The sequence below is a fragment of the Bacillus sp. FSL W8-0848 genome, from assembly GCF_038007805.1.
Classification (GTDB): domain Bacteria; phylum Bacillota; class Bacilli; order Bacillales; family Bacillaceae; genus Bacillus; species Bacillus glycinifermentans.
The window spans coordinates 2987844-3044509 of sequence record NZ_JBBOYB010000001.1 but is presented as its reverse complement, the minus strand read 5'-3'; the positions used below and the strand labels follow the sequence as shown (position 1 = coordinate 3044509).

The 56666-nt window shown below is 48.3% G+C and carries 61 protein-coding genes and 3 pseudogenes (2 of these 64 cut by a window edge); 46 read left to right on the top strand and 18 right to left on the bottom strand.

The genetic code is table 11. The features are described from left to right. The 8 genes and pseudogenes from NSQ39_RS16090 to NSQ39_RS16055 form a co-directional block, all read left to right on the top strand. Positions 1–787: the final stretch of a xanthine dehydrogenase family protein molybdopterin-binding subunit gene (locus NSQ39_RS16090; protein ID WP_175075398.1), read on the top strand. The gene continues 1541 nt to the left of window position 1, outside the view; only the last 787 of its 2328 coding nucleotides appear in the window; its start codon lies beyond the left edge, outside the window; it ends in the stop codon at positions 785–787. Further along, positions 774–1631: an FAD binding domain-containing protein gene (locus NSQ39_RS16085; RefSeq protein ID WP_175075397.1), complete on the top strand. Its 858-nt coding sequence runs from the start codon at positions 774–776 to the stop codon at positions 1629–1631. Before NSQ39_RS16090 ends, NSQ39_RS16085 begins: the two co-directional genes overlap by 14 nt. Next, positions 1609–2082, top strand: a complete 474-nt coding sequence (locus NSQ39_RS16080; RefSeq protein ID WP_175075396.1) for a (2Fe-2S)-binding protein — start codon at positions 1609–1611, stop codon at positions 2080–2082. The genes NSQ39_RS16085 and NSQ39_RS16080 overlap by 23 nt, the downstream gene beginning before the upstream one ends. Positions 2083–2203: 121 nt before the next feature. Next, positions 2204–3214: an SIS domain-containing protein gene (locus NSQ39_RS16075; RefSeq protein WP_216898681.1), complete on the top strand. Its 1011-nt coding sequence runs from the start codon at positions 2204–2206 to the stop codon at positions 3212–3214. A gap of 94 nt (positions 3215–3308) precedes the next feature. Further along, positions 3309–4570 (top strand): annotated as a pseudogene (locus NSQ39_RS16070) (ABC transporter substrate-binding protein). Positions 4571–4584: 14 nt separating this feature from the next. After that, positions 4585–5463: a carbohydrate ABC transporter permease gene (locus NSQ39_RS16065; RefSeq protein WP_175075394.1), complete on the top strand. Its 879-nt coding sequence runs from the start codon at positions 4585–4587 to the stop codon at positions 5461–5463. Positions 5464–5469: 6 nt separating this feature from the next. After that, on the top strand, positions 5470–6366 hold the full coding sequence (locus tag NSQ39_RS16060) for a carbohydrate ABC transporter permease (protein WP_202049205.1): 897 nt from the start codon (positions 5470–5472) through the stop codon (positions 6364–6366). A gap of 13 nt (positions 6367–6379) precedes the next feature. Beyond that, the gene (locus NSQ39_RS16055; RefSeq protein ID WP_048353201.1) at positions 6380–7210 is read left to right on the top strand and encodes a PfkB family carbohydrate kinase; all 831 of its coding nucleotides are present in this window, start codon (positions 6380–6382) and stop codon (positions 7208–7210) included. Here the strand turns inward: NSQ39_RS16055 and NSQ39_RS16050 are convergent. Beyond that, entirely contained in the window at positions 7201–7929 is a 729-nt protein-coding gene (locus tag NSQ39_RS16050) for a GntR family transcriptional regulator (protein WP_175075393.1), read from the bottom strand. The genes NSQ39_RS16055 and NSQ39_RS16050 overlap by 10 nt on opposite strands. Positions 7930–8039: 110 nt before the next feature. Here NSQ39_RS16050 and NSQ39_RS16045 point away from each other — a divergent pair, with 110 nt between their 5' ends. After that, positions 8040–9131 carry an ABC transporter ATP-binding protein gene (locus tag NSQ39_RS16045; protein WP_175075392.1) on the top strand — a complete coding sequence of 364 codons (1092 nt, stop codon included), beginning with the start codon at positions 8040–8042 and terminating at the stop codon, positions 9129–9131. Positions 9132–9177: 46 nt separating this feature from the next. On the opposite strand, the gene NSQ39_RS16040 is transcribed toward NSQ39_RS16045, so the two are convergent. Both NSQ39_RS16040 and NSQ39_RS16035 read right to left on the bottom strand, forming a co-directional pair. Beyond that, entirely contained in the window at positions 9178–9993 is an 816-nt protein-coding gene (locus NSQ39_RS16040) for an endonuclease I family protein (RefSeq protein ID WP_175075391.1), read from the bottom strand. Between the two features lie 110 nt (positions 9994–10103). Continuing rightward, on the bottom strand, positions 10104–10226 hold the full coding sequence (locus tag NSQ39_RS16035) for a hypothetical protein (protein ID WP_272901824.1): 123 nt from the start codon (positions 10224–10226) through the stop codon (positions 10104–10106). Positions 10227–10475: 249 nt separating this feature from the next. Between NSQ39_RS16035 and NSQ39_RS16030 the strand changes: the two genes are divergently transcribed. Together NSQ39_RS16030 and NSQ39_RS16025 are read left to right on the top strand one after the other, a co-directional pair. After that, positions 10476–11876: a YfcC family protein gene (locus NSQ39_RS16030; protein ID WP_175075390.1), complete on the top strand. Its 1401-nt coding sequence runs from the start codon at positions 10476–10478 to the stop codon at positions 11874–11876. Positions 11877–12565: 689 nt separating this feature from the next. Beyond that, complete coding sequence (locus NSQ39_RS16025; protein ID WP_175075389.1) at positions 12566–13762, top strand: MFS transporter; 1197 nt, start codon at positions 12566–12568, stop codon at positions 13760–13762. Between the two features lie 98 nt (positions 13763–13860). Here the strand turns inward: NSQ39_RS16025 and NSQ39_RS16020 are convergent, their stop codons facing one another. Beyond that, on the bottom strand, positions 13861–15462 hold the full coding sequence (locus NSQ39_RS16020; protein ID WP_175075388.1) for a PucR family transcriptional regulator: 1602 nt from the start codon (positions 15460–15462) through the stop codon (positions 13861–13863). A gap of 178 nt (positions 15463–15640) precedes the next feature. Here NSQ39_RS16020 and allC point away from each other — a divergent pair, with 178 nt between their 5' ends. From allC to NSQ39_RS16005, 3 genes and pseudogenes are all read left to right on the top strand, one after another. Then, complete coding sequence (gene allC / locus NSQ39_RS16015) at positions 15641–16891, top strand: allantoate deiminase (protein ID WP_046131655.1); 1251 nt, start codon at positions 15641–15643, stop codon at positions 16889–16891. A 14-nt stretch (positions 16892–16905) separates the two neighbouring features. After that, positions 16906–18159, top strand: a complete 1254-nt coding sequence (locus tag NSQ39_RS16010; RefSeq protein WP_175075387.1) for a pyridoxal-phosphate-dependent aminotransferase family protein — start codon at positions 16906–16908, stop codon at positions 18157–18159. Next, positions 18156–19519: pseudogene (locus tag NSQ39_RS16005) on the top strand (allantoinase). Before NSQ39_RS16010 ends, NSQ39_RS16005 begins: the two are co-directional and overlap by 4 nt. 43 nt (positions 19520–19562) lie before the next feature. Here NSQ39_RS16005 and NSQ39_RS16000 read toward each other — a convergent pair. Continuing rightward, entirely contained in the window at positions 19563–20150 is a 588-nt protein-coding gene (locus tag NSQ39_RS16000; RefSeq protein ID WP_175075386.1) for a TetR/AcrR family transcriptional regulator, read from the bottom strand. 90 nt (positions 20151–20240) lie between these two features. On the opposite strand from NSQ39_RS16000, the gene NSQ39_RS15995 reads away from it, so the two are divergent. The 6 genes from NSQ39_RS15995 (at position 20241) to yunB (ending at position 25193) form a co-directional block, all read left to right on the top strand. After that, on the top strand, positions 20241–20774 hold the full coding sequence (locus NSQ39_RS15995; protein ID WP_046131652.1) for a hypothetical protein: 534 nt from the start codon (positions 20241–20243) through the stop codon (positions 20772–20774). Between the two features lie 123 nt (positions 20775–20897). After that, positions 20898–21749, top strand: a complete 852-nt coding sequence (locus NSQ39_RS15990; protein WP_046131651.1) for a DUF72 domain-containing protein — start codon at positions 20898–20900, stop codon at positions 21747–21749. 18 nt (positions 21750–21767) lie between these two features. Then, positions 21768–22586: a sulfite exporter TauE/SafE family protein gene (locus tag NSQ39_RS15985; RefSeq protein ID WP_046131650.1), complete on the top strand. Its 819-nt coding sequence runs from the start codon at positions 21768–21770 to the stop codon at positions 22584–22586. A gap of 24 nt (positions 22587–22610) precedes the next feature. Then, on the top strand, positions 22611–23981 hold the full coding sequence (locus NSQ39_RS15980) for a bifunctional metallophosphatase/5'-nucleotidase (protein WP_046131649.1): 1371 nt from the start codon (positions 22611–22613) through the stop codon (positions 23979–23981). 74 nt (positions 23982–24055) lie between these two features. Beyond that, the gene (locus tag NSQ39_RS15975; protein ID WP_046131663.1) at positions 24056–24361 is read left to right on the top strand and encodes a YunC family protein; all 306 of its coding nucleotides are present in this window, start codon (positions 24056–24058) and stop codon (positions 24359–24361) included. A gap of 70 nt (positions 24362–24431) precedes the next feature. After that, positions 24432–25193 (top strand): sporulation protein YunB, encoded by a 762-nt coding sequence (gene yunB / locus NSQ39_RS15970; RefSeq protein ID WP_046131648.1) that lies wholly within the window; start codon positions 24432–24434, stop codon positions 25191–25193. 27 nt (positions 25194–25220) lie between these two features. On the opposite strand, the gene NSQ39_RS15965 is transcribed toward yunB, so the two are convergent. After that, the gene (locus NSQ39_RS15965) at positions 25221–26204 is read right to left on the bottom strand and encodes a M23 family metallopeptidase (RefSeq protein WP_046131647.1); all 984 of its coding nucleotides are present in this window, start codon (positions 26202–26204) and stop codon (positions 25221–25223) included. 256 nt (positions 26205–26460) lie between these two features. On the opposite strand from NSQ39_RS15965, the gene lipA reads away from it, so the two are divergent. Further along, the gene (gene lipA / locus NSQ39_RS15960) at positions 26461–27357 is read left to right on the top strand and encodes a lipoyl synthase (protein ID WP_046131646.1); all 897 of its coding nucleotides are present in this window, start codon (positions 26461–26463) and stop codon (positions 27355–27357) included. A gap of 51 nt (positions 27358–27408) precedes the next feature. Here lipA and NSQ39_RS15955 read toward each other — a convergent pair whose 3' ends face one another. Beyond that, positions 27409–28008 carry a YhcN/YlaJ family sporulation lipoprotein gene (locus NSQ39_RS15955; RefSeq protein ID WP_046131645.1) on the bottom strand — a complete coding sequence of 200 codons (600 nt, stop codon included), beginning with the start codon at positions 28006–28008 and terminating at the stop codon, positions 27409–27411. Between the two features lie 103 nt (positions 28009–28111). On the opposite strand from NSQ39_RS15955, the gene NSQ39_RS15950 reads away from it, so the two are divergent. Genes NSQ39_RS15950 through NSQ39_RS15940 form a run of 3 tightly spaced genes read left to right on the top strand, consistent with a single transcriptional unit; the run spans position 28112 to position 29641 of the window. Continuing rightward, complete coding sequence (locus NSQ39_RS15950) at positions 28112–28387, top strand: YutD family protein (protein WP_003184977.1); 276 nt, start codon at positions 28112–28114, stop codon at positions 28385–28387. A 24-nt stretch (positions 28388–28411) separates the two neighbouring features. Beyond that, positions 28412–28852, top strand: a complete 441-nt coding sequence (locus NSQ39_RS15945; RefSeq protein ID WP_046131644.1) for a DUF86 domain-containing protein — start codon at positions 28412–28414, stop codon at positions 28850–28852. 18 nt (positions 28853–28870) lie between these two features. Then, a complete protein-coding gene (locus tag NSQ39_RS15940; protein ID WP_046131643.1) occupies positions 28871–29641 on the top strand; it encodes a TIGR01457 family HAD-type hydrolase in 771 nt (256 codons plus the stop codon). Between the two features lie 51 nt (positions 29642–29692). On the opposite strand, the gene NSQ39_RS15935 is transcribed toward NSQ39_RS15940, so the two are convergent. Further along, entirely contained in the window at positions 29693–30193 is a 501-nt protein-coding gene (locus tag NSQ39_RS15935; protein WP_046131642.1) for a phosphatidylglycerophosphatase A family protein, read from the bottom strand. A gap of 135 nt (positions 30194–30328) precedes the next feature. Here NSQ39_RS15935 and yutH point away from each other — a divergent pair, with 135 nt between their 5' ends. The 6 genes from yutH (at position 30329) to NSQ39_RS15905 (ending at position 37989) form a co-directional block, all read left to right on the top strand. Next, a complete protein-coding gene (gene yutH / locus NSQ39_RS15930) occupies positions 30329–31336 on the top strand; it encodes a spore coat putative kinase YutH (protein ID WP_046131641.1) in 1008 nt (335 codons plus the stop codon). 97 nt (positions 31337–31433) lie between these two features. Next, positions 31434–32396 carry a 2-hydroxyacid dehydrogenase gene (locus tag NSQ39_RS15925; RefSeq protein WP_046131640.1) on the top strand — a complete coding sequence of 321 codons (963 nt, stop codon included), beginning with the start codon at positions 31434–31436 and terminating at the stop codon, positions 32394–32396. A gap of 229 nt (positions 32397–32625) precedes the next feature. After that, positions 32626–33927, top strand: a complete 1302-nt coding sequence (locus tag NSQ39_RS15920) for a homoserine dehydrogenase (protein WP_175077582.1) — start codon at positions 32626–32628, stop codon at positions 33925–33927. Continuing rightward, positions 33927–34985, top strand: coding sequence for a threonine synthase (gene thrC, locus NSQ39_RS15915; RefSeq protein ID WP_175077587.1), 1059 nt, complete (start codon positions 33927–33929; stop codon positions 34983–34985). The genes NSQ39_RS15920 and thrC overlap by 1 nt, the downstream gene beginning before the upstream one ends. Next, positions 34982–35914: a homoserine kinase gene (gene thrB / locus NSQ39_RS15910; RefSeq protein ID WP_046131638.1), complete on the top strand. Its 933-nt coding sequence runs from the start codon at positions 34982–34984 to the stop codon at positions 35912–35914. Before thrC ends, thrB begins: the two co-directional genes overlap by 4 nt. A 104-nt stretch (positions 35915–36018) precedes the next feature. After that, positions 36019–37989: a S9 family peptidase gene (locus NSQ39_RS15905; protein WP_046131637.1), complete on the top strand. Its 1971-nt coding sequence runs from the start codon at positions 36019–36021 to the stop codon at positions 37987–37989. Positions 37990–38030: 41 nt separating this feature from the next. Here the strand turns inward: NSQ39_RS15905 and NSQ39_RS15900 are convergent. Further along, positions 38031–38293: pseudogene (locus tag NSQ39_RS15900) on the bottom strand (NifU family protein). 158 nt (positions 38294–38451) lie between these two features. Between NSQ39_RS15900 and NSQ39_RS15895 the strand changes: the two are divergent. Next, positions 38452–38781, top strand: coding sequence for a YuzD family protein (locus NSQ39_RS15895; protein ID WP_046131636.1), 330 nt, complete (start codon positions 38452–38454; stop codon positions 38779–38781). A 95-nt stretch (positions 38782–38876) separates the two neighbouring features. Then, a complete protein-coding gene (locus NSQ39_RS15890) occupies positions 38877–39149 on the top strand; it encodes a hypothetical protein (protein WP_046131661.1) in 273 nt (90 codons plus the stop codon). Between the two features lie 21 nt (positions 39150–39170). Here the strand turns inward: NSQ39_RS15890 and NSQ39_RS15885 are convergent, their stop codons facing one another. After that, positions 39171–39659, bottom strand: coding sequence for a phenolic acid decarboxylase (locus NSQ39_RS15885; protein ID WP_065894769.1), 489 nt, complete (start codon positions 39657–39659; stop codon positions 39171–39173). Between the two features lie 244 nt (positions 39660–39903). Here NSQ39_RS15885 and NSQ39_RS15880 point away from each other — a divergent pair, with 244 nt between their 5' ends. From NSQ39_RS15880 to NSQ39_RS15870, 3 genes are all read left to right on the top strand, one after another. After that, entirely contained in the window at positions 39904–41010 is a 1107-nt protein-coding gene (locus NSQ39_RS15880; protein ID WP_046131660.1) for a Rap family tetratricopeptide repeat protein, read from the top strand. Between the two features lie 5 nt (positions 41011–41015). Next, positions 41016–41234, top strand: a complete 219-nt coding sequence (locus NSQ39_RS15875) for a hypothetical protein (protein ID WP_202049493.1) — start codon at positions 41016–41018, stop codon at positions 41232–41234. Between the two features lie 63 nt (positions 41235–41297). Next, on the top strand, positions 41298–41891 hold the full coding sequence (locus NSQ39_RS15870) for a dienelactone hydrolase family protein (RefSeq protein ID WP_175077583.1): 594 nt from the start codon (positions 41298–41300) through the stop codon (positions 41889–41891). Positions 41892–42097: 206 nt separating this feature from the next. On the opposite strand, the gene NSQ39_RS15865 is transcribed toward NSQ39_RS15870, so the two are convergent. Continuing rightward, on the bottom strand, positions 42098–43165 hold the full coding sequence (locus tag NSQ39_RS15865) for an NAD(P)/FAD-dependent oxidoreductase (RefSeq protein ID WP_175077584.1): 1068 nt from the start codon (positions 43163–43165) through the stop codon (positions 42098–42100). A 272-nt stretch (positions 43166–43437) separates the two neighbouring features. On the opposite strand from NSQ39_RS15865, the gene NSQ39_RS15860 reads away from it, so the two are divergent. The 3 genes from NSQ39_RS15860 to NSQ39_RS15850 all read left to right on the top strand — a co-directional run bounded on the left by NSQ39_RS15860 (position 43438) and on the right by NSQ39_RS15850 (position 45135). Beyond that, positions 43438–43674 (top strand): YuzB family protein, encoded by a 237-nt coding sequence (locus NSQ39_RS15860; RefSeq protein WP_046131631.1) that lies wholly within the window; start codon positions 43438–43440, stop codon positions 43672–43674. A 164-nt stretch (positions 43675–43838) separates the two neighbouring features. Further along, the gene (dapF, locus tag NSQ39_RS15855; protein WP_175077585.1) at positions 43839–44693 is read left to right on the top strand and encodes a diaminopimelate epimerase; all 855 of its coding nucleotides are present in this window, start codon (positions 43839–43841) and stop codon (positions 44691–44693) included. A 76-nt stretch (positions 44694–44769) separates the two neighbouring features. Beyond that, positions 44770–45135, top strand: a complete 366-nt coding sequence (locus NSQ39_RS15850) for a HesB/IscA family protein (protein WP_175077586.1) — start codon at positions 44770–44772, stop codon at positions 45133–45135. 38 nt (positions 45136–45173) lie between these two features. On the opposite strand, the gene NSQ39_RS15845 is transcribed toward NSQ39_RS15850, so the two are convergent. Next, positions 45174–45485, bottom strand: coding sequence for a hypothetical protein (locus NSQ39_RS15845; RefSeq protein ID WP_175077677.1), 312 nt, complete (start codon positions 45483–45485; stop codon positions 45174–45176). Between the two features lie 11 nt (positions 45486–45496). Next, the gene (locus NSQ39_RS15840; RefSeq protein WP_254416465.1) at positions 45497–46927 is read right to left on the bottom strand and encodes a lipase; all 1431 of its coding nucleotides are present in this window, start codon (positions 46925–46927) and stop codon (positions 45497–45499) included. 50 nt (positions 46928–46977) lie between these two features. On the opposite strand from NSQ39_RS15840, the gene NSQ39_RS15835 reads away from it, so the two are divergent. Then, positions 46978–47322: a DUF1433 domain-containing protein gene (locus NSQ39_RS15835; RefSeq protein ID WP_175077622.1), complete on the top strand. Its 345-nt coding sequence runs from the start codon at positions 46978–46980 to the stop codon at positions 47320–47322. A 319-nt stretch (positions 47323–47641) separates the two neighbouring features. Here NSQ39_RS15835 and NSQ39_RS15830 read toward each other — a convergent pair whose 3' ends face one another. Both NSQ39_RS15830 and NSQ39_RS15825 read right to left on the bottom strand, forming a co-directional pair. Then, complete coding sequence (locus tag NSQ39_RS15830; protein ID WP_175077621.1) at positions 47642–47800, bottom strand: hypothetical protein; 159 nt, start codon at positions 47798–47800, stop codon at positions 47642–47644. Positions 47801–47890: 90 nt separating this feature from the next. Continuing rightward, positions 47891–48115, bottom strand: coding sequence for a cold-shock protein (locus NSQ39_RS15825; RefSeq protein WP_046131628.1), 225 nt, complete (start codon positions 48113–48115; stop codon positions 47891–47893). A 142-nt stretch (positions 48116–48257) separates the two neighbouring features. On the opposite strand from NSQ39_RS15825, the gene NSQ39_RS15820 reads away from it, so the two are divergent. After that, positions 48258–48464 (top strand): hypothetical protein, encoded by a 207-nt coding sequence (locus tag NSQ39_RS15820; RefSeq protein WP_175077620.1) that lies wholly within the window; start codon positions 48258–48260, stop codon positions 48462–48464. 29 nt (positions 48465–48493) lie between these two features. Here the strand turns inward: NSQ39_RS15820 and yumC are convergent, their stop codons facing one another. After that, positions 48494–49492, bottom strand: coding sequence for a ferredoxin--NADP reductase 2 (yumC, locus tag NSQ39_RS15815; RefSeq protein WP_046131626.1), 999 nt, complete (start codon positions 49490–49492; stop codon positions 48494–48496). A gap of 369 nt (positions 49493–49861) precedes the next feature. On the opposite strand from yumC, the gene NSQ39_RS15810 reads away from it, so the two are divergent. The 4 genes from NSQ39_RS15810 to NSQ39_RS15795 all read left to right on the top strand — a co-directional run bounded on the left by NSQ39_RS15810 (position 49862) and on the right by NSQ39_RS15795 (position 52584). Next, on the top strand, positions 49862–51079 hold the full coding sequence (locus NSQ39_RS15810) for an NAD(P)/FAD-dependent oxidoreductase (protein WP_175077624.1): 1218 nt from the start codon (positions 49862–49864) through the stop codon (positions 51077–51079). 179 nt (positions 51080–51258) lie between these two features. Beyond that, positions 51259–51387 carry a YuiA family protein gene (locus tag NSQ39_RS15805; RefSeq protein WP_161797075.1) on the top strand — a complete coding sequence of 43 codons (129 nt, stop codon included), beginning with the start codon at positions 51259–51261 and terminating at the stop codon, positions 51385–51387. Between the two features lie 73 nt (positions 51388–51460). Next, entirely contained in the window at positions 51461–51781 is a 321-nt protein-coding gene (locus tag NSQ39_RS15800) for a YuiB family protein (RefSeq protein ID WP_175077619.1), read from the top strand. Between the two features lie 140 nt (positions 51782–51921). Then, on the top strand, positions 51922–52584 hold the full coding sequence (locus NSQ39_RS15795; RefSeq protein WP_175077623.1) for a 3D domain-containing protein: 663 nt from the start codon (positions 51922–51924) through the stop codon (positions 52582–52584). Positions 52585–52623: 39 nt separating this feature from the next. Here the strand turns inward: NSQ39_RS15795 and NSQ39_RS15790 are convergent, their stop codons facing one another. Then, positions 52624–53100, bottom strand: a complete 477-nt coding sequence (locus NSQ39_RS15790) for a divergent PAP2 family protein (protein WP_046131624.1) — start codon at positions 53098–53100, stop codon at positions 52624–52626. Between the two features lie 155 nt (positions 53101–53255). Between NSQ39_RS15790 and NSQ39_RS15785 the strand changes: the two genes are divergently transcribed. Beyond that, complete coding sequence (locus NSQ39_RS15785; protein WP_046131623.1) at positions 53256–54746, top strand: leucyl aminopeptidase; 1491 nt, start codon at positions 53256–53258, stop codon at positions 54744–54746. 157 nt (positions 54747–54903) lie between these two features. Beyond that, positions 54904–56232: a Na+/H+ antiporter family protein gene (locus NSQ39_RS15780; protein ID WP_175077618.1), complete on the top strand. Its 1329-nt coding sequence runs from the start codon at positions 54904–54906 to the stop codon at positions 56230–56232. Between the two features lie 78 nt (positions 56233–56310). Here the strand turns inward: NSQ39_RS15780 and NSQ39_RS15775 are convergent, their stop codons facing one another. Continuing rightward, positions 56311–56666: the 3' portion of a biotin transporter BioY gene (locus NSQ39_RS15775; protein ID WP_046131714.1), read on the bottom strand. Its footprint extends 241 nt past the window's final position; the window shows 356 of its 597 coding nt (coding positions 242–597); its start codon lies beyond the right edge, outside the window; it ends in the stop codon at positions 56311–56313.

The following is a 56666-nucleotide window of genomic DNA, read 5'->3' as shown; positions in this document are numbered from 1 at the left end:
GACGACGCCCGAGCATTGGAAAACGGTCGCCAGCCGGGGAACGTTTATGGCGGGCAGGGCGCTCTTGGAAGCGGCAGATGACGTCATCCGCCAATTGAAAGAAAGAGCCGCATGCGCATTAAGAGCGCCGCAGTCGGATATCGAGGTTGCATACGGCCGGGTGTTTTTAAGGGATGATCCGAAAATAGGCCTGAATTTTAAAGATATTGTATACGGTTATCAATATCCGAACGGCAATTCTGTCGGCGGACAGATCATCGGGCGCGGCAATTACATGCTGAGGCATTTAACGCTTCTGGATCCTGAAACCGGGGCCGGGAAACCGGGGCCCGAATGGACGGTCACTGCCCACGGAGTGGAGGTTGAATTTGATAAAAGAACTTACAGGTACCGTATTTTAAAAGCGGTAACCGTAGTTGACATCGGTAGAGTCTTAAATGAAAAAATGGCGAGAGGCCAGGTTATGGGTGCGATGAGCATGGGGCTTTCGTTCGCCGGACGGGAAACGTTTTGGTTTGACGGGTTTGGAAGGGTGTTAAATCATCAGCTCAGAACATACAGGCCGATTCGCTATGGCGAGCATCCGGAATATGTCGTTGATTTTGTTGAGACGCCTCAGCTTGACGCACCGTATGGGGCGAGGGGAGTCGGAGAACACGGAATCCTCGGCATGCCGGCGGCTTTGGCGAATAGTTTGACGATAGCTGCGGGCGTTCCCTTAAATGAGCTGCCTCTCATTCCGGAGCTGATTTGGAAGATGAAGGAGGGCAAACATGATTCCGTTTGATTTTGAATATTACCGGCCTGAATCGGCAGAGGAAGCGGCCCGGCTGTTTCAAAGACTTGACAGGGAGGAGAAGCAGCCTTCCTATTTCTCGGGAGGCACAGAGCACATCACGCTCGGCCGTTTAGACTTGATGCATACGAAGGCGGTCATCGATATTAAAGAAATACCCGAATGCAGGGCCATGCAATATGAGCAGAACCACCTTGTGTTAGGCGCTGCCCTGACGTTGACGGAAGTTGCGGAAAGCGGCGTTTTTCCTTTGTTGGGCAAAGCCGCGAGGGAAGTCGCAGATCGCACCGCGCGCAACAAAATTACGCTGGGCGGCAACATTTGCGGGCAGATTTTTTACCGTGAAGCCGTTTTGCCGTTTTTGTTAACTGACAGCAAAATCATGACATTGGGCGGGGACGGGATGAACGTCTATCCGATTCATGAGGTGTTCAACAAAGAGCTGCAGCTGAAAAAAGGGGAATTGCTCGTTTTTCTCCTGACCGAAAAACGGTATATCAACCTGCCGTATGCCAGCATCAAAGTGCGTCAGCAATGGGAAACGGGCTATCCTTTAGTAACCGCTTCAGCCATTCGGGTGGATGACCGGGTCCGCGTCGCATTCAGCGGCGTTAGTCCGTTTCCTTTTCGGTCAAAGCAGGTTGAAGCGGCTTTAAATGATCCGAATATGCCGGTTGAAGACAGGGTTCAGCAGGCGATCCGCCATTTGCCCGAACCGGTTTTGGATGATACCGAAGGGTCTGCTGAGTATCGCAAATTCGTAATCAAACATACGCTGTTTGATATTTTCAGCATATTAAAAGGTGATGAATATGACAAATGGGAAAAGAACTGATATCACGCTTCACATAAACGGAGAGGAAAGAGAGGTCATGATCAGGCATGCCGACACCCTTTTATACGTTCTCAGAGAAAGGCTCGGATTAACCGGGGCAAAGCCAGGCTGCTTGAACGGAGACTGCGGAGCCTGCACGGTCTCACTCGACGGACGGCCGATGAAGTCGTGTCTCATGCTTGCGGCCGAATGCACCGGCAAAACGATCGTCACGGTCGAGGGCTTGGAGGGGGCGCCCATTCAGCAGGCGTTTGTACGTCATTTCGCTTTTCAATGCGGCTATTGCACACCGGGGTTTATCATGAATTGCCATTTGCTCGCGGAAACCCATCCTGATGCAGATGACGAAACGATCAGAGAGTGGCTCGATTCAAACATTTGCAGATGCACCGGATATAAGGAAATCGAACAAGCGGTAAAATCGGTTTTGGCGAAAAAATCGGAGATTTGAAGAAAAGGCACTACATACAGTGCTTTTTATTTATTTTTTAAAATTTCAGAAAACTATATTGACAGGCATATTTCTGTACCGATAATATAACAATATATAATGTTATATAACGTTATATAATATGAGAATAGGAGTGAAGGAATTGAGCAGTCAGGCAACAGCAAAAGTAAACCCGGAAGTTCAAGCTTTTTTGCACGATTTGAAAGGAAAAACGATCGATCACGTATTTTTTGTCGCATGCGGCGGTTCTTCCGCGATTATGTATCCGAGCAAATACGTGTTTGACAGAGAGTCAAAAGCGATCAGCTCCGACCTTTACAGCTCAAACGAATTTATTCAGCGCAATCCCGTCCAGCTCGGAGAAAAATCGCTCGTCATTTTGTGCTCTCACTCCGGAAACACGCCGGAAACCGTAAAAGCCGCAAGTTTTGCAAAAAGCAAAGGGGCGCTGACGATCGCCATGACGTTTAAGCCGGAATCTCCTTTGGCTGAGGCGGCAGAGTATGCCGTTCAATACGATTGGGGGGAAGAAGCCCTCGCGATCAATACGAATTACGGCGTCTTATACCAAATTGTTTTCGGGGTGCTGCAAGTATTGGAAAACCATCCGAAATTTGAACAGGCGATCGACGGGTTGGACAAGCTTCAGGCAGTCTATGAACAGGCTTTGGAAAAAGAAGACGGAAACGCGCGGCAGTTTGCCGAAGCCCATCAGAAGGAGCAGGTCATTTATACGATGGCAAGCGGTGCAAACTATGGCGTCGCTTATTCGTACAGCATCTGCATCCTCATGGAAATGCAATGGATTCATTCGCAGGCCATTCATGCAGGCGAATATTTTCACGGTCCGTTTGAAATCATCGACGAGTCGGTGCCGTTCATCATTCTGCTCGGTTTGGATGAAACGAGGCCGCTCGAAGAACGGGCGCTCGCTTTCTCAAAACGATACGGCAAAAAGCTGACGGTTCTCGATGCCAAAGCTTACGATTTTGACGGAATCAGCGATGACGTAAAAGGCTATCTCGCCCCGCTCGTGCTGAACCGCGTCTTGCGCCTGTATGCCGACGCTTTGGCTGAAGCGCGGAACCATCCGCTGACGACAAGACGGTATATGTGGAAAGTTGAGTATTGATATAACATTATATAACATCATGAATTTTCCTAAACGGCGTGGCGGCTCCGCGGGTGCCGTCCCGCCTTATCTGTACAAAAGGAGGGGTTTTCATTTGAAAAAGAGGTATGTATTTGTTATCGCCGCTGTCGCTGCCATGCTGCTTGCAAGCGGCTGCTCGGGTTTTCAAAGTTCGGGCTCCGGGTCGGGGAAGGTCACCTTAAAACTGTTTCACCGCTGGCCGAAAGAGCCGGAAAAAAGCTTCTTCGAAGAAGCCGTCAAAGAATATGAAGCCAGCCATCCCGATGTTTCGATCCAAACGGAAGCGGTGCTGAACGATTCTTACAAGGATAAGATCAAAGTCATGCTCGGGACAAGCCAGCCTCCGGATATTTATTTTGCCTGGAGCGATGAATTCGCCAGAAAAATCATCCAAGGGGACAGGGCGCTTGATCTCACCTCATATTATGAAGAGGATCAGAAGTGGTCCGGGCAGCTCCTGCAATCTCAGATCGAGCCGTTTTCCGCCGGGGGCAAGAGATACGGCGTCCCATGGCAGATGGCTTCCAAAGAATTTTTTTATAACAAAGACATTTTCAAAAAGCTGAACCTTTCTCCTCCAAAAACGTGGGACGAGCTCATTCGCGCATCAAAGGTGTTGAAAGAAAACGGCTATACACCGATCGCATTCGGCGCAAAAGCGACATGGGCGATATCCCACTATATCGGAACGCTGAACCAGAGGCTTGTCGATGCAAAAACGAGAGAGACAGACTATCATACGGAAAATGCGAGTTTCACAGATCAAGGATATGTCGATGCGCTGGCCAAATTGCAGGAGCTCCTGCCTTATTTTACGAAACATGTAAATTCCGTCGACCACGAATATGTGAGACAGCAGTTTAAGAGCGGGAAGGCGGGAATGATCTACGCGGAGACTTCGGAAATTCAGCTTGTCAATGGCAGCGTCAATCTCGGCTTGTTTTCATTTCCCGAAATTTCCGGGCAAAAAGGGAGCTCAGATCTGTTAACGGGAGCGCCGGAAGGCTTTATGACTCATCGAAAACAAAACATCCGAAAGAAGCGATGGCGTTTTTGAAGTTTTTGACGTCAAAAAAAATGGGGGAAAAACTGGTGAAAGACGTCGGAAAGTTCAGCCCTGTGAAAGGGACCGCCAATAATGACAACGCAGATGCGAACCAGCTCGAGGCCGTCGGCAGCCTCAATAAGGCAAAGGGGATGGTCGCATGGTTTGACATGGATGTTGACGCGGAAATCGCAGATGCTTATTTAATGAACGTTCAAAAGATGCTCGGGGGCGATATGACGCCCGGGGAAGTCATGAAAGAGGTGCAAAAAGCGGCAAAATCTAAATGAATGGAGTGAAATGCTTGGTTAATCGGAGTCGGTGGCTACCCTTTGTCTTTTTGTTTCCGGCTTTGCTATTTCTTTTGTTCGTCTATATTCCGATATTGCAAAACATTGTGTTGAGCTTTTTTCAATGGAGCACGTTTGAGCCGCAAAAGGCGTTCATCGGTTTCGGCAACTACATCCAGCTGCTTCAAGATCCGGTATTTTTTCAAGCGCTGAAAAACAATGCCCTGTATGCCGCCGTATCCATCGTATTTCAAGTAGGCGGCGGATTGATCACGGCCGCCATCCTTGAGGACCGGCTGCTGAGAAGGAGCTCTCCTTTTTTCAGAACGGTTTTTTTCCTTCCTGTCGTCATTTCCATGACGGTTATCGCTTTATTATTCGATTTCATCTATAATCCCGATACTGGTTTGCTGAATCAGTTCTTGCAGGCCGTCGGACTCGATCAGTGGACGAGAGCCTGGCTCGGTGACAGAGAAACCGCGATGCTCTCCGTCATTTTCGTTTCCCAATGGCAGTCTGTCGGCTATATCGCCATGCTTTATATTGTGGCCATTCAGAAAATCCCGTCCGAGCTTTACGAAGCGGCGCTTCTTGACGGTGCAGGGAAAGTCAGGACGTTTTTTGCGATCACCGTGCCGGGGACGAAAGAGATGTCATTTGTCGCCGTCGTGATGACGCTGACGGGTGCTTTTACCGTATTTAACGAGCCGTATATTTTGACGGGCGGGGGCCCTGGAAATGCCTCAGAGGTGCTAAGCACGTTTTTGTATAAAGCGGCATTTTCAAAAGACATGATGGGCTATGCCTCAGCGATTGCGACCGTGATTTTATTGATAACGCTCAGCCTTTCCATCATCCAGATGAGGCTGTTCAAAACGGGAAAGGGGGACTAAAAAATCATGCTGTCAGAAAAAACGGAGGCGTTTGTTCCTGAAGCTGCGCCGAACAGGGGCGTGAAGACCGGAAGCCGGAGGAAAAAGCGGCATGCCGGAGTGCCCGCCGTATACTTATATTTGCTGCTGTATACGGCAGCCGTCAGCTATCCGTTATTGTGGATGGTGATGAGCTCGCTGAAAAGCTCTGATGATATTTTTGAGCACAGCTGGTCCCTTCCGAAAGAATGGCATTTTGAAAATTATGCGGCCGCCTGGAATCAGGGGATATCGGCTTATTTTATGAACAGCGTCATCGTGACGTTTTTGACATGCGTGATCACCGTATTTGTCAGCGCATGGGCCGCCTACGGTCTCGCGAGGTTTGAATTTAAAGGAAAAACAGCGGTTTTTATTCTTTGTCTCGGCGGGCTGATGCTGACGCCCCAGATCAGCATCGTTCCCCTTTATTCGATCATTCAATCGCTCGGGCTCTACAATACGTATTGGGCGCTGATATTGCCGTATGCGGCGTACCGGATTCCGTTTACGGTCATTTTGATTCGTTCGTATTTTTTGTCGATCCCGAAAGAACTTGAAGAAGCGGCTTATATTGACGGCTGCACAAGCTTCGGCGTATTTTTTAAAATTTTCTTGCCGATGGGTCTGCCGATTATGCTGACATCGGGTATTTTGACGGCTTATCATACATGGAACGAATTTATGTTTGCGATTATTTTTATTGATGATGAGAACTTTAAGACGATCCCTGCCGGACTCATGCAATTCAGGGATGCTCTTTCGACGGATTGGGGCGTGCTGCTCGCCGGGCTGACGATTTCAGCTGCACCGATCGTCATTCTGTTTTTGTTCATGCAAAAGTATTTCGTCCGCGGCATTGCCGGCGGAAGCGTAAAAGGCTAAGGGAGGAATGGATGTGCAGTTGCTTGCGATTGGTGACAATGTCGTCGATTATTACGAAGATCAGGATATGTTCTATCCCGGAGGAAATGCGCTAAATGTCGCCGTCCTTTCAAAACGAGCGGGGGCCCGTGCTTCATATATCGGCATCCTTGGCAATGATGAAGCGGGAGATCATGTATTACAGGTTTTGAAGCAGGAGGGAATCAACATCAGCAGAATCCGGCGCGCACACGGACAAAACGGAATGGCCGTCGTCAAGCTGAACGAACACGGCGACAGGGTGTTCGTCCGTTCAAACAAAGGCGGCATCCAGTCTGAGCTCGGTCTGATATTGACCGCAGAAGACGCCGCTTTCATCGCGCGCCACGATGTCGTGCACACGAGCGTGTACAGCCGGATCGAGCACGCGCTTCCCGAACTTTACCGGCTTGCTGCCGTTTCATTCGATTTTTCGACAACGCATGACAGGGAGTACATGAAACGGGTTTGCCCTCATTTGACATATGCTTTCTTCTCGGGGAGCGGTTTGACAAAGGAGGAATGCCTTCTCCTGCTTGAAGACGCAAGCCGGTTTGGCGCTGAGACGGTATGCGTGACAAGGGGAGAAGAGGGCGCTGTTTTGCGTCGGGGAGGAGATATCGCCGAACAGCCTGTCGTTCCGGTGCAGGCGATTGACACGCTCGGGGCGGGGGATTCCTTTATCGCAGGTTTTTTGACGGCTTATATGAACGGGAGCAGCCTGGAAAAGGCTCTTGGCAGAGCAGCCGAAGCCGCGGCAGACACATGTCTGACATACGGGGCTTTCGGCTGCGGACGCCCTTTTTCATTGAAGGATCATGCCTGAGAGCTGTTGATCGTGAATGTGACGCGGTTCGTATGCATCAGAAACAACGAGCAATAAATGCGGTCGTCTTCTGCGCCGTAGGCGACTTTATCAATTTCAAACAGCGCATCCCCGATGTCGCATGCCAAATGCTTGCTGTCTTCCGCTTTGGCAAAGACGACGTTTAACAGCTTTGTATTGTAAGCAGGGCTTACTTGATATACGGTTTTTAAGATGTGGTGCATGGACACGGAGTCGCTGATGAAACGGTCGATATCGGGAAACCGGCTGAGCGGATAGTGCGTGATATCAAATGTGAACGGCATGTCATCGTTGAACAAAATCCGCTTCAGCTCGAGCACAGGACTTTCCGGCGGTAATTGAAGCCTTTTCGCAATGTGCCGGGGGGCTGCTTTTTTCTCAGCGGAAATGACTTTATGCCTCGGAGTTTTCCCGGTTGACATCATATATTCGGAATAGCCGTTTACGGCAACCAGCTCCCGTTTCATTTTCGGGCTTTTTACGAAAGTCCCTTTTCCTTGCTGCCGTGTTAGATAGCCTTCTTCGACAAGATCGGAAATCGCTTTTCTGACGGTAATGCGGCTGACATTATAGATTTCGCAAAGTTCATTTTCAGCGGGCAGCTTTTCCGACGGCGAATAGATGCCCCGCTTGATATCGTCTGATATGATTTGTTTGAGCTGAACATACAGAGGTTTGGAACTATCGTTATTTAACAAAATGAACGTCCTCCTTCACGTATTCACCAATATTATAATGTATTATTACGTTATAATACAATTCGCTGATGACAGAGACGTAAAAATTGCTGCAAAAGGAGAGGGTATACATGGCTTCACTAACGTTTCGCCACGTCCATAAGAAATACGGGCCAGAGCATTACGCTTTAAAAGATTTTCATTTAGAAGTAAAGGATAAAGAATTTCTCGTCATCGTCGGTCCCTCCGGATGCGGAAAATCGACGGCGCTCAGAATGACAGCCGGATTGGAAAAGCTGACAGAAGGAGAGCTTTACCTCGGGGATGAGCTGATGAATGACGTGCACCCGAAAGACCGCGATATTGCGATGGTCTTCCAAAATTATGCCCTGTATCCGCACATGACCGTGTTTGACAATATGGCGTTCGGCCTGAAGCTGAGGAAGTTTTCAAAAAAGCAAATCGAAAAGCGCGTTAATGAGGCTGCTGAGATCCTGGAGATCGGCCATTTGCTAAAAAGGAAGCCGAAAGCCTTGTCAGGCGGCCAGAGACAACGGGTTGCACTCGGCAGGTCGATCGTCCGCGAGCCCCAGGTATTTTTAATGGATGAGCCCCTGTCCAATTTGGATGCCAAACTGAGAACGGCAATGAGAACGGAAATCAGCAAGCTCCATCAGCGGCTTGAAACAACGGTCATCTATGTTACCCATGATCAGACAGAAGCGATGACGATGGGCGACCGGATTGTCGTGATGTACAACGGGGAAATCCAGCAGGTGGCAACTCCGCACGACATTTATCACCATCCGGCCAATCAGTTTGTCGCAGGCTTTATCGGCTCGCCCGGCATCAATTTTCTAAAGGGAGTCATCGAGGAGCAGAACGGTGAGTTGTTTTTCGCCAATTCGGAAATTCGTCTTCATATCCCGAAAGAAAAAAGCGGTCGGTTAAAAAGAAAAGGCTACATCCGGAAGGAAGCGGTTCTCGGTATCCGGCCTGAACATATAAAAGAAGGGCAACCGGACGGGACAGGCTTTCAAGCGAAGGTCGAGTTAAGCGAAAATATGGGGCCTGAACAATTTCTGCACGCCGCAATCGGAGAAGCGCAGTTTGTTGCAAGGCTTGACGGAGAAAGAAGCCTTGCCCCCGGAGAGGTGATCTGTCTGTCCGTCAGCATGGAGCATGCCGTCTTTTTTGATCCCGAAACAGAGGCGTCCATCTAAAAAAGGCGCCGGAAAAGCGCCTTCGTTTGTTCCAAAGCATGCTGCTTTACGCCCCTGGCCCCCAGATTGCTTCGGCCCACTCCGGGTGGTCAATGAACGGATTGCGGTTATGCTGGTAGCGCTCATAGATGATATCGTTTCTTCTCCTTTCCAGGTTATCAACAGGGTCTTCTTTATGCCATTTCAGCAGGACGGCCATTTTGCCGTGGTACGGATTAGAGCCGTTGTTCGTCCTGTCGTTCATTTCAAGGTTGGGATATCCGTCATCGCCTTCATAGCGGACGTCCATATAAAAAATCATTCTGGCGACATCGCCTTTCACGCGGCTGTTCGGTTCCCATGAATCCCCGTCATAATAATTTCCGGGGGCATCGCGATACTCCGCGCCGCCTTCGTCAAAGTCAAGGTTCCCCCGCGCTGAATTCACTTGTACGTCGCTCGGCCTGATATGGTGCAGGTCTGTTCCGGGACCTTTAGATGTTCCAAATTCGCCGTGCGATTTAGCCCAGACGTGCTCCCGGTTCCAATCCCCCGTACTTCCCCCGCTTTCGTTTTTGGAGCGGGAATCCCCGGAATACAATAAAAGAACGTTGTTTGGGGTGGCCGGATCTTCATCGGTCGTTTTCAGCGCGTCCCATACTTGGCTGTACGTAAGCTGTGTATGATCGTCGATTGCATCGTGAAGCGCCTGTTTCAACGCTTTCCCGGTTTTTCCTTCCGCATCCTCGTAATAATCTTGCGGAGCGGAGGAGCTGTAAGACAATGGTTTCAGCGGAAGCAGGGAAAAAGCCTTCGCCTGTCCGGCAGGCATGCAAAGGAATGACAGCATCAGCATAAACGGCAGCACAGACATTCTGATCATCGAGCGAAAACCTCCTTTTCGTTTCTTTTATTATCCAAACATATCATGAATAGGAAATGTCATTTTGTTTACGTTTTTCTTACTGTCTTGTAAATGACGCTCTTCAACTGTTAAGAACGTCCAAACACGCTTTCTCTTGAAGCTGCGCAGCGAAGCGCGTAATTCAAGATGACCTGCTTTCTTTCGCATTGTGCGTCTGCCGACTGCTTCGATTCCTCATAGGTAAAATCCACGGCGACCCTTTTTCCACTCGCCCACTTCTTTCATCCATTACCGCAATGTGTAGCCGCTCTTTTTTGTTTTTTCTTATGACTTTACACGAAAACAGAGGCTATGTTGAGAGAAAATCTTACGAGATGACTGGCCTTTTTAGATACGTTAACCGATAATCTGCGAAAATTCGGAGGATTTTTCAATGCTATTACAATTGGAAAACATTTAATATGTTAAAAAAGTTAACATGAAAGGGAGATGATCAAACCATGGGAGTGCCGGCTTATCAAACTAAGGAATTGAAAAAGAAGCGTAAAAAAGAATTTCCCCACATTTATGTCATCCTTGCCGCAATGATTATGCTCATGGCTCTTGCGACATACATCATACCGTCGGGTGAATACGAAAGGTTCAAAACCTCTGACGGCAGGGAAATGGTCGACCCGAATTCCTATCAGTGGATTGATCAGTCTCCGGTCGATTTGCTGACGCTTGTGTCTTCTGTGCCGAAAGGGATGACGGAGGCGGCTCCGATTATCTTTTTTACATTTACGGCGGGCGGGGTCTTTGCCGTTTTGCGGAAAGCGGCCGTCATTGAGCTCGGCGTCCGCCTGTTGGGAAATATGTTCAGGAGCAGGCCGGTTTTCATTATTCCGGCGTTAATGTTCGTTTTCTCCGGCATTGCCTGTTTCATCGGCACCCCTGAATTGTCGATCGTCTATGTTCCCGTCATCCTGCCGTTAATGCTGGCTTTCGGCTATGACCGGATGACGGCTGCCGCCATCGCGCTGTGCGGGACGATTGCCGGTTTTACGAGTGCATTGACCAATCCTTTCACAGTGGGCATCTCGCAAACGATCACAGGCGTTCCTCTGTATTCGGGAATGGGATATCGGACGGTCATTTTCTTTGTGATCACGGCGCTGGGCGTCATATATGTGCTCAAGTATGCGGAAGCCGTAAGAGCCGATCCGGAAAAAAGCTTGACGGAGAAAGAAGCGCCCGAACCGGCTCCCGCTTTTGAGGGAGGAACACGGATCAAATGTGCCGGGATTGCAGCTCTCGTGTTGTTTGCTGGATTGATCGGGTGTGTCATTGCCTTCAGGTGGGACATGACGGCGATGGCCGGCTATTTTCTCGCGCTCGGGATCGTCCCCGCAGTGATCGCCGGCTTGAATTCAAGGGAGATCGCCGAGTCTTTAAACGAAGGGTTTAAAGAAGTGATGGTCGGTGCGATGGTCTGCGGAATCGCAAGAGCTGTCGCTGTCGTGATGACGGAAGGACAGATCATGGATACGATTGTGTACGGCTTATCGCATGCCGTCTCACAATTCCCTTCATATTTGACGGTCACTGCGATGCTCTTTACACAGATGCTGTTTAACTTTTTTGTTCCGAGCGGAAGCGGCCAGGCATTGATCATGATGCCGATCATGGCTCCATTGGCTGACATCGTCGGGATTACGAGACAGACGGCGATCCTTGCCTTCCAATTCGGAGACGGTTTTTCAAACATCATATTTCCGACGTCAGGCTATTTTATGGCAACGCTTGCGATCAGCCGGATATCCTGGAACAAATGGCTGCGATTCGTCATGCCGCTCTTTTGCCTTTGGATGGCGGCCGCCGTCGTGTTCTTGCTGATCGCCCATGCCGCCCGCTGGTCGTAGTTTAAAAGACTGGCGTTAGGCGCCAGTCCTCCTCTAAAATCCATGATATTATGCAAAACGGCAAGCTCGCGTGATAAGCCGGCTGTTGGCTCTGATAAAGGTCTGCTTTCTTTAAGCAGGTGAAGCGGAATTGGACGTTTTGCACAGGAATTTGAAGTTCATTTTTTTACATATGCAGTTTTGCAAAGTGGAAGCGGCTGAAATCCGCGTTTCAATGCTCCGTGTCCTGAGGAAAGCTCCGCTAAAATCCGAATCGCGGAGGCAGCCGGCGGGGAACCGTTCCTCGAGACGGATTTTTCTACCCTCTTGATTGAAATGTCCCCGATGATTCCAGACATATCCCTGATCGGGTCAATTCGTTATCGGTAAGTTTCAGACTTGTGCATCCCCTCTTTATATAGTCTTCATAAGTTTCTTCCAGATCGTGCACCAGCTCCCTGACGCCTTTCAATGCTGATAAGAAGCAAGTCTCCCGATATAGCAGATCAGTCATTTCTTCCTGTTCTCAACACCTGCGCATTTTATTCCTAAATGACAAACCTATTGCGCTTTCGTAAAGAAAAAATATACAAAATAAATAAAATATGAAAAAACTAGACTTTAAATCCACCGCTGGATATACTGATTGAGTAGCAGTTCGACCTTGAAGAAAAAGTCCTGTTTTCGGACGAAAAGGAAGGGGTATGCGCATGAAAAATATGGCCAGATTATATATCCTTATGCTGAACGTATTTATCGTCATGCTCGGCATCGGGCTGATCATTCCGCTCATGCCTACATTTATAGAAAAATTCGGCGCCTCGGGAGGGACGCTAGGCCTGTTAATCGCGGCCTCCGGTATTACGCAACTGCTGTTTTCGCCTGTTGCAGGGGAAATGACGGATAAATACGGCAGGCGGAAAATGATCATACTCGGCATTGGAGCGTTTGCCGTTTCACAGCTCATTTTCGCCTGGGCCGGCCAGATGTGGCTCCTGTTTGTTTCGCGCCTTTTGGGCGGAGCGGGGGCGGCCTTTTTGGTTCCGGCGATGTTTGCCTATATCGCGGACATCACCTCGGAAAAGGACCGCAGCAAAGGGATGGGGCTGATCAGTGCGGCGATGTCACTCGGATTTGTCATCGGCCCCGGAGCAGGCGGCTATTTGGTGGCGTACGGGCTCGCTTTTCCGTTTTACGTGTCAGCCGGTTTAGCCTGCGTTGCAACAGTACTGTCGCTTTTCGTGCTTCCGGAAACGCTCAGCGAAGAAAAGATGCTTGAAAAGCGGCGGTCCGGCGAACGGCGCGAACCCCTGCTGAAGCAAATGACGCGGGCGCTGAAATCGCCGTATGCGTTTCTGCTCGTTTTGGTGTTCGTTTTGAACTTCGGCATCATGAATTTTGAAGCGGTCTTCAGTTTGTATGTCGATCACAAGCACGGGTTTACACCGGGAGACATCGCGTTTGTCATCACGGCGGCAAGCTTGATCGGCGTGTTTGTGCAAGCCGTTGCCCTTGGAATGCTCACGAACCGCTTCGGCGAAAAGCGTCTGATGAACATCACATTGATCGGCTCGGCTGCAGCGCTCGTCGTTTGCTCGCTGGCCGGATCGTATTGGCTTGTGTTCGGCGCGACGATCGTCTTCTTTATGCTGACATCCATCCTTCGCCCGGCGATCAATACCCTCATTTCGAAAATGGCCGGAGATGAGCAGGGCTTTGCGGCAGGAATGAACAATGCGTTCATGAGCCTTGCCAACATTGTCGGACCTGCGGTTGCGGGGCTGCTGTTCGACGTGAACATCGAAATTCCATACGTGTTTGGCGCGGCCGTCCTTGTCTTGAGTTTTTTGGCGGCGGTCGGCTGGGGACGGAAAAAGCAAACCAGAGCAATCCCGGAAAAAGTATAAAGCAGCCGGCAAATGCCGGCGTTTTTTTATGGCCGCATGTTGATTGAAATGATGTGCTGGCGTTTTCTCCATTTTTCCGAGCAAGCCGCAGCATTTTCTTACATGTTAAGCAGCATTTGAATTCTGAGAGCCAGCCGTAAGCGCAGCGTGGTGTCGGCATCCTTCAGGCTTTTTCCAAGGAGCTCCTCGCATTTTTCAAGCCTGTAAATGACCGTATTTCTGTGGACATACAGACGTTTTGCCGTCTCAGAAATTTGGCAGTGCGTTTCTAAATAGACGGATAATGTATGAATTAGCCCTTGATCATCGCGGGGGAGATGTGCCAAGTTTTGCAGCGTATATGTGCAAAACTTTTTTAAATCGTCGACCGGAATCATCCTCAGCAGCTCTGACACATCCTTCATATGGTATGTTTGAATGAATTCTGTGCCGCCGGAAAGGTGACCGGAGTGCAGGGCGTCGAGCGCTTCTTTGCAGATATCGGGGACAGCGGCAAGCTGATGGCAGAGATTGCTGATGCCAAAGGAAATCGTTCGCCGGAAGTGCTTTGCGGCATTTTGCTGAAACCGCCGTAAAAACGCGTAAACCGCCGCGTTCATTTCCGCCCAGCTGTCCGTTCCCTCGGCGAGGAGGAAGCACGTGTTTCCTTTGATAAACAGGTGCGGAGGAAACGGAAAACGACCGAGCTCTTCTTCCAAAAACTCGAACACGCCGTCAGATTCCAGCTGGTTCTCCGTGAAGCTGACCGCTTTTTCGTTGCGGTCCAATTTGCCGGCAATGCATAAATACTTTTGGTCCCACTTCAGCGCGAATTCTTTGGCGCGGTTTTTAATCTCGGCCGGCGAAGAAAAGGCTCCGTCCAAAAAATTGCTGAAAAACTCATTGCGCGCTCTTCTCGTATACTGCTTGAGCGCGTTTTCTTTCATCAGTTCAAAACCGATCACATTGGCTGCTTGTTCAATCGTTAACAGCAGGCCTTTGTCAGTGGCTGGAATCATCCCGCACACGACGAGAAAGCCGCATTTTTTTTCATGGGTATAGATCGGGAATACGGAATATGTTTTCTGTTTGGAAAGGGTTGAAAAGCACGTGAAAGCCGTTTTGCTGCCTCTGTGAAAAATGCCTTCATGAAGCGGCGGCCCTTCGGATCGATCCGCTCCTTGCGGGGATATCGGCTTGAGGTGCTGATTTAAAAGGAGAACGGGCATACCCAATATAAGTGACACATTTTTCACCAGCGACTGAATGCTTCTCCCGCTCATGATATGATCTGTGAATTGTTTTTGGGCATTTATCGCCTGTTCAAGCTCAAGAGTTCGCTTATCGAGAATATGGCTCAGCGTATGGTTGACAATGTCGCCGAGGCGGACGCTTTCGTTCAATTCGATTATCGGAAACGACTGCCGATCGGCAATGGCAATCACCTCTTCGGGAATTTCCCTCAAAAAGCGCTTCGTTTTAATGCCGAGTCCCGCGCAGCCTCGCTTGATCATCTTCTCGATCAATTCTTTTAATAAATGCGGACGGTCCTTTACATGATAAGCGGTCGTGACAAGCAGCTCGTCCGGATGAAGAAAATCAGCGATGTCCGGCGCATCCATCATATTGATGTGCTGAATGGTCCTGAAGCCTCCGGATTCCCCTGCGGCAAGCCTTGCACCTTTAAACACGGGGAGCTGCATGATGTCAAAAATGTTCATTTGATCTTTCAGCCTCCTTCGTAAAGAAACGTGACGACATTTTGGTTAAGATCAACAAAAAACGAATGAAATTGTGACAATTATGCCGATGTTTATTGTTTATATTATCAGTAAACTGGGATTTATATATAAAGTTGTAAAGAAATATAACAAGAAAATAGAAAGGAAGTTTCTTTACATGACTATGAATGCCCGTATAACCGGCAGCACAGCAAGCGAAATTGAAGAAATGATCACCTGGCTCGCTTCATTTGGCGACAGCGGGGAAGGGGGAGTGACAAGGCTTCTCTATACCAGGCCCTGGCTGGATGCCCAGCACGCTTTAAAAGAAAAGATGGAGGGCTGGGGAATGGATGCTTATTTTGACGACTCAGGGAATCTGTTTGGAAGAATAGAAGGAACAGAGACTCAACAAAAGGCGATATTGACCGGTTCGCATATCGATACGGTCACAAACGGCGGAAGGCTCGACGGGGCATATGGAATTCTGGCGGGCCTTCTTGCCGCAAAACGGCTCCGTGAAGCTTACGGAGCGCCGAAAAGGCCGATCGAAGTCGTTTCCCTGTGCGAAGAAGAAGGTAGCCGTTTTCCCCTTACATTTTGGGGGTCGGGAAATCTGACGGGCCTGTTCGACTGTACAAAGGCTCCCGCTGTCTGCGACCGCGACGGAATCTCGATCGAACAGGCGATGAAGCAGTGCGGCTTTGGGGAAGGGAGGTACAAGAAGCCGTTCAGAAATGATGCGGCATGCTTTATCGAGCTCCACATTGAACAAGGCGGCATCCTGGAGGCGAGCGGCCGGCAGATCGGAATCGTCACCGACATCGTCGGGCAGCGGCGCTATACCGTCACCGTCAAAGGCGAAAGCAACCATGCAGGGACGACGCCGATGAATACAAGGAAGGATGCGGTCGCGATATCGTCTCTTTGCATTTCATACTTGACGAAAAAAGCAAGAGCTGCCGATCCGCTTCTAACGGCCACGGTCGGACGGCTTGAAGCAAAGCCGAATGTCCCGAACGTCATTTCGGGTGAAGCCGTTTTTTCTCTTGATCTTCGGCATCACAGCGAAGCGGTGCTGGATCGATTCGGCGAAGATATTTTCAGATATTTCACAGAGCTCTCCGAAGTGTCGGGCGTTCAGATCAGCGCGGTGCAGACGACGGATGCAAAACCTGTGAAAATGGATCGGGAATTGACGCGCCTCTCCAAGCGGGCGGCTGAGAAAACAAACGTATCCTATCGGGAAATGGTCAGCGGAGCGGGGCACGACGCCCAAATCTTCGGGACGCATTGTCCGACGACGCTGCTGTTCGTTCCGAGCCGGAACGGGATCAGCCATTCGCCAGAGGAATGGACGAATCCGGATGACCTCAATTCGGGGATCAGGCTGCTCGCCAATCTGCTATATACTTTGGCTTATGAATGAGAGGAGAAAAGGTGATGACAATCGGAGAAATCAATATTCCCAAACGGACGATTATGACGCCGGGACCGGTCGAAGCCGACCCAAGAGTGCTGCGGGCCCTTTCAAACCCTGTGCTCGGCCAGTTTGACCCGGCATTCACGAATATGATGAACGAGGTCATGGAACTGCTGCGGCAGATTTTCCGGACGAAAAACAAGTGGGCGTTTCCGGTCGACGGGACGTCGAGAGCGGGGCTTGAAGCGGTCCTCATAAGCATCATCAGACCCGGCGATAAGGTGCTCGTTCCGATATTCGGAAGGTTCGGCCATCTGCTTGCCGAGATATGTGAACGCTGCCGCGCCGACGTACATACGATGGAATGCCCTTGGGGAGAGGTGTTTGATCCTGAGGACGTCATTCGGGAAATTAAACGCGTCAAGCCGGAAATCGTGGCAATCGTACACGGCGAGACATCGACGGGATGCATGCAGCCGCTTGGGAAAATCGGCAGGTTCTGCCGTGAGCTCGGCGTGCTGTGCGTGGTCGATGCGGTCGCAACGATCGGCGGGACGGACGTGAATACGGACGAGTGGTGTTTGGACGCCGTCATCGGCGGAACGCAAAAGTGTTTATCCGTTCCGTCCGGCATGGCGCCGATTACGTTTAACAGCCGGATCGAAGCACGGATCAACGAAAGGAAAAAAGTCGAACGCGGCATTGCTACAGAAGAAGACATGAAGCGGGAAAGGGACCATCTGCCGATATACAGCAACTATTTTGACATCAGCCAGCTGATGGATTACTGGAGTCCGCGGCGACTGAATCACCATACGGAAGCGACATCCATGCTGTACGGCTTGCGGGAAGGCGCGCGCGCCGTTCTCGAAGAAGGGCTGTCCGAGCGCTTTGAAAGGCACCGGCTTCACGAAGCGGCCTTAACAGAGGGAATCAGGGCGATGGGGCTCGAATTGTTTGCGGAAGGAGAGAAAAAGCTTCCTACGGTCACCTGTGTCAAGGTGCCTGAACGGGTCGATGCAGAAGAGGTGCGCAACATGATGCTTAAGGAATTCGGCGTTGAAATTGCAAGCTCATTCGGCCCCCTCTGCGGAAGAATCTGGAGAATCGGAACGATGGGCTACAGCTGCCGCAAAGAAAATATTCTATTTGCGTTAGCGGCGCTTGAAGCGGTCCTTATTCGTGTCGGAGCCCCTGTTCAGCCGGGCCGCGCTCTTCAGGCCGCGCTCTCCTTTTATCATGGAAAAACGGCTGTGAATCGAGGGGTTTCATGAACGTGTACGATCTCGTGTTGAAAGGCGCTTATGCCGTACTGCCGGAGGGAGCGGAAAAAGCCGATATCGGCGTAAAAGACGGGGTGATCACCGCGATCGGCGAACTGGACGAAAAAGCTGCCGGAACGGTATGGCGGGCTGACGGTCGGTACGTCTTTCCCGGAGCCGTCGATTGCCACGTCCATTTCAGCGAGCCGGGCCGTCCCGATTGGGAGGGAATTCATACGGATCACGGATGCTGGCTGCGGGAGGGTGCACGACCTATTTTGACATGCCTTTAAACGGCATCCCTTCAACCGTCACCGTTCAGGCGCTCGAGGAGAAAGCGGCGATCGCCGAAGAAAAATCGCTCGTCGACTTTGCCCTTTGGGGCGGACTCGTCCCCGGAAAAATCCATCACCTTAAAGGTATGGCTGATGCCGGGGTCATCGGTTTTAAGGCGTTTCTTTCCGAAGCGGGAAATGAAGAATTTCAAGCCGCAGACGATTTGACCCTTTTGGAGGGCATGAAGGAAATTGCCGCCTGCAACAAAATATTGGCGCTTCACGCCGAAAGCGATCCAATGATCAAATTTCTGCAGCAGGAAGCCGAACAATCGGGGAGGACGGATGCTGATGCGTATGCGGCATCGCGGCCGCCGGAGGCTGAAGCTGAAGCCGTTTTCCGTGCCCTCCGGTTTGCCGGTGTCACGGGCTGTTCTCTTCACTTTGTCCATATGACGACGAAAGAAGCACTCGATTTGATCTTTGAGGCGAAACGAGATGGAATCGACGTTTCCGCTGAAACCTGTCCACATTATCTTCTGTTTGACCATGGGGCGCTGCTGGAAAAGGGCGCGGAAGCGAAATGCGCTCCGCCGCTTCGGTCAAAAGCGGGAAAATCCGCGCTTATCGAGGCGCTCGTCGAAGGCAAAATCGACATAATATCATCAGACCATTCTCCATGTCCTCCCGAATTAAAAGGAGGCGGCAATCTGTTCCGCTCGTGGGGCGGAATCAGCGGCGGCCAGTTTACGCTTTTGGCGATGATCGAGATCGCTTTGACATACAAGCTTCCATTTGAGAAGGTGGCTGACTGGACGGCGCGGACGCCCGCACTCCGTTTCGGCCTGGGCGGGAAAAAAGGCGAGATCAAAATCGGCTGTGACGCCGATTTTGCCGTCATCGACCTGAATGATTCGTACACCGTAACAAAGGACAGCATGTTTATGAGGCATAAGCAAAGCCTTTACGAAGGACACGTTTTCCCCTGCCGCACAGCGGCGGCATTCAACAGAGGGCGGCTCGTTTATGACGGAAGCGGGCCGCTCCGTCACAACGGGGGGGAATGGCTGAAAACGGTACAATATTCCAATGTTTGAAACGAATGAAACCAGCCTGACTGCACCGTCAGGCTGGTTTTTGTCACATGGCCAAGGACTTTAAATGGCTTGTCAGCACGGAATCGATCACTTCTTGCGACACTTGTCCGGGCTCCAGGAGCGAGTGGAGCGCAAGTCCGTCGATAAGGGCGTACAGCCGCTCCGTTTCCATCGGCACATCAATATCCGGATTCCCGGCGGATTGCGTCAGCGCTTCAACAGCCTTTTGGCAGGCTGAATAAATTCCTGCGTTCATCTCCTTTCGTAACGGCTGGAGCTCCGGATTGCTGAGCGATTTCGCCGTAAATGACAGCCATGCCTCCATTTCCAGCTTTCTTTCTTCATCTACGGGCAAAAACTGAAGAAGAAGCTGTTTCACATCGTCGGCAGGCGTTCCCGTCCATGTCATCCGTTCGATGCGCGCCTTCACCCTGTTTGTGACCAGCTGCATAGAATAGATGAACAGCTGGGACTGATTCGGGAAGTAATGGCGCATCGCCCCTGCGGAAAGCCCCGCCTCCTCCGCGATTTTTCTGACGGTGCAATGGTCAAGTCCCTCTCTGTGGATCACCTTCCAGACGACCTCGGCAATTTTTTCTTTTTGTTTTTCGTGATCAACGATTTTTGGCATATATTCATTATAACACAGTTGTATTATTTCATACATTTGTGTTATTATTTTTTTAGCACAAATGTATGAAAAAAGGAGCGGGAAACATAGATGATTGGATTGCTGATTATTGCTTGTGAAATCGGATTTTGGGTGTTTATTCTGTTAGGTCTGTTTTTTCGATATATTGCCGGGATGAAAAAAATCGGCTTGTTGTTTCTAGCCGCAACGCCTGTACTAGATTTGCTGCTGCTTATAGCGACGGCCGTCGATTTGCACAATGGGGCAAAAGCGGATACTCTGCACGGGCTGGCCGCCGTCTACATCGGGGTCAGCGTCGCATTCGGCAGCCGGATGATCAAATGGGCGGATGTCCGGTTCGCCTATCGCTTTGCCGGAGGTCCGAAGCCTGACAAAGGGCCGCGGTACGGAAAGGAACACGCCAAAAAAGAGCGGGCAGGCTGGCTTCGCCATTTTGCCGCCTGGGCGATCGGAGCGGCGCTTTTGGCGGGATTGCACGTGTTCATCGGCGATTTTGACAGAACCGAAGCTTTAATGCGCACTGCTGCTTTATGGTCCGTCATTCTCGCCATCGATTTTCTCTATAGCTTCAGCTTTACCTTTTTTCCGAAGAAAACGCCTTAAGGAGCCGGGGTGCCGGCTTCTTTTTTATGATAAAGATTCGGGAGAAGGAAATGCTAACATGCAGGCCGAAATAAAGGATTCTCGAAAAAACCTGTGATAAACTAAAAAGAGAGGTGAACGAGATTGATTTATATCGGATTAACCGGATGGGGGGATCATGACAGCCTGTATCCGCCCAAGACAAACAGCCAAAAAAAGCTGCTGCACTATTCGTCCCATTTTCCGATCGTCGAGCTTGATGCAAGCTTTTACGCAATCCAGCCCGAAAAAAACAACGAAAAATGGGTAAAAGAAACGCCGGAGTCCTTTCAATTTGTCATAAAAGCCTATCAGGGAATGACCGGCCATCAGCGCGGCGACATTCCTTTTGATTCAAAGGATGAGATGTTTGACGCCTTTAAACTGTCGCTCGCCCCTTACATAAAAGCCGGGAAGCTGGCGATGGTTCTTTTCCAGTTTCCGCCCTGGTTTGACTGCAGAAAAGAAAACGTCAATTACTTAAGGTGGTGCAGGGAGAAAATGGGGGACGTGCCGTGTGCCCTTGAATTCAGGCACAGGTCATGGTTCATGCCCCAATTCCGCGATAAGACGCTTTCCTTTATGACAGAACAAGGCTGGATACACAGCATTTGCGATGAACCGCAGATCGGGGAAGGGAGCGTTCCGACCGTTCTTCATGCGACAGACAGCGAAAAGACGCTCGTCCGTTTTCACGGCCGCAATAAGGAGGGCTGGGCCCGGCCGTCTTCGGGGCAAAACTGGCGGGAAGTCAGATATTTGTATTTATATAATGAACAGGAATTGAAAGATTGGACGAAAAACCTGGAACTTTTAAAGCGGCAGTCGAAAGATCTTTACGTGCTGTTCAACAACAATTCAGGCGGCGATGCGGCCGCGAACGGAAAACAAATGATGGAGCTGCTCGGCCTTGAATATCAAGGGCTTACGCCAAGGCAGCTCGATTTATTCAGCTAAAGAAAGAAGGACTTATTCATGGAATATTTTATACTGATCATACTCGGTTTGATCGCGGGAACCATCGGCAGTCTCGTCGGCCTTGGAGGCGGGATTGTCATCGTTCCTTCTTTGCTTTTTTTGTCAGGCTTTACGGGGTTATTTCACCACGTTACGCCCCAAATGGCGGTGGGCACTTCGCTTTTTGTCATCATCTTTACGGGCCTGTCTTCGACGATCGCTTATATGAAATACAAAACCGTCGATTATAAGAGCGGGCTTCTTTTTTTTATCGGATCTGGACCGGGAAGCCTTATCGGCGCCCATGTGTCAAAATATTTCAGCACGGATTCGTTTTCCCTCTGGTTTGGAATATTTATGATTTTGATATCTTTGTCGCTCATGATCAAGAAAAAAGCGAAGCCGTTGGACAAGAAGCACGCCGGCATCATCAGAACGTTTAAAGATGACGAGGGGAACGATTACACGTATTCCTACCAGCCTTGGGCAGGAATCGCAATCGCGTGTTTCGTCGGTTTCCTCGGCGGTTTATTCGGAATCGGCGGAGGCTCTTTAATGGTGCCGGCGATGATGCTCCTGTTTTTAATTCCGACGCGGGTCGCAGTCGCCACATCGATGTTTATCATTTTCCTTTCTTCGATTGCGGGATCTGCCGGCCACGTTATAAGCGGCCATGTCAACTGGCTTTATGCTTTGGCGCTCATTCCGGGCGCCTGGTTCGGAGGGCAGCTCGGCGCCTTTATCAATAGAAAGATGCAATCGAAAACGATCGTTTTCATCATGAGGCTCGTTCTGATTCTGGTCGGACTCAGACTTATCTATCAAGGCGCATTTTAGTCTATACGTTAGGGAGAGATTTGCATGCGGGAAAAGCTCCATATCTATCATACAAATGATCTGCACAGCCATTTTGAAAACTGGCCGGCCATCGTTGATTACATCGGGAAACAAAGGCAAAAACACACAGCGGAAGACGAGGAAGTGCTTCTGTTTGATATCGGCGACCATGTCGACAGATTTCACCCGATATCTGAAGCAACTTTCGGAAAAGCGAATGTGGAGCTTTTGAATCGTCTGCGATATGACGCGGTCACGATCGGCAACAATGAAGGAATCACGCTCCCGCACGAGGAGCTTGATGCGCTTTATCGTCATGCGGAGTTTCCGGTCATCGTTTCCAACCTGTTTGATACAAGCGGAAACAGGCCGTCATGGGCAGAGCCGTATTGGATCAAAACGCTAAAGAGCGGAATCACCATCGCCGTACTCGGCGTGACGGTCCCGTATTATCCGATCTATGCACAGCTCGATTGGAAAGTAACCGACGCCTTTGAAAGCATCGCCCGGGTACTGAAAGAGGTCAAAGGAAAAGCCGACATCACGATTCTTCTTTCTCATTTGGGCATCCTGGACGATCAAAAGGCAGCGGAGAGGTTTCCCGAAATCGATCTGATCCTCGGTTCCCACACACACCATTTGCTGGAGGACGGCATGATGAAAAACGGCGTTTTGCTCGCTTGCGCCGAAAAGTATGGAAACTATGCCGGCCATGTCGAACTGACGGTTGATCTTGACAGGAGGACCGTTTTCGAAAAAAAAGCGAGTGTACAGAAGACTTCAGATTGGAATGGAGAATCGGAGGAAACGTCTGCTTTCCTCATGGGAAAAATGGAGCAAGCCCGGACTGTGCTTCGGGAGGAAGTGGCTCAATTGGATCATCCGATTACAGCCGAATGGTTTCAAGCTTCAGCTCTGCCCCAAATGCTTGCCGATGCGCTTAAGGAATGGTGTAATGCCGAAATCGGCATGGTCAATGCCGGAATTTTGCTCGGCTCCCTTTCAGCCGGACCTGTGACTAGAGGCGACATCCACCGTATTTGTCCGCATCCGATCAACCCGGTCAAAGTGAAGCTGACGGGAACCGAATTGAAGGAAACCGTACTCCAGGCTTCCGCAGAGGAAATGGAGCAGCTTCATATCAAAGGCCTCGGCTTCCGTGGAAAGGTGATGGGAAAAATGATGTACTCCGGTCTTGATGCAGAAAAGCTCGCGGTCGCCGGAGCCGAAATCGAGCCGGGCCGCACGTATACGCTCGCAACCATTGACATGTTTACGCTCGGGACCCTTTTCCCTGCGATTCGCGATGCCTGTGACATCGAGTATTTCATGCCGGAATTCCTGCGGGACCTCCTGGCCTGGAAGCTGGATAAGGCATGCCGAGGCGATCGTTGAAAAAGCTTCTTCGGGTAAAACGGAACAAGTCCCCCGCTTTCGCCATACACTAATGGTAAAGGGGGGGGTTGAAAGTGGTGAATGTAACTCCGGTGATAATCGAAGACCGGCCGTTTATCGCTGTAACCGTCAAACTGCCGAAAACGAACTTTATGGCGGTAACGACCGATCATGGATATATTATGTGCGGGGCGCTTGATGTCGCCCTGCTGAATGATAAATTAAAGGAACGGAAAATCGTCGCCGCAAGAGCAGTCGGCGTCCGCACGATCGATGAGCTTCTCAGCGCCCCGCTCGAATCGGTTACAGACGCGGCAAAAGAGCTCGGGATACACGCCGGCATGAGCGGCAAAGAGGCGCTTTTAAAAATGGCGGAATAAAAGTTGTCTGTTTGAAGCGTATATCCCCTCTTACAAGCATACACATTGTGATGTAAGGGGGGATTTTGCATTGCGGAGATTTCGCGGCCCTCTTTCTAAAAGAGGACCTTTGCCTTTTCGGTATGTCATGCTCCTTTCTTTTGTGATATTTATATTTTCAACAACGGTCAGCTTATTGATCATCAACTCCTCGATCAAGCCGACGCTGTTGAACATTGCGGAAATGGAAACGAACAGAATTGCGATGCACGCCATCCAGGAAGCGGTCGAAAGCTATATTAGCAAAGATAAAAATGTACAGAACATGATCGAGATGAAAACAAGCGAAAACGGAAAAGTAACGACGGTCGATTTTAACTCCCACGTTGTTAAGGATATGCAAAGCAAAATTACAAAAGCGCTTCATCACAATCTTCAGGAAACCGAAACAGAAGAGTTTAATTCTTCAGCAAAAACGAAGAAAGGGCGGGATGACGGCGTCATTTATCAAATTCCCCTCGGCCAGACCACCGGCAACTCGCTGCTCGGAAACCTCGGTCCAAAAATTCCCGTGCGCCTCAACATCGTCGGAGACGTCTTTACAGACGTGAAAGAGAGCGTCAAGCCTTACGGGATTAACAACGCCTTAATTAACATCGGCGTGCTTGTCGAAGTAAAGGTGAGGGTCGTCATTCCGTTTGCGACAAAGACGGCGGTTGTCAAAAATACGATACCGGCGACGATTCAGGCGATACACGGAGATGTGCCCGATTTCTACAGCGGCAGCGGAAGCCAGACGTCCCCGTCGATCCAAATTCCTTCCAAAGGCGAAAAAGCCGATGAAAAAGAGTAAAAACATCCCGGGGAAAACGGGATGTTTTTATTTTTTCCTCTGCCTGAGCTCTTTTCGCTCCCATGCTTTTAAATAAGGATACGGATCAAATGACCACTCGCTTCTGCCGTTGTCCTTGTACATGCCGTAGTGGAGATGGGGCGGAAACTTTCCCGATGTGCCCGGCGGCCCGTATCCGGTGTTTCCGACGGAGCCGATCACCTGGCCGGGCTCGACGATCTGCCCGACCTTTAAACCTTTGCTGAATCCGTTCAGATGGGCGAAGTAGTGATACGTATTATGGATGTCCCTGATTCCGATTCTCCAACCGCCAAAGCGGTTCCAGCCTTTCATTTCGATGATTCCGTAGCATGTCGACCGAACCGGAACTCCGTGATGGGCAAACAGGTCGGTTCCTTCGTGGATGCGCCTGCCCCCGAAGCCGCGGGCGTCTCCCCACGTGCTTCTGTAGCTGTAATCCGACCGGATGGGGAGGGGAAACGCGTGCGCGCCTAAATCAATGTGGCCGTATTTGCGAAAAAGTTTGATAAATCCCGTAATGATGCCGACCGACTGATCCCTTTCATAAAACTCCCACAGCCCGATGCGGATGTTTGCGAGATCGTTTCCATATGTCGTCAAATATTTGCCGAACGTATACAGGACATCTTCGTCATTATCAGCTTCCGCCCGGCCGTCTCCATTGCCGTCCATTCCGATTCCGTCAAATACCTTAATGCTGAGCGGAGATGTATCACTTTGGTTTGGATTTTCAGGACCGCTCCAGATGTCCTGCGGAATGTAGATCCCTGTATACCCCTTTTTTTTCGGCAGGTCTTTGCGGTTCTTGCGAATGTTGATTTCGTATTGATCAACGGCAGCGAAAACGTACCAGGGGATTTGGGTCGCAGCTTCCGCTCTATTGTAAAGCGCCATCCTTTTTTTTAGAACTGACGCTGTCTGTTCCTTTCCCAAAGCGCAAGGCTGAACGATGACTAAAAGGAGAATGAGAACGGATAATACGACTTTCACAGTATCATTGGCTCCTTTCCGTTTAATTGTGTATAGTGTGCGACAAACGGTAAAAACGATAATAAGAAAATGTTAACAATTTGATATTGCAAAAAATCAATGCCTTGTCCGCAAATCTGTCGTATGTTAAAGTGACTAAAGACAAGTTTTTAAGTTTTTTAAGCGGTTCCAAATGGCAAGGGACGAAATCCATCGCCCAAGTCCTTACATTTTCGCAGCAAAACTTGATTACTATCCACGAGTGGAGTTGATGGAATTGGCAAAGAAAGACGAACACCTCAGAAAGCCCGAATGGCTGAAAATAAAGCTTAATACGAATAAAAACTATACGGGCCTTAAGAAATTAATGAGAGAAAACAACCTGCATACGGTGTGCGAGGAGGCGAAATGTCCGAATATTCACGAATGCTGGGCGGTCAGACGGACTGCAACGTTTATGATTCTCGGATCTGTCTGTACGAGAGCCTGCCGCTTTTGTGCGGTGAAAACCGGCCTGCCGACAGAGCTTGATTTGCAAGAACCGGAACGCGTCGCAGATTCCGTCAGTCTCATGAATCTGAAGCATGCGGTCATTACAGCCGTCGCCCGGGACGATTTGAAGGACGGGGGAGCTGGCGTATTCGCAGAAACCGTGCGCGCCGTCCGGAGAAAAAATCCTTTTACGACAATTGAAGTTCTTCCTTCCGATATGGGCGGAGACTACGATAATTTAAAAATGCTGATGGATGCCCGGCCGGACATTTTGAATCACAACATTGAGACGGTCCGCAGGCTGACGCCGAGAGTCCGTGCAAGAGCTACATATGAACGATCTTTGGAATTTTTGCGCCGCGCCAAAGAAATGCAGCCCGATATCCCGACGAAATCGAGCATCATGATCGGTCTTGGCGAAACAAAAGAAGAAATCATTGAAACGATGGATGACCTGCTGGCCAACAATGTCGACATTATGGCGATCGGCCAATATTTGCAGCCGTCCAAAAAGCATTTGAAAGTACAGAAATACTACCATCCTGATGAATTTGCCGAACTGAAAGAGATCGCCATGGAAAAAGGCTTCAGCCACTGTGAAGCAGGTCCTCTTGTCCGTTCTTCCTACCATGCCGATGAACAGGTCAATGAAGCGTCCAAAAAACGGCAGGCCAATGCCTGATTGTCTCAGCTAAATTAAAAACGCCAGAATATCTGGCGTTTTTTTCGTGCGCTAGGATTCGGCGTTTTTTCCTTTTCCGTCCGTCGAAACGCTTCCTTGAGGCGATTTTTTCATTTCCTCGATCGTATCGGCCATCAGCTGATCGACGTTTCTTGAATTGGAGCCGAGCGAGCTGAAGTTGGCGATGGACTGCATCAAATTCGGATTGTCCGATATATAGATATGGTAATATCTCGGAACGACGGAGGCCGCCGTTTTTTTCACCTGATCTGCGGTTTCCTCGCGCCGCTTTGAACCTGTCCGGTAGACGACAAGCGCCTCTTCATCCGTTACAAGCGCCGAGGCATCTTGAATATTGGGAAGCTGAACCGTTAAACTAGATATAATATGGGCCATCTCTTCCCTGTTGATTTTTGGCGTCTGTGTTTTATCTTTGTTTTTAACTGGAGTCGCCTGATGGCGCGCATAACCGAACCTGCCTTTTCGATCATCGTTTCTGAAGCTTTGGTTGTACTGGCGGTTCCGATCAGCGACATGGACGGTGTTGCCGTCTTCATCATAAATATCTTTGTGATTCGGATCGTTTAAAGCCTGCTGGCATCCGGCCAGCGAGGCCAGCAGCAAAATGGTTAAAAGCATTTTTGTTTTCATCCTGCATTTCCTCCTTATCTATAGCTTTTCCAAAGAGGAAGATTTATTCTTAGCAATTGATGGCGGCTGGTGTTTGAATTATCATATAAAAGAGGTGAAAAGAATGATTGTCGTTCAGAACGCTGCATTTGAAGTCGTCAAAGATGTGAAAAACGGATTTAATGAAGAAGCGTTTAAAGCAAGATACTCCGATATTTTAAATAAATACGACTACATTGTCGGGGACTGGGGATACAGCCAGCTGAGGCTGAAAGGCTTTTTTGATGATCAAAATCAAAAGGCGACCTTTGATACAAAAATCAGCACCCTTGATGAATATATTTACGAATACTGCAATTTCGGCTGTGCGTATTTTGTGTTGAAACGCTTGCGAAAATAATCGGTCATAAAAGGGGATGCCGCTATGTATTTTGTCGATCGAAACAAAATTGAAAACACGCTGAATTTTTTTGAAGAGCAGCTCCGGCTGTTTCATAAGCAGACTGAATGGGCGTCAGACATCGAAAAAAAAGCGCTTGAAAGGATCGGTCATACGCTGATCGAAAGTATCCTGGACGTAGGAAACGATATGATTGACGGCTTCATTATGAGAGATCCGGGAAGCTATGACGACATCATGGATATACTGGCTGATGAGAAGGTCGTCAGCCAAACGGAAGGCGAAGATCTGAAACAGCTGATCGCCTGCCGGAAAGCGCTCGTTCAGGATTACTTGAATGTCAGCCACGGGGAATTGGAAAACTTGCTGAAAACGCACGCGGAAGCGCTTGAGGCATTTCCCGTCCGTATCCGCGATTATTTAAACAATGAACTCGGACCTGTATCAGCATTTAAACCGCATTAATAAACTGGAGTGTAACACATGAAAACATACAAAGGATATTTAATCGATCTAGACGGAACAATGTACAAAGGAACGGAAAAAATCGACGAAGCCTGCGAATTCGTGAAAAAGCTGAAGGAGCGGGACATTCCATACTTATTCGTGACGAACAATTCATCGCGCACGCCGAAGCAGGTGGCGGACAAGCTTGTATCTTTTGATATTCCGGCAACGGAAGAGCAGGTGTTTACGACAAGCATGGCAACGGCGAACTTCATCGCCGAGAAAAAGCCGGATGCTTCCGTATATGTGATCGGAGAAGAAGGAATCCGCCGGGCCATCGAAGAAAAAGGCCTGGCGTTCGGCGGGGAAAACGCCGACTTTGTCGTCGTCGGCATCGACCGCGGCATTACATACGAAAAGCTTGCCGTCGGCTGTCTGGCGATTCGGAACGGAGCGACGTTTATCTCGACGAACGGCGATATTGCGATTCCGACCGAAAGAGGCCTTTTGCCTGGAAACGGGTCATTGACGTCAGTGTTGACCGTGTCAACCCGCACAGAGCCGATTTTTATCGGAAAGCCTGAGCCGATCATTATGGAGCAGGCGATGAAAGTCCTCGGAACTGACATCAGCGAGACGCTGATGGTGGGCGACAACTATGACACCGATATTATGGCCGGCATGAATGCCGGAATGGATACGCTTCTTGTCCATACAGGAGTGACGAAAAAAGAACACCTTGAAGCTTACGCCAAAAAGCCGACTTACACGGTCGATTCGCTTACAGAATGGATGGACCGCATCTGAAAATGAAAAACACTTGCCCTTGTAAGAAGGCAAGTGTTTTTTTGGGGGGCTTTATTCGGCGTCTTTCGCCCGGTGCGCGAGCCTGCTTGAGGCCGCGGCCGCAATGGCGCCGACGATGTCGTCCAAAAAGGTATGGCATTCCCCCGTTGACTTGTCGTTTAAGCGGGCGAGCACCCCGGGCTTTATTTTATCGATATAGCCGTAATTGGTATAACCGATCGAGCCGTACAAATTGATGATCGAAAAAGACAAAATTTCATCGACGCCATAAAGGCTTTCATCTGTCTCAATTAAGGATTGCAGAGGCTCCAACAGCTTTTTCTGCTCTCCCAGCATATCGAGCTGGATACCGGTAAGCACGGCGTTTTGAACCTCGCGCTTCTTCAAGACCCGGCTGACATTCGCTTCACATTCTTCTTTTGTAATGTCAGGATGGTATTTCTTTTGTAAAAGGTAGACAAGATCCGCAATCTCGGAAATCTTGACGCCCCGTTTTTCAAGCCACTCTTTTGCTGCTGATTCTATTTTGTGCATGCTGTTGTTTTCCGGCATCGTGTTCACCCAATCTTTTTTACTTAGTGTATACAAACGTCCTGCAAAACGTAACGATTTTAGAACGTTTTCACTCATAAATGGCTTCTAGATGGATTACGATGTGTAGAAGGCCATTTTTTAAAGGAGTGTTGTATGGTGAAAGATTTGATCAAAGAAAAATTCGGAATCCACATTCGCGAACTTTCGTCATATCTCTCCTATCAGACTTTTCAAACACCCAATTCCATGTTCTTGATCGCCCCAGTTTCCCATTTAAGCCAAGCCGAACTTGCGGAGCTGTATTACATGAGTCAGTATTTGCAAGAACAGCGCGACCCATACGTTTCCTCTTTTTTGTTCACAAAGGACGGGGAGATGACTTTTAGGGACGGAAAAACGGCATATGTGCTGCTTCAAGCGGCGCCCCGTTTTACGAACCGGTCTTTTCCGTTCGGTACGGAGCTCGCCGAATTTCATCAAAAGGGGAGGGGCTATCCTTATGAAGTAAAAGAAACGACAAGGATCGGCCAGTGGAAAGAATTGTGGGGGAAACGCCTCGACCAGCTCGAGCAGTTCTGGATTCAAAAATCGCAGTCACAGCCATTGCAGCCTTTTGAAAAACGGTTTATCGAATCGTTCCCTTATTATCTCGGCTTAACGGAAAACGCCATTCAATATTTGGCAGATACCGAATTAGATGACAAGCCCCAGGCTGCTGATTCCGGGACGATCTGCCAGCAGCGCCTCACCTGTGAGACATGGAAGCAGGAGCCTTTGGTCAAGGTTCCCGTAGAATGGGTGTTTGATCATGCGGCACGGGATCTTGCAGAATACGCCAGAAGCCTGTTTCAGCAAAAAGGCGATCTCAATGAGGTGATGCTATTTCTTCAGCAATATGAACAGGTCAGTCCGCTTTCTTCCTTTTCAAAGCGGCTCATGTACAGCAGGCTCCTGTTTCCGCTTCATTACTTTGAAACGGTTGAAGGCTATTATATCTCTCCTGAATCAGAGCACCACTATTATGAGAACAAGCTCGACCATCTATTGTCCCAGGTGCCGGCGTATGAACGGTTTCTGAGCGGATTTCAGGAGATGGTCAGCATAAGATCGGGAGGATTGGCTGTCATGCCTTCCGTCAATTGGCTGAAAAGGACACCTTAAGGCGGGGTGTTCTTTCTTAGTCGCATGAGGCTCTTAACTTTTGCCGCCTTTTTCGATATGCTAAAAGAAATCAGCTCTTAGAAAGGAACGTGGCACAATGGACAAACCGTTTGTATACGTGACGAGGAAATTACCCGAAGAACAGCTTTCTCCATTAAAAGAACTGGCTGATATCGAGATGTGGGAAAAAGAGGATGAGCCGTGTCCGCGGGACGTCCTGCTTGAAAAAGCAAAAACGGCCGACGGGCTTTTGACGATGCTGTCGGACCGGATCGATGCGGAGCTTTTGCAAAAAGCCCCCCGATTAAAAGCGGTCGCCAACTTGGCGGTCGGATTTGACAATATCGATGTGGAAGCAGCAAGAAAACGGGGCGTGATCTGCTGCAATACGCCGGATGTATTGACGGAGTCGACCGCCGATTTAACCTTTGCATTGTTGCTTGCGGCAGCGCGCAGAATCATTGAGGCGAGCGACTGGATCAAGCAAGGAAAATGGACGGGCTGGGGACCGCTTTTGCTGGCAGGCGCCGATGTGCATCATAAAACGATCGGCATCGTCGGCATGGGAAGCATCGGACGGGCTGTGGCAAGGCGGGCAAAAGGCTTTGGCATGAATATTTTGTACCACAACCGGAAACGAAATCCCGAAGCTGAAAAAGAACTGGGCGCTTCTTACGCACCGTTTGATGAGCTCATTGGACAAGCCGACTTTGTCGTGTGCCTGACGCCGCTGACAGAGGAGACGAAGCATCTGTTTAACCGTTCAGCTTTTCAAAAGATGAAGAAAAGCGCAATTTTCATCAATGTTTCAAGAGGACAGGTCGTCGATGAACGGGATCTGTATGATGCGCTCATTCACAACGAAATCGCCGGTGCAGGCCTTGATGTCTTTGCCGAAGAGCCGATTTCAAAGGAACATCCGCTCGTCGGTCTCCCGCAGGTGACCGCACTTCCTCATATCGGAAGCGCCAGCAGAGAAACGAGGGAAGAAATGATGAGGCTTTGTGCGGAAAATATTGCGCTCGTCCTGAGCGGCAAACCGGTGAAAACGGAGATTTAGCTCTCCTCTTCCGGCTTTTTTAGTCCGGAAGATTTTCTTACAAAAATATTTCTGAATATATAGAATCTTATTATATCAGAAACTAAAGCGTTTACAAACGCCATTTTTCAGCAATCGTCATCTTGTCAAAACAAAAATCCCCCATTATAATGTTTGTAACTCAAATGTCTGCGTTGCAATTACAAATGTCCTTTTAGAATGGACGATCGGATAGAAAGGTGGAATTTTAGTGAAGGCGATACGAGTCGGGCTTCTTGGTTTAGGAACAGTCGGGAGCGGGGTGGTGAAAATCATCCAGGATCATCAGGACAAACTGGTGCATCAGGTCGGATGCCCTGTCACCATCCAAAAAGTGCTAGTTAAAGATAAAGATAAAAAAAGAGATGTCGAGCTTCCCAAAGAGGTTTTGACGACGGAAGCCTATGATGTGATAGAAGATCCGGAAGTGGATGTCATCATCGAGGTCATCGGGGGCATCGAACAGACGAGGCGGTATTTGCTTGACGCTCTCCGCGCAAAAAAACACGTCGTGACGGCGAATAAGGATTTGATTGCCCTTTACGGGTCAGAGCTTTTAGCTGCGGCAAAGGAAAACGGCTGCGACCTTTATTTTGAGGCGAGCGTTGCCGGAGGAATCCCGATTTTACGGACGCTTGAGGACGGCCTTGCTTCAGACAGAATCACGAAAATGATGGGAATCGTCAACGGAACAACCAACTTCATCCTGACGAAGATGAACAAAGAAAAGGCCCCATACGAAGAGGTGCTGAAGGAAGCGCAGCGGCTCGGCTTCGCGGAAGCTGATCCGACCGCCGATGTGGAAGGCTTAGATGCCGCAAGGAAAATGGCGATTTTGGCAAGGCTCGGCTTTTCCATGAATGTCGACCTTGAAGACGTTAAAGTAAAGGGGATTTCCCAGGTATCTGATGAAGACATCAACTTCAGCAAACGGCTCGGCTATACGATGAAGCTGATCGGCATCGCCCAGCGCGACGGCCAAAAAGTCGAAGTCAGCGTTCAGCCGACATTGCTTCCCGATCATCATCCGCTGTCTTCGGTTCACAACGAATTCAATGCGGTCTACGTATACGGGGAAGCCGTCGGAGAGACGATGTTTTACGGACCGGGGGCGGGCAGCATGCCGACTGCAACCGCCGTTGTCTCAGATTTGGTGTCCGTCATGAAAAACATGCGCCTCGGTGTAAACGGCCGCAGCTTTGTCGATCCGCAGTTTGAGAAAAAAATGAAGTCGCCTGCTGAAATTTTTGCCCAGCAATTTTTAAGAATCCATGTCAAAGACCAGGTCGGCTCATTTTCAAAAATCACCGCGATTTTTTCGGAAAGAGGGGTCAGCTTTGAAAAGATCCTGCAGCTTCCGATCAAAGACAATGACGACCTGGCTGAAATCGTCATCGTCACGCATCATACGTCTGAAGAAGATTTCTCAGACATTTTGAAAAAGCTGGACGATCTTGAAGTCGTTCATCAGGTCAAAAGTACTTATCGAGTAGAAGGGAACGGTTGGAGCTAATGTGGAAAGGACTCATTCACCAATATAAAGACTATCTTCCTGTAACAGACAAGACGCCGGGGCTGACATTGAACGAAGGAAACACGCCGCTCATTCACTTGAAAAACTTATCTGCAAAGCTCGGCATCGAGCTTTATGTGAAAACCGAAGGCGTCAACCCGACAGGTTCCTTCAAAGACCGCGGGATGGTGATGGCTGTTGCTAAAGCGAAGGAAGAGGGCAATGATACGATCATGTGCGCCTCGACGGGAAACACGTCAGCTGCCGCTGCGGCGTATGCGGCCCGCGCCAACATGAAGTGCATCGTCATCATTCCGGACGGAAAAATCGCCTTTGGAAAATTGGCTCAAGCCGTCATGTACGGGGCTGAAATCATCGCAATCGACGGTAACTTTGACGATGCCTTGAAAATGGTCCGCAGCATTTGTGAAAAAGAGCCGATTGCATTGGTGAACTCCGTAAACCCTTACCGGATCGAAGGGCAAAAAACGGCTTCGTTCGAAATCTGCGAGCAGCTTGGCACCGCCCCTGATATCCTTGCGATTCCGGTGGGGAATGCGGGAAATATTACGGCATACTGGAAAGGTTTTGAAGAATACCATGAAAAACACGGCACAGGTCTGCCCGTCATGCGCGGCTTTCAGGCGGAAGGCGCTGCTCCGATCGTAAAAAACAGGGTGATAGAAAATCCGGAAACCGTTGCGACGGCGATTCGAATCGGAAATCCGGCAAGCTGGGACAAGGCGGTCAATGCGGCAAACGAATCAAACGGAAAAATCGATGAAGTATCAGATGAGGAAATCCTCTCCGCTTACCGGCTGTTGGCGAGGGAAGAGGGCGTATTCGCCGAGCCGGGCTCCTGCGCGTCAGTCGCCGGCGTGCTGAAGCAGCTGAGAACGAAAGAAATTCAGCAGGGGGCAAAAGTCGTTGCCGTCTTAACCGGAAACGGCCTGAAAGATCCAAATACAGCCATCGATGTCTCAAACATCAAACCGGTCACACTGCCGACAGATGAGGAAAAAATTCTTGAGCACTTAAAAGGAGCCGCACGTGTATGACAGAGGCTGACATGCTGATTTCCATTACGGTTCCGGCAAGTACTGCCAATCTGGGTCCGGGTTTTGATTCAGTCGGAATGGCGCTATCACGCTATTTAAAGCTGTCTGTTTTTCCTTGTGACGAGTGGCGGTTTGAAGCTGAAACAGACATCGTGGCAGGTATACCCGCCGGAACGGAAAATTTGATTTATCAAGTAGCCAAGCGGACTGCCGCCCATTTTGGAAAAGAGCTTTCGCCGTGCCTTGTCAAAGTGTGGAGCGACATCCCGCTTGCCCGCGGGCTCGGCAGCAGTGCGGCTGCGATTGCCGCTGCCGTGGAGCTTGCAAACGAACTGGCTGACTTAAAGCTGTCTGTACGCGATAAACTGCATTTTGCAAGCCTTGAAGAAGGACATCCCGACAATGCCGGGGCTTCGCTTTCAGGAGGCCTTGTCATCGGACTTCACGAGAAGGACGAGACACAGCTTGTCTCGATCAAGGACGTAGACATCGATGTCGTCGTTGTCATTCCTTTTTACGAAGTTCTGACAAAAGATGCGCGGGACGTTCTTCCGGAAAGCCTCACATTTTCAAAAGCGGTCGAGGCAAGTGCAGTCAGCAATCTGCTTGTGGCCGGGCTCATGTCAAAGGACTGGCACCTCGTCGGACACATGATGAAAAAAGACCTTTTTCATCAGCCGTACAGGAGGGCGCTCGTTCCCGAACTTGCCAAGGTCGAGCATGAAGCCGGGTTGTGCGGCGCATATGGAACGGCTTTGAGCGGCGCGGGACCGACGATTCTCTCCTTTATTGAAAAAGGAAAAGGAGAAGAACTGAAAGCCAGGCTCGCGTCAAAGTTTCCGCATTGTGAAGTCGACTGCCTCCATGTGCCGGACACAGGAGCAGCCGTCGAAAGAAAACCGGTGAAAAGCGCATCCCCAGCCGACTAAAAAGAGCTTTTACAGGCTCTTTTTTAGTTTGCCGGGAAAACAAGGATTTTTATTTAGGAAGTCGAAATAGAGTATAGACACTGAACAAGAGAGGAGAATCGCGATTGAAGCAGCTCATAACGGAAGCAGACATTACGAGGCTCGCATCGGTTACAGATCCCCAATATTCGCCTGACGGCAAAAAACTCGCTTATGTACAAACAAAAGTGAACAAAAAACAAGATTCGTATGATGCGCATATCATGGTCTTTGATACCGAAACAGAGGAAACGGCGCAATGGACGTTCGGAACAGGAAGAAATCAGCATCCGCGATGGTCGCCTGACGGCAGGATGCTCGCATTTACATCAAACCGGGATGATTCGTCACAGGTATATGTGATCCATACGGCTGGAGGCGAAGCGAAAAAAGTGACAGACATTCCTTATGACGTCGTGCAGCCTGAATGGTCGCCCGACGGAAAATACTTGCTTTGCTCTGTCAAGCTGACGAAAACCGAAAGCGTCAAAGACGAAAAAAAGCCCGAAATCGAAGACCACGAACCATTGGAAGTCGATTCCTTAACATATAAAGCAGACGGGCAGGGCTTTAAAAGGGGGAAATATACGCAGCTTGTCCTCGTCCAGATCGAAACGGGGGACATGAAGCAAATCACCGCATGCGAAAGGGATCATGTCAGCCATGCGTTTTCACCTTGCGGGGAGAAAATCGCTTTTTGCGCCAATTTGACCGAAGAAGATGACAACCGTGTAAACGACGTCTACTTGATGACGCTGTCAAGCGGAGAGCTCAAACGCCTGACGGGACAAAACGGGATCTTTTCATCCCTGTCTTTTTCTCCTGACGGAAAACGCCTTGCCTTTTTAGGGCACGAAAAAGAGTTCCAAAATGCGACGCTTGATAAAGCCTGGATGTACGATTTTGAAAAAGACGAGCTGACATGCCTAACCGAGATGCTTGACGTTCATTTAAACGATGCGGTCGCAGGGGACAGCCTTGTCGGAGGTGTACTGCCAAAACCGGCTTGGACGAAGGATGGCAACGGTTTTTACGTGATCGGGACCGATCAGGGAGCAACGGGCATTTATTACATATCAACAGAAGGCCTCGCCTACCCGGTCCGCCTGGAAAAAGAGCATCTGAACGGATTCAGCCTCCGTCCGGATGAAACGGGGTTTGCCGCTTCGATCGCCCTGCCCGTTTGGCCGAGTGAGCTGTATGATATTGCATTGGGCGAAGATAAAGCGAAGCGCCTGACGGATGCCAATGAGGATTTCGTTAAGGAGCACATCATCTCAACACCTGAAGAATTTCAATTTGAGACGGCCGACGGCTTAATGGTGCACGGGTGGCTGATGAAGCCGGCCGGCTTTGAGGAAGGAAAAAAATATCCGCTCATTTTAGAGGTTCACGGCGGACCGCACGCGATGTATGCGAACGCCTATTTTCACGAATTTCAAGTGCTCGCCGCCAAAGGCAGCGCAGTCGTCTATGTCAATCCGAGGGGAAGCCACGGCTATGGCCAGGACTTCGTCAACAAAGTGAGAGGCGACTACGGAGGCGGAGACTTCGGCGATGTCATGGCAGCCGTTGACCATGTTCTCGCGCATCACGATTTTATTGATCAGGACAGACTCGGAATCACAGGCGGAAGCTACGGCGGCTTTATGACAAACTGGGCCGTCGGCCATACGAACCGCTTTAAAGCCGCGGTGACGCAGAGGTCGATTTCCAACTGGGTCAGCTTTTACGGCGTAAGCGACATCGGCTACTTTTTCACGGATTGGCAGCTTGGAGCAGACCTTTTTGAAGATCCGGACAAACTATGGGACCGTTCGCCGCTGAAATATGCCGAAAGGGTTGAAACCCCGCTTTTGATCCTTCACGGCGAACGCGATGACAGATGTCCGATTGAACAGGCTGAACAGCTGTTTACAGCGCTGAAAAAAATGGGGAAGAACGTAAAGTTTGTCAGATTTCCGAACGCGTCCCACGACTTGTCGCGAAGCGGCCACCCGAAGCAGCGCATCAAGCGGCTGCAATATATCGCCGGATGGTTTGACAGCCACTTGTAAATAAAAAAGGCTGCCACTTTTGTTTGGCAGCCTTTTTGCTATTAAAATACTTGTTCTACTTCAATAACGCCCGGAACTTCTTCCAAGAGCGCGCGCTCGATTCCGGCTTTAAGCGTGATCGTGGAACTCGGGCAGCTTCCGCATGCGCCGAGAAGACGAAGCTTTACGATGCCGTCTTCAACGTCGACAAGCTCGCAGTCACCGCCGTCACGAAGCAAAAACGGACGAAGTTTGTCCAGCACTTCCTGCACCTGTTCTTTCATTTCGACTTCTGTCGCCATTCATATCGCTCCTTTCAAATCATACAACCATTATATTCAGTCGAACAATAAAAAGCTATTGTTTAGTTTCAGCGTTTTCCCACCTATTATATCATATTTGCCCCCAAAGACAAAAAACGATTTTTATGGAGAGCGGGGCGAAAATAGACTAAAATAAAAAAAGGGAAAGGAGCGTGTTGATATGACAAAACAAGCCGAACTTTTTGTTTACGGCGCAGATGTTCTTTGTCCGAGCTGTGTGAACCTTCCGTCATCAAAAGAAACGTACGAATGGCTCGAAGCCGCACTCAAAAGAAAGTATCCCGGCCAGCCGTTCACGATTACGTACATCGATATTCATCAGCCTCCTGAGAATGATCCGAAAAAACTGGAGATAACGCAAAAAATATTAAATGACGAATACTTCTATCCGTTGGTCCTCGTCGGTGACCAAGTCGTCGGCGAAGGAAATCCGAAGCTGAAGGACGTGTATAAGGAAATGGAAAAGCAGGGATATAAGCCGGCGATATAAAAAACAGCAAGGGTGTCATAACCTTGCTGTTTTTTTTATGGCTCTTTTTTGAGAAAAACGGGCAAACTGATGAAAAACGTGCAGGAGTGGTACACATGTCTTTCATCGAAGGGCAGATCGTCTCCGGTGATTTTGATCAGGAGATGAACGTCTTTTCTCTTAAAAAAGTTAAGCAGTTCCACACGCAGACCAGTTTAAAGGAAAACCAGCTTGAAGCCTTGCAGCAATATTTGAAGCAGCATGAAGATGAAGCAGACGGGCAGATCATCACCCTTTACGACCAAATGCTTGTACCTTTGTCACAGGCGGACATTAAAGCGCTGCTGAACGATTTGTCAAAAGTCCAGTCCTTATATAAAAAAGGCTGAAGGGATCCTTCAGCCTCATGTTTACACCCGTTTTCCGGCGCGAATGTCATCCGTCATTCCTGGATACGGCGCTTTGGAAATCAGTTCTTCATTATTTGCGCCTGCGTTTTCCATAAACGTGATGTCCGCAAACTCAGGAACGACGTATTTTGGATATGTCTCATATTTTTCACGGGACTCTTCCATTAAATCAATATAATCGTTTTGGTAGCAGACGGTAATGTCCGGGCGTTCGTGAACCCATTTTGGAAAGAAAATGATGCCGTGCATGCGTTTTTCTTTTGGCATAAAGTTCAGCGAAACATCAGTGCCTGTCGGTTCTGTCCAAGATACCTTGTACACGCCTTCAGTAAGTTTGACGAGGTTGACTTCCTGATCCCGGACCCAGCGGCCTGCAACCATGCCGCTGTGAATGCGGTAATCGATCGTATGATCATTTTTAATGTAAATTTCGTACTCCCAGCCGTTTTCATAAGTATAGATCATGTGGCTTCCGACAAAATCTTGCACATCCTGATTCATATGAACAGCTCCTTTTCAATGTAAATATAAACATGTAACACTTTACATATATAAGTTTAAAGCATCGCTTATGATATTGTCAAAAATTAAGTGATGGAAAAGAATTATAAGTGATATTAGGAAATTTTGCTAATATTTAGAAAAATGGATTGTCAAAAAATGCTCGATTCTGTAAAATGAAAGACAACCCATAAAAAGGAAAATGAATAAAGAAGAAGGGAATGATAATCGATTGAAAACAAAAATTGCGTATGAAGAAGTCGCCAAAATGCTGAATCAATGGTACGTCATGATCAAGCGCCATGAAATATCCCAGGCGGTCTCCATAAAGTATGACATCGAGAATCAGCTTCCGAACATGGAGGAAAATCAAGATTTGCTGCTCTATTTTAACCTTTTAGACTACCGGCATAAGCTGCTGACAGAAGAATTTGCCGCCTCAAACAGGCTGTTTGAAGACATTCAGCATCAAAAAGCAGATATGCAAAGCACGGACGACATGATCGAATACTATTTTTTCTTTTTTGCCGGCATGTACGAATTTCATAAAAAGGACTACACAAATGCGATCAATTATTACAAACTCGCAGAGAACAAGCTCAGAAAAATCCCCGATCAGATCGAAAATGCCGAATTCCACTACAAAATGGCGGTCGCCTACTACCAAATCAAACAAAATTTCTTCTCCTTAAACCACGCGACAGCTGCCTTAAAAACCTTCAAAACGCATGATGACTATATTCAAAAAGCGATAAGCAGCGAAATGATTTTAGGTGCGAATAAACTCGATTTATTTCGTTTTGACGAAGCGGAAAAACACTACAAGCAGGCTTTAAAAGACGCAACACAGATCGAAAATAACACCCTCATCGGCATGGCTCATCACAATTTAGGGTTGAGCTGCGTCAGCCGCGACCTTCTCAACATGGCGGAAACGCACTTTAAGGAGGCGCTTCGCCTGCAAGATCATGAAGAATCTGTATACGGAATCCACTCCATGTTTGAATTGACGCATGTCCTGTACAAATCAGAACGTTTTCATGAAGCCCGCGAATGGTATAAAAAAGGTTTTTCTCGTGCAAAAAAAGCAGGAGAAAGGGAATATTTGTCGAAATTTAGACTTATCCATGCTCTGTATGATGAACACGATTCGCTTACAGTCGAACATGCTTTAGAATACCTCAAAACGATTAATCTTTGGACGGATATAGCAGAATTAACATTGGACATTGCGCTTTTCTATAAAAAAAATGGTGATGCAAAACATGCGGCCGAATACTTTGAAGAGTCTCATCATGCAAGAGACCAAATCCTGAAAAGAACGGAGGAGTTAAAGTGAAGAAGATGCTTGCCGCCGTGTCGGCGGCCGTTGTCGCCAGCCTTGCCGCAGCCAGCTTTGTGCCCCAACCAAAAGGAAACGCCGAGTTTGCCGGACGAGCCATTTTTCTTGAGCATTCATCCACAAAGCAGCTTGCAGGAAGAGCGATATTTCTTGATCGCTTCACAGGAACTGCATCAGCCGATCCTGTCAAAGAAAAAACTGCAAAACCGGCATTAAGCTGACGCCGTCCATTTTGAGGTGCCTTCACGGCGCCTTTTTTTGAGGTAACGGGAGGCCTTTACAATATGATGCATTTCCAGAAAAATTCCGATTCAGCCATCATCGTACTGCACGAAATATACGGCGTAAACCGGCATATATTGGATTTTGGGCGAGCGCTTTCTGATTATGGCTTTGACGTGTTTTGCCCGAATGTATTCAATCAGGAAACAACATTCGATTATGCCGACGAGAAAGCCGCATACACACACTTCACAGAGAATGTCGGTTTTGTCGACGCCTCCCAAAAAATAAAAACGATCATCAGTCAATTGAAAAACAGATATCAAAAAGTGATCATCGTCGGTTTCAGCGTGGGGGCGACGGCAGCCTGGCTGTGCAGTGAAGAAGACCATGTCAGCGGAATGGTCGGATACTACGGCTCCCGTATAAGAGATTACTTGGACATGACGCCTGCATGTCCGGTGATGCTGTTTTTTCCAGAAGAGGAGCGGTCATTTTGCGTTGATGAATTGCGAGCTGCGTTAAAGGAAAAAGGGATAGAGACGCACAAATTAGCGGGCTTGCACGGATTTGCCGATCCGTATTCCATGACATACAATCGGCAGTCTGCACAAACCGCTTTCGGGCACATGATGCGCTTTTTAAAGGGATTGTGATGAATGGATTGGTATGAAAAAACTGAATATGCGGGCCGTGTTTAGCGCTGATCGGATATAAGCTTTAGAATGATTGAAAAGCGTTACATTGCAAAACAATAAGTAAAACGAATGACTGAAGGGAAAGAGCCGCTGAACGGCCTGCAAAAAAAAGCTCATCATGACAGATGAGCTCTTTTTGCCTGAATTAAAAATCCCGCGAAACCTTATCCGTTATGATGCTTATACATCCACAGCAGCCCGGATTTCAACAGGCGCGGAACCCTCCCGATCAGCGGTCGTTCAGCTACCAATCCGAAGCCGGCTTTTTTCCCGAGCGAGCCGAGGACGCCTTTCAGCTTGAATTTCGGCATCGTTTCAGGAAGAGCTTCGCCTTTCCAGCGCCATTCGAGGACCTGGACGATTTGTTCCGCTTGTGCCTCGGCAAGCTGTGCGCTTGGGGCGTGCGGAAGGCTTGCACAATCGCCGACGACATAGACGTGCTCATCTCCCGGCAAATTGTGGTGCGGCGTCAGGACGACGCGGCCCTGTGCATCCTTTTCCACGTCGAGGTCGCGGACGATCTGATTCGGCTGGATGCCGGCGGTCCAGACAATCGCATCGGCGCGAATCGGATCATCGTGGTTGTAAACGATGCCTTCCTCCACCTTTGTAATGTTGGCGCGGTTAATGATGTTGACCCCGTGCTCTTCGAACCAGCTTTGAACATATTTGCTGAGCCGGGTAGGGAAGCTGGACAAAATAAATTCCCCCCGGTCAAAGAGGATAATATTCAAGTCCTCCCGGCTTTCTCTCAATTCGCTTGCGAGTTCCACGCCGCTAAGTCCTGCCCCGACGATAGCAACGGTCGCTTCAGCGCATAAATTGTTGAGCGCCTGGTACGTGCTGCGGGATTGGTCGATCGTTTGAATGCTGTACGTATATTCAGCCGCTCCGGGAACATTGTGATATTTATCCTCACAGCCGAGGCCGATCACTGCATCGTCGTAGGAAATCGGCTCTCTGTCATGAAACAGCACTTTTTTTTGCTGCAAATCGACAGCGGAAATATTGCCGTATTCAATCTGCAATTTAGGGTGATCCGGGAAGGACACTCTGATATGATGATCAGAAATCGTTCCTGCAGCAAGCGCATAATACTCCGTTTTTAAACAATGGTAAGGGTTTTTGTCAATTAAGGTGATCATCACATCATCAGGCAGCTGATTTGGCAACAGGCGGTGTATGACGCGCATATTGCCGTAACCGCCGCCAAGCAAGACTAAGTTTCTCATGCTAATTCCCCTTTTCCCCTCAGATTCAAGTAAGTTATCTTTTTACATTGCAAAAATAAAAAACTACGTAAATACCCTCTAGAATTATATCTAATTTGATGCAAAATCACAATATTTCTCGGAAAATAACCTACAAATACACCATGATAACAGAATTAGTAAAACTTTTTTACGGAATTGATATGTTACAAAAGCTTTATTCATCAGCTCAATGTTTTGACTAACCGGAGAGGATTAGGGTACGATAAAAATGCGATGTGAGGTGAATGATAGTGTTTCCAATTGTTGAATTTTGCGTCAGCAATCTTGCCCAAGGCTCTCAAAAGGCAAAAGAAATATTGGAGAAAGACCCGAATTTAGACGTTATCGAGTACGGCTGTCTAAGTTATTGCGGTCAATGCATGCAGACATTATTCGCCCTTGTAAACGGGGAAATGGTCTCAGGGGATAATCCGGCCGAATTGGTCGAAAACATATATAAATTCATCGAAGAAAATGAATTTATCTAAGCGGGATCAAAAGGCGATCCCGTTTTCTCATGTTGCCGCATGATAAAAGCTCCCTGCTAATGGAAGCAGAGAGCTTTTATGTATGAAAAACGGGGGATATTCATATTGTGTCCGATCCTTTCAGCTTTTATACTAAAAGAAATAAAAAAATGTTGGAGGCCGCTATGAATTTTTTTCGCTTCACGAAAATGCACGGTTTAGGAAACAGTTATATATATGTTAACCAATTTGAAGAAAAACTCCCTGAGGAGATGCTGCCGGAGCTTGCCGTCAAAGTATCCTCGGTTTACACGGGCATCGGTTCGGACGGAATGATTTTGATCTGCCCATCTGACAAAGCGCCAGTTAAAATGCGGATTTTCAACAGCGACGGCTCTGAAGGCAAAAATTGCGGAAACGGATTGCGCTGTGTCGCAAAATATGCTTATGAACATAAACTTGTAAAAGAGAAGACATTTTTCATTGAAACTCTGTCAGGTCTTGTGACAGCCGAGGTCGAGGTAAAAGACGGAAAAGTCGTTTCGGCTACGGTCGATATGGGTGAGCCGCGCCTCCGCAAATCCGATCTTCCGATGCTCGGAGACGGCGATTCTGACACGATCAACGAACCGATGGAATTCGGCGGCCGGGAAATGAGAGGAACCGCTGTTTCGATGGGGAATCCGCATATCGTCTTTTATTTGGACGATATCGAGGAGGCACCGCTTAATACGATGGGACCCATGATTGAAAAAGACGAGAGGTTTCCGGAAGGCGTCAATGTTGAATTTGTCGAAGTGGAGAATGAAAACGAGCTGCACTTCCGTGTATGGGAAAGGGGATCAGGGATTACCCAGGCCTGCGGAACAGGGGCTTGTGCGGCAGCGGTCGCATCGGTATTAAACGGATTTGCCAAAAGGGAAACGGACATTACCGTCCACCTTGCCGGAGGCGATCTCGTCATCAATTGGAAGCACGACGGCCGCGTCATGATGACGGGCCCGGCGGAAACGGTGTGTGAAGGCGTATTTTACGTTTGAAAACAGCCTGTTTGAGAAATAAATGACGGCCCTTTATAATAGAGGTGCACATGACAGCCGGAGGAGGTGCTAATTCATGAGCGAAAAAACGATTACAATTACGGAAGCGGCTGCCCTTCATATAAAAGATATGATGAAAGAGCATGAAGAGGAAAATGCTTTTTTGAGAATCGGTGTGAAAGGCGGCGGGTGCAGCGGTCTTTCATACGGAATGGGATTTGAACACGAAAAAAACGACGATGACAATGAATTCGTTCAGCATGGGATCACCGTGCTGATCGATCAGGAAAGCCTCGATATCATGAACGGAACGGTCATTGACTTCAAACAATCGATGATGGGCGGAGGCTTTACGATCGACAACCCGAACGCCATCGCATCGTGCGGCTGCGGCTCTTCATTCCGGACGGCGGCGAACGCCGGGAAGCCGGAAGAGTGCTGACAGTATATTAACGTTTTTAAGACGCCGATTTGGCGTCTTTATCTTGTCTTAAACCCATTCACAAAGCTTTCTCCGTCCCGTTCCGTATGAATAAGCTTCTGAGCGCTTTGGCTGATCCGCTGAGCAAGAGCCTGCTGCGCTTTCCCTTCGAAGCTGTAGAGAAGTGATGAATAGACGCTGTTCATTTCCTTTTGTATGTCATCTACTTTGAATTTCGGTCTGAGGGTATTTCGAACGGATTCGAGCTTGGTTCCGGCCACGCCTCTCATACCCGTTTTCAGCATAGCAAGCTGCCTGCGCTTTTCCATTGGGTCGTTCTGCTTTTTGATTATTTGATCTAACGTATCCATTTACTCATCTCCTATAACTTTAACCATCTTGCCAGCATTTTGTCTTTTGATTTAAAATCTTTTGCGATTTGCGAAAGGTAGCCGCTGATCTCCTCTAAATCTAAAATCGTGTCTTGTAATGAAGCGATATATGCCGCTTCGGCATCGACATCGTAAAACAGCGGATTCCCTTTTTTATCGAACGACTGCGCCAAATCATTCAGCGTATTGTTTACATCATCGAGCGTAAGCTGATCGTATAAGCCGTGACCGACCTGGCGATAGGTATCGTATTTCAAATCGCTTATCGCAGCGTCATGTTCCTGGTAGGCGTTTTCCGCTTCTCTTTTCATCGTACGCAGGTCGTTTATAATCGCATTTACTTTTTCCGCAAGCTGCTTAGCGACTTCGGGGGTGACTTTAATCGCGCCGCTCCCTGATGCCACTTCAGCCGGCAGCATTGCTTTTAAATTTTTATCGTAGACGAGTTCATCGCCTTCAACATTTTGAACGTTGCCGTCTTCGTCGAAGGTGAAATTCGAATCATTGAGGCCGTGGGTGTCGGGCATTCCCATAACCGTTGTAGTAATGTAATCTGTAGCTACACCTAACACCGTACCAAATATACCGCCATTCACCCTCGGATCAAGTCGTATTTGTCTTTCCGCACGTGCAACCGAGGGATCTTTCGTATATATCGTTCTGCCTGCATGCCGTTCATACTCAAACCACCAGCCGGAACCAGTCATATCATCCGGATTGACAATCGCTTTTACATACGAATTATATTTGCCGCTCCGGATCGCTTTTTGCTTTTCTTCTGAATGCAATTTAACAACGGAGGGGTTATTGAACGCCACAGCATAGATATCATTATTGACCGCGCTATATTCCGCCTCTGCGCCGCCAAGTGAGTGTCCTGTCGTTGAAACGATCGTCGATGTCCCTTTATACTTTTGTTTGACTTCACGTACAAGATCATCGGCTTGCCCAATTTGGGATGTTTTCGTTATTAATTTATAGTTACCAGAGCTAAGCATTGCGTCTTGTGAGGGTGTTGCGTTGTATTTTCCTATTGTTTTGGATGTATCTTTTTCAATTATGTAGTGTTCCTTCTTTTTCGGATCAAATCCCGCGACAACGTTTCCGCCGTCAGCATCAATGACATCCTGAAAGAACTGGTTTTTCGGGTCGGTTCCTGCGAAAGCTACGACGACGTTTTCTGGTGTATCAGGCTTAACCCATTTACCGTTCTTTTTCTTGGCTTGAACAAAAACATACGCATCAAGCCCGGTGTCAGAGTCCCTTTTAATTTTATCAACGTAATAAGCTTTATTTGACTTGCTCTCTATAGGTGTTTTTTCCTTGAAAGCTTCTTTCATTTTCTCTGTACTATAAGTGTTTTGGCTAAGAAAATAATAATCTTTATCCGTTAAATTAGGAATATCGCACTTTTTATTCATGTACATAACTCCTTAGACTATGTAAAATGTAAGATGGAAAGGATGGTTTTATGAGAAAATACATAATTATCCTTCTTGCTCTGGTTATTATAGCATTAGGAGGAATACTTATGAAGCAGCAACATGAAAACAAGGACAAAGAAGCGCTTTTTAATTTGGCTAAAGAAAGAATGACAGACTTTATTGAAACCAATTATAAAGATATTAGTTCGATTAATTATTCTGACGACTATGAAGTAAATCCGATGAGCGGCGTCGATATAAAAGGATATCTAAATGGAGATAAGCAGAAGAAAATATGGGGTATTTACGATAAGTCTAATGATGAAGTCGGTTCCTTCACTGTCGATGCTGAAAGAAAGCCCGAGTGTAAAGATAAAATTTGCGATTATTAATAAAAATAGCCCGCTCTTCGTGAGTTGGGCTGTTGCCTTTTTATATGCTCTTTTTCATTCAAATTAGCGATACTTCTATCGTTTATTGCTTTTCTTCTAAACTGGACTTAAAATTCTTCGAAAAAGTGGCAGATCATTATGATGAGCATTCCACCCTTAAAAATGACAGGCCGCCCTGACCTTAATCGGATAGGGCATTTTTTGTTATTTACGGATAGCGATGCTTGCCATGCCGAGAAGGTCAGCGAGATTCGTCGCTATGAAAGGGCAGCATTAACAATTGTAAAGATTTTTTATAAAAGTTGATATGACGGGGTTTTCATCTATCGTATTGAGCGGACAACCGGAACGCCATCGCATCGTACGGCTGCGACTCTTCATTCTGGACAGCGGCGAACACCGGAAGAGGCCGGTAATAAACTAACGAAAAATGCACCTTTCTTCCATCGCGAAGAAAGGCGTATTTTTTTCTGCTCACATGGCGACCCTTACATATGCATGCGAACGCTCCGGTCCGCCTAAAATGCAGGCAAAACCCGGCTGCAGTGAGCGGGCCGGAAAGGGTGTTTTATTTTCGGTTGAAGAGGCGGTGAAGGTTGCTTGTATTGTTGGTGATCGACGTCAAGAAGCGGGTGCCGCTTGCCATTTCCTGATTGCAAAGAGGACATAAAGGACGCTCGCTGCTCGTAAAGTTTTTTCTCATCCATCCGTTGCAGTCTTCTGCCGTACACTCCCATGTACTGACATCTTCTTTCGGCAAAGGTTCTTGATTACGATTGTTGTAGTAAGACATAACGTCACTTCCTCACAAGGGTTTTTATGGAGCATGTAAGAATATTTTGTGAATCTTAAGACATTCTATTCGCTCATTTGTTATTCTATACTGGACAAGTCCTTTTGGAACTTAAGCCCGACATTTGAAAAGGAGTGCAACCATGGAAGAAAAGATCAAGTGCAGACATTGCGATCAGCTGATCCCGTACAGTTCAAAAGTATGCGAAGCGTGCGGCGGCAAGGATCCGCTGCCAAAAGCTGATAAAATCAAAGACCGCATCATCCTGGGTACTGCAGGCATTGTTGGCGTGCTGACGGTTGTCCTGATTTTAGGGACGATCTTTTCGTATATAAGGCTGTTTAAATAAAAAGGAGCCGGTGGTCGGGCTCCTTTTTATTATTTATTTTCAAACATGCTTGTCGAATGAAGCGGCTGAACGCGCGCTTTCGGGTCCATATAAGCTTTTGCATTGTTGACGGCTGTCGGTGCTTCACCGAATCCGCTGGCAATCAGCTTGACCTTCCCATCGTATGTGCAGATGTCGCCGGCGGCATAGAAGCCGGGGATGTTCGTTTCCATCGTTGATTTGACTTTGATGGAGTTTTTCTCGATTTCAAGCCCCCAGTTTTTGATCGGGCCGAGGGATGAGACAAATCCGAAGTTAACAATGACATCATCCACGTCAAGGATTTCCTTTCTTTCCCCTTTGACCTCCTCAATGACGATCTGCTCAATGTTTGTTTCGCCGATCAACTCGGTCGGAACAAACGGAGTCAGCACGTTGACTTTTGAGTTGTGCAGGTTTTCTACGCTGTGCTCATGAGCGCGGAATTTATCGCGGCGGTGAATGATGGACACTTCTTTCGCGATCGGTTCAAGCATGAGCGCCCAGTCCACGGCAGAGTCTCCGCCTCCCAATACGGCGACGCGCCTGCCGGCAAATTTGTTCAAATCATCGATAAAGTAGTGCAGGTTCGCACCTTCGAAACGTTCCGCCGATTCGAGTTCAAGCTTTCTCGGCTTGAATGCGCCGTTTCCGGCAGTAATGATCACCGTTTTTGAATAATGGATTTCTTCATTTGTGACAAGCTTAAAGATTCCGTCTGCCTGTTTTTCGACGCTTTCAACGGCTTGCTCGAGACAAACGGTTTGGTCGAATTTAGCCATTTGCTCCTTTAAATTGTCGACGAGTTCCTGAGCGCGGATTTTAGGGAAGCCGGCTACATCATATATATATTTTTCCGGATATAAAGCGGACAGCTGGCCGCCGAGCTGCGGCAGGCTTTCGATAATTTTGACGCTCGCTTGCCGCATTCCGCCGTAAAACGCGGTGAACAAGCCGACAGGGCCGCCTCCGATGATTGTAATATCATAAACTTTTGAGTCTTCACGCATGAAAATAATGCCCCCTAAATGAAAATTGTTCTTAATTATATCATATCACATAAAATAAATACGAGCGTGCGGGATTTTTCCGAGGATTTTTGTGAGAAAATCTTACCGGGTTTGATCAACCCGAACGTTTTATCAAGCATATCGAACCTTGAAAAAACAAATATGAATCGCTATGATGTAGTTGTGAACAAATTGTTACATCTTTATGAAACTTTTACGTCGATTAGATGGACAGCATTCAGCTTTTTGGTGTTCTTAAAGTGAAGGATTTCACAAACTTTTTTTGATAAAAAGCCGGCATCCTGTTGAAAATAACCCAAAGGCTATTTTTATCCGGCTTGCCAGTAAAATATAGAAAAGGTGGATGTGATTCCGTTGAATAAGCCAAAAGTAGTAGTGTTAGGTGCAGGTTATGGAGGATTAATGACTGTCACAAGACTCGTCAGGAAAATCGGCGTTAATGAAGCAGAAATTACGCTTGTCAATAAGCACAACTATCATTATGAAACAACATGGATGCACGAGGCGAGCGCAGGGACGCTTCATCATGACAGATGCCGCTATCCGATCAAAGACGTCATCAACCAATCGCGTGTCCGCTTTGTAAAGGATACGGTAAAGAAAATTAATAAAGATGAAAACAAGGTCGTCCTGGAGACCGGAGAGCTGTCATACGACTACCTGGTTGTTGCGCTGGGGGCTATCCCTGAGACGTTTGGAATTTCCGGTTTGCGGGAGCATGCTTTCCCGATTGCGAATATCAATACGTCACGCCAGCTTCGCGAGCATATTGAATATCAGTTTGCAACATATAACACAGAAGCAGAAAAACGTCCTGAGCGCCTGACGATCGTCGTCGGAGGAGCGGGCTTTACCGGGATTGAATTTTTGGGCGAGCTGGCCAACCGCATCCCCGAATTGTGCAGGGAATACGATATTGACCGCCAGAAGGTCAACCTGATCTGCGTGGAAGCGGCGCCGTCCGTTCTCCCGGGGTTTGATCCGGAACTTGTCGATTACGCGGTGAACTATCTTGAAGGAAAAGGAGTCGAATTCAAGATCGGAACTGCTGTAAAAGAATGCACGCCTGACGGCATCATCGTCGGCAAGGACGACAAGACTGAGGAAATAAAAGCCGGAACGGTCGTATGGGCGGCAGGTGTCCGCGGAAATCCGGTCATTGAAGAATCAGGATTCGAAAACATGCGAGGCCGCGTCAAAGTGAAACCTGATCTCAGGGTCGAAGGCCATGACAATATTTTCGTCATCGGCGACTGCTCGCTCGTCATCAATGAGGAAAATGACCGCCCATACCCGCCGACTGCCCAGATTTCAATGCAGCAGGGCGAAACGTGCGCTAAAAACATCGCCGCATTGATACACGGTAAAGAGACAGAGGCGTTTCAGTTTGATAATAAAGGTTCTGTCGCTTCCCTCGGCGAACACGATGCAATCGGAGTCGCATTCGGCAAAAAAATGACGGGAACGACGGCTTCAATGATGAAAAAAATCATCGACAACCGCTCGCTTTTTCTGATCGGCGGACCGGGGCTCGTGCTGAAAAAAGGGAAGTTCAAGTTTTTCTAATTAAGAAACAGCCTGCAGCTTGATGCTGCAGGCTGATTAAAACTTTAAAAACAAAAGAAAAAGCAAGAATACTTAATCTTTAAGCGCTTACATCGAATAATCCGTTATATTTTCTCACTTTATCATTGACAGCGTTCATGTTATTATTATCTGAAAATTGGGAAAAAGGTGTGTTTATCATGAAGACTTCTTCAGCTCAGCATTCTGGCTCATCGTGTACATTTTGTTCAGGCAAAGGGTATTTCCAGCTTTTGCTCGGCGGATCAGAGACGTGCAGCAACTGCCGGGGCACAGGAAAAGTCCGCTGAATTGTCCTTCCAATGATTGACTCATCTTCCTGCTCCAATGTAAACTAAAAGAGGTTACATGGGGGTGGAAAGCTTGATTAGTTTGCCTGTCGTCATCATTTCGATTGTCTTGTTTTTCGTGCTGTTTTTCGGCATCGGCTTTTTGTTGAACATGCTTCTTAGAATGTCTTGGATTATGGCTGTTATATACCCGATTGTATGCCTTTTCATTGTCAATCAGGAAAAGCTGATCCGCTATGTAGAGGCTCCCGGGGATGCGTTTTCCGGACTGCTTGACCGCGTGGCCTCTTTGGCGGCTGCGGATATCATGATTTTGGCAAGCGGGATGGCCGGGGCCCTTCTCTCCGGAGTCACGATCAAAGCGCTGCGAAAAAGAGGATATCAAATGTTTTAAGCCTTCTATTGCATTTGAGGAAGGCTTTTTGCATTGATAATTTTCATACTTTTCTTAAAACTCTCTCGCCGGTTGAATATTTCTCTTTCCTGTTGGAAACAACTAGATGGTGAGAGGAGTGGAAAGAATTGAAAAAAGCGATGACTCTATTCAGGCGCTTCTTTATGTCAGCTTTGTTTGCCCTGGCTTTCATGACGACTTTCTTGGCGGTCTCAGGAGTGGAAGCGCAGGATTTATCGAACTGGGCAAAAAAACGGGATTTACCCTTAAAACAATTATATCTGACGTTTAAATCACTTCCGAAAGAAAAAGCGGACAAGACGTCATTATCAGCCGCAAAACAAATGAAAAACAAATCGAAAAAGCTTGAGGATGCTTTTGACTGGAGCAAATATCCGAAACAAAAAGTGGTCGCGACGGGGTACACGGCCGGAGTCGAATCTACGGGTAAACAGCCCCATCATCCCGAATACGGGGTTACATATTCCGGCGTAAAGGTCAAAAGGGATTTATATTCGACAGTTGCAGCAGATCCGTCTGTTTTTCCGATCGGGACGATTTTGTTCATTCCGGACTACGGCTACGGCGTAGTGGCAGACACAGGATCGGCTATTAAAGGAAACCGCCTTGACCTGTATTATGAAACGGTGGAAGACGTCTATAATGAATGGGGAAAGAAGACCCTTGATGTGTATGTCATCAAGAAAGGAAAAGGCTCCGTGACCGAAGAGGACCTGTCAAAGCTGAACGAAAACAAATCGATGCAGGTATTCAGGCAGAAATATAAGATGGCAAAAGAATAAACGTTTAAGCTCCTGGTGAGCTTAAACGTTTTTTTAATGTTACATAAATAAATAATCAAGGAGCAGCGTCAGGGCGATTCCCGTCAGCCCTCCGAAAAAGACTTCAATCGGCTGGTGCCCCAGCAGCTCTTTTAATTTTTTTTGCTTTTCTTCCTGTTGGAATTTCGGGAAATCCTTCGCTTCATTGACGAAGCGGTTAAAGTCGCTGACAAGCCGGTTCAGAACGGTGGCCTGCTCCCCGGCATGCCTTCTGACTCCGGTTGCGTCAAACATCGTAATCACGGCAAAGATCGAAGAGACGGCAAACAAAGACGAATCCATCCCGTGCTCAAGCGCGATTCCCGTCGAAAGCGCCGTGACGGCCGCCGAATGCGAGCTCGGCATGCCTCCTGTGCTTGTCACAAGCCGCCAATCCCATTTTTTGGAGACGAAGAAGAAGATGGGCACTTTGATAAACTGAGCGAAAAGAATAGCTGCGAAGCTTGCCAGTACGGGAAAGTTTTTGAGGATTTCCATTTTCCAGAACATCCTTTCTATAAGGAAAATAAAGATGAATTCAGCGTTTTATTTGCTAAAATAAAGATATGGAATGCAATTAGGAAAAATGTTTTTCCTATTATAACATTGTTGCCTCATTTTTACTCACTCTGCTTGTAAGGAGCTGTGATCACATGTTTTATGCCTTTCACGATTTTGAACAAAAAGAAACGCTGCTGCTCGGACTGTTTAACAAAAGCCAATTGTACGGAAAAGCCGAAGAGATTGACCGCCTTTTACACGGTCAGCTCTCACAGCTGTTAAAGGACGGGGACGTATCTTCCAAAAAAGCGAAAGTGTCTAAAATATTTACCCCGTCGCTTCCCGGAGTCAAACGGCTGTATGTCGTCGGATTGGGGCGGGAAGCCGAATTTACGTTTGATGATGCGAAGCAATGCTTTGCCGAAGCTGTACAAATGATTCACAAAGACCGGAAACAGGAAGTGACGGTTTTCCTCGACAGCTTTGTTTCGGAGCAGGTTCATGCAAACGATGCCGCACATGCTTTGGCGGAATCGTGCATGCTGTCCTGCTATGAAGTGCAAGATTACAAACATAAATCAAATGAACCCGAACGGCCTCTCCAAAACGTTTATGTTCTTACAGACCATGATTTGAAGGAAATCCAGGCAAGCCTGCATGTCGGCCAAGTGTATGGACACGCGACGAATTCGGCGAGAACGCTCGTGAACATGCCGGGCAACATGCTGACCGCGACAGATCTTGCATCATACGCAGCCGAGCTTGCCGCGAAATACGAATTTGAATGTGAAATCCTCGAAAAGCGCGACATGGAAGAGCTCGGCATGGGCGGACTGCTGGCAGTCAATCAAGGATCTGATGAGCCGCCGAAAATGATCGTGCTAAAATACCAGGGGAAAGATACGTGGGACGACGTCATCGGTTTGGTCGGCAAAGGGATCACGTTTGATACGGGAGGCTACTCCTTGAAAACGAAGTCCGGCATTGTCGGCATGAAGTCGGATATGGGGGGAGCAGCCAGTGTGCTAGGCGCGATGGAAGCGATCGGCGAATTGCGTCCTGAACAAAACGTTCTTGCCGTGATACCTTCTACAGACAACATGATTTCCGCAAGCGCCATGAAGCCGGATGACGTGATTGTGTCGCTTAGCGGCAAAACGATTGAGATTTTAAATACGGATGCTGAAGGAAGGCTTGCTCTTGCCGATGCCCTGACATATGCCAAGCATCACGGAGCCTCCGTACTGATCGATGTAGCGACACTTACCGGAGGCGTTGTCGTAGCCCTCGGCACCGATACGACAGGAGCGATGACGAATCACGACAAGCTTTATGATCAGGTGCGTCAGGCGGCTGAAGAAGCGGGTGAAGCGATCTGGCAGCTTCCGATCACAGAAAAGGATAAGAAGAAAGTAAAAAACAGCCAAATGGCCGATTTGAATAACTCACCGGGTAGAGAAGGGCACGCCATCATGGCCGGGACGTTTCTCGGGGAATTCGCAGAGCAGACGCCATGGGTGCATCTTGACATAGCCGGCACGGCAACGGCGAATGGGAGCACATGCTTCGGACCGAAGGGCGGAACGGGCGTAATGGTAAGAACCCTTGTCACATTTGTCGAACGGTTTGACGGAAATTTATAAACCTCTTCAGTTATGAAGAGGTTTTTTTAGTTTGCGGAAAAAATTTCTAATTATCAAAGCTTCATTGACGCAGCAGTTAAAAATATGATAATATACGTTCATTACTTTAATTATCTACTACATTAGCAAACTAAAGCGTTTTTCGGAGGTTTCTTATATGAATGCAGTTGTGATTGCGGTTTTCATTATGCTTATATTAAGCCTGCTGCGCGTCAATGTTGTAATTGCCCTTGTGTTGGGCGCGCTTGCCGGCGGGCTTACGGGCGGTCTCAGCCTTGGCGAGACGGTCAGTGTGTTTACGGACGGACTTGGAGGAAATGCTACGATAGCGGTCAGCTACGCGCTTCTCGGCGCATTTGCGGCTGCTTTGACAAAAACGGGCCTTCCGGATGCGATGGTCGAGGCTTCTGTGAAGCTGGTCGGCAAAGAAGGGGACACAAGGAGAAAAACGCTATCGAAAGTTTTAATTATTTTTGTTATTTTAATTGTTTCGTGTTTTTCACAAAATGTGGTTCCCATCCATATTGCCTTTATCCCGGTTATGATACCGCCATTGTTGAAAATTTTTAACGAGCTTCAAGTTGACCGCAGGTTGGTCGCATGCGTCATCACCTTCGGATTAACGGCTCCTTATATTTTGCTTCCAGTTGGGTTCGGACAGATTTTCCAGGGGATTTTGCGCGATAATATGAAAGATGCGGGGCTTTCTGTTTCGATGAACGATATCCCGTATGCGATGATCATTCCGGTGGCGGGAATGGTTGCCGGAATGATCCTTTCCATTTTTGTATACCGTAAACCCCGCACATACGAAACAAAGGCAATCGCCGGCGAAAAGCCTGCGCCTTATACGAAAAAGAGCCTCGCGATTGCACTTCTGGCGATCGCTGTTTCCTTGGCCGTGCAGCTCTACTTATCACAGAGCTTAAACGTCGACGGGATGATTTTCGGTGCCCTGAGCGGCCTTGCGGTTCTTCTCGTATCCGGAGTGATGAAAAGAGGCGAAGCCGACGAATTGATCACGAACGGTATGAACATGATGGCGTTTATCGGATTTGTCATGCTTGCAGCGGCGGGGTTTGCCGCGGTGCTGAACAAAACGGGAGATGTCAAATCGCTTGTTGAAGCATCGACGAGTATGATCCATCACAGCCAGACAATCGGAGCGCTCTTAATGCTGATCGTCGGACTCCTGATAACGATGGGAATCGGCTCATCGTTTGCGACGATTCCGATTATCACGACAATTTTTGTTCCGCTCTGCCTGCAGCTCGGATTCAGCCCGATGGCAACGATCGCCGTTATCGGAACGGCGGCTGCCTTAGGCGATGCCGGCTCTCCGGCAAGCGACAGTACGCTCGGCCCGACATCCGGTTTAAATGCGGACGGACAGCATCACCACATTTGGGACACGTGTGTTCCGACGTTCATCTTTTATAATATTCCGCTCATCGTGTTTGGCTGGATCGCAGCGGCTGTCCTTTGAAAAAAATCCCCCATGTACGGGGATTTTTTTTCTCAATTTGTTAAAATAAAAACAGAACCTCGAAGGGGGTTCTGTTTTTTAATAAGAGGCATTTCGGTTAAAACCGGCTCCTTTTTGAACAGCGCGATAAACCTTTGGTGCAAGAGCGGCGAGCAGAATGGAGAATGCCATATCCTTGATGAAAAACCAGACCATTGATGTCCATGCTGCGGCATAATGTACCGGCGTGTTGAGCCAATATTTAAAAGCGAGATACATATAGTTGACACCGATGATATAAATGATGACCGTTCCGATGACGGCAGCCGCTAAAAAATGCTTGTTTTCAGGTTCGGCTTTACGGTCGGTCAACCATCCGGCGGCATAGGCGGCAGGGATATAGGATAAAATAAATCCGCCGCTTCCTTTGAAAAGAGCGGAAATCCCGGCTGAAA

Bases quoted from the DNA above. Each gene is read 5' to 3' on its own strand.
- allC (WP_046131655.1), top strand. From the start codon at position 15,641: ATGACTATGAATGCCCGTATAACCGGCAGCACAGCAAGCGAAATTGAA.
- yutH (WP_046131641.1), top strand. From the start codon at position 30,329: ATGGTGAAAGATTTGATCAAAGAAAAATTCGGAATCCACATTCGCGAA.
- NSQ39_RS15785 (WP_046131623.1), top strand. From the start codon at position 53,256: ATGTTTTATGCCTTTCACGATTTTGAACAAAAAGAAACGCTGCTGCTC.
- NSQ39_RS15840 (WP_254416465.1), bottom strand. From the start codon at position 46,927: ATGAATAAAAAGTGCGATATTCCTAATTTAACGGATAAAGATTATTAT.
- NSQ39_RS15980 (WP_046131649.1), top strand. From the start codon at position 22,611: ATGCGGGAAAAGCTCCATATCTATCATACAAATGATCTGCACAGCCAT.
- NSQ39_RS15950 (WP_003184977.1), top strand. From the start codon at position 28,112: ATGATTGTCGTTCAGAACGCTGCATTTGAAGTCGTCAAAGATGTGAAA.
- NSQ39_RS15925 (WP_046131640.1), top strand. From the start codon at position 31,434: ATGGACAAACCGTTTGTATACGTGACGAGGAAATTACCCGAAGAACAG.
- NSQ39_RS16045 (WP_175075392.1), top strand. From the start codon at position 8,040: ATGGCTTCACTAACGTTTCGCCACGTCCATAAGAAATACGGGCCAGAG.
- NSQ39_RS15895 (WP_046131636.1), top strand. From the start codon at position 38,452: ATGACAAAACAAGCCGAACTTTTTGTTTACGGCGCAGATGTTCTTTGT.
- NSQ39_RS15825 (WP_046131628.1), bottom strand. From the start codon at position 48,115: ATGTCTTACTACAACAATCGTAATCAAGAACCTTTGCCGAAAGAAGAT.
- NSQ39_RS15845 (WP_175077677.1), bottom strand. From the start codon at position 45,485: ATGGATACGTTAGATCAAATAATCAAAAAGCAGAACGACCCAATGGAA.
- NSQ39_RS15875 (WP_202049493.1), top strand. From the start codon at position 41,016: ATGCTTGCCGCCGTGTCGGCGGCCGTTGTCGCCAGCCTTGCCGCAGCC.
- NSQ39_RS16040 (WP_175075391.1), bottom strand. From the start codon at position 9,993: ATGATCAGAATGTCTGTGCTGCCGTTTATGCTGATGCTGTCATTCCTT.
- NSQ39_RS16080 (WP_175075396.1), top strand. From the start codon at position 1,609: ATGACAAATGGGAAAAGAACTGATATCACGCTTCACATAAACGGAGAG.
- thrC (WP_175077587.1), top strand. From the start codon at position 33,927: ATGTGGAAAGGACTCATTCACCAATATAAAGACTATCTTCCTGTAACA.
- NSQ39_RS16010 (WP_175075387.1), top strand. From the start codon at position 16,906: ATGACAATCGGAGAAATCAATATTCCCAAACGGACGATTATGACGCCG.
- NSQ39_RS15790 (WP_046131624.1), bottom strand. From the start codon at position 53,100: ATGGAAATCCTCAAAAACTTTCCCGTACTGGCAAGCTTCGCAGCTATT.
- NSQ39_RS15805 (WP_161797075.1), top strand. From the start codon at position 51,259: ATGAAGACTTCTTCAGCTCAGCATTCTGGCTCATCGTGTACATTTTGT.
- NSQ39_RS16000 (WP_175075386.1), bottom strand. From the start codon at position 20,150: ATGCCAAAAATCGTTGATCACGAAAAACAAAAAGAAAAAATTGCCGAG.
- NSQ39_RS16085 (WP_175075397.1), top strand. From the start codon at position 774: ATGATTCCGTTTGATTTTGAATATTACCGGCCTGAATCGGCAGAGGAA.
- NSQ39_RS16030 (WP_175075390.1), top strand. From the start codon at position 10,476: ATGGGAGTGCCGGCTTATCAAACTAAGGAATTGAAAAAGAAGCGTAAA.
- thrB (WP_046131638.1), top strand. From the start codon at position 34,982: ATGACAGAGGCTGACATGCTGATTTCCATTACGGTTCCGGCAAGTACT.
- NSQ39_RS15945 (WP_046131644.1), top strand. From the start codon at position 28,412: ATGTATTTTGTCGATCGAAACAAAATTGAAAACACGCTGAATTTTTTT.
- NSQ39_RS15820 (WP_175077620.1), top strand. From the start codon at position 48,258: ATGGAAGAAAAGATCAAGTGCAGACATTGCGATCAGCTGATCCCGTAC.
- NSQ39_RS15835 (WP_175077622.1), top strand. From the start codon at position 46,978: ATGAGAAAATACATAATTATCCTTCTTGCTCTGGTTATTATAGCATTA.
- NSQ39_RS16075 (WP_216898681.1), top strand. From the start codon at position 2,204: ATGAGAATAGGAGTGAAGGAATTGAGCAGTCAGGCAACAGCAAAAGTA.
- NSQ39_RS15865 (WP_175077584.1), bottom strand. From the start codon at position 43,165: ATGAGAAACTTAGTCTTGCTTGGCGGCGGTTACGGCAATATGCGCGTC.
- NSQ39_RS15955 (WP_046131645.1), bottom strand. From the start codon at position 28,008: ATGAAAACAAAAATGCTTTTAACCATTTTGCTGCTGGCCTCGCTGGCC.
- NSQ39_RS15935 (WP_046131642.1), bottom strand. From the start codon at position 30,193: ATGCCGGAAAACAACAGCATGCACAAAATAGAATCAGCAGCAAAAGAG.
- NSQ39_RS16060 (WP_202049205.1), top strand. From the start codon at position 5,470: ATGCTGTCAGAAAAAACGGAGGCGTTTGTTCCTGAAGCTGCGCCGAAC.
- NSQ39_RS15850 (WP_175077586.1), top strand. From the start codon at position 44,770: ATGAGCGAAAAAACGATTACAATTACGGAAGCGGCTGCCCTTCATATA.
- NSQ39_RS15985 (WP_046131650.1), top strand. From the start codon at position 21,768: ATGGAATATTTTATACTGATCATACTCGGTTTGATCGCGGGAACCATC.
- yumC (WP_046131626.1), bottom strand. From the start codon at position 49,492: ATGCGTGAAGACTCAAAAGTTTATGATATTACAATCATCGGAGGCGGC.
- NSQ39_RS15780 (WP_175077618.1), top strand. From the start codon at position 54,904: ATGAATGCAGTTGTGATTGCGGTTTTCATTATGCTTATATTAAGCCTG.
- NSQ39_RS15870 (WP_175077583.1), top strand. From the start codon at position 41,298: ATGATGCATTTCCAGAAAAATTCCGATTCAGCCATCATCGTACTGCAC.
- NSQ39_RS16025 (WP_175075389.1), top strand. From the start codon at position 12,566: ATGAAAAATATGGCCAGATTATATATCCTTATGCTGAACGTATTTATC.
- NSQ39_RS15940 (WP_046131643.1), top strand. From the start codon at position 28,871: ATGAAAACATACAAAGGATATTTAATCGATCTAGACGGAACAATGTAC.
- NSQ39_RS16020 (WP_175075388.1), bottom strand. From the start codon at position 15,462: ATGAACATTTTTGACATCATGCAGCTCCCCGTGTTTAAAGGTGCAAGG.
- NSQ39_RS15795 (WP_175077623.1), top strand. From the start codon at position 51,922: ATGACTCTATTCAGGCGCTTCTTTATGTCAGCTTTGTTTGCCCTGGCT.
- NSQ39_RS15890 (WP_046131661.1), top strand. From the start codon at position 38,877: ATGTCTTTCATCGAAGGGCAGATCGTCTCCGGTGATTTTGATCAGGAG.
- NSQ39_RS15995 (WP_046131652.1), top strand. From the start codon at position 20,241: ATGATTGGATTGCTGATTATTGCTTGTGAAATCGGATTTTGGGTGTTT.
- dapF (WP_175077585.1), top strand. From the start codon at position 43,839: ATGAATTTTTTTCGCTTCACGAAAATGCACGGTTTAGGAAACAGTTAT.